Annotated in this window: 39 protein-coding genes; 8 read left to right on the top strand and 31 right to left on the bottom strand. The window is 66.5% G+C overall.

Annotated elements, in window-relative coordinates; translation table 11 throughout:
• Positions 1-93 precede the first annotated feature (93 nt).
• From XarbCFBP7408_RS17360 to rlmD, 10 genes are all read right to left on the bottom strand, one after another.
• Positions 94-1,368: an FAD-dependent oxidoreductase gene (locus XarbCFBP7408_RS17360; RefSeq protein ID WP_104564012.1), complete on the bottom strand. Its 1,275-nt coding sequence runs from the start codon at positions 1,366-1,368 to the stop codon at positions 94-96.
• Positions 1,369-1,463: 95 nt separating this feature from the next.
• A complete protein-coding gene (cspE, locus tag XarbCFBP7408_RS17355) occupies positions 1,464-1,670 on the bottom strand; it encodes a transcription antiterminator/RNA stability regulator CspE (protein WP_003488188.1) in 207 nt (68 codons plus the stop codon).
• 87 nt (positions 1,671-1,757) lie between these two features.
• Positions 1,758-2,510: an S-methyl-5'-thioinosine phosphorylase gene (locus XarbCFBP7408_RS17350; RefSeq protein ID WP_039809937.1), complete on the bottom strand. Its 753-nt coding sequence runs from the start codon at positions 2,508-2,510 to the stop codon at positions 1,758-1,760.
• An 86-nt stretch (positions 2,511-2,596) separates the two neighbouring features.
• Complete coding sequence (locus XarbCFBP7408_RS17345) at positions 2,597-3,151, bottom strand: hypoxanthine-guanine phosphoribosyltransferase (RefSeq protein WP_053045294.1); 555 nt, start codon at positions 3,149-3,151, stop codon at positions 2,597-2,599.
• The gene (gene nagZ, locus XarbCFBP7408_RS17340; RefSeq protein ID WP_104564011.1) at positions 3,151-4,155 is read right to left on the bottom strand and encodes a beta-N-acetylhexosaminidase; all 1,005 of its coding nucleotides are present in this window, start codon (positions 4,153-4,155) and stop codon (positions 3,151-3,153) included. The genes XarbCFBP7408_RS17345 and nagZ overlap by 1 nt, the downstream gene beginning before the upstream one ends.
• Before the next feature lie 151 nt (positions 4,156-4,306).
• Positions 4,307-5,884, bottom strand: coding sequence for a cryptochrome/photolyase family protein (locus XarbCFBP7408_RS17335; RefSeq protein WP_104564010.1), 1,578 nt, complete (start codon positions 5,882-5,884; stop codon positions 4,307-4,309).
• Positions 5,885-6,068: 184 nt separating this feature from the next.
• Positions 6,069-7,085, bottom strand: coding sequence for an NAD(P)/FAD-dependent oxidoreductase (locus XarbCFBP7408_RS17330; RefSeq protein ID WP_104564009.1), 1,017 nt, complete (start codon positions 7,083-7,085; stop codon positions 6,069-6,071).
• A 39-nt stretch (positions 7,086-7,124) separates the two neighbouring features.
• Entirely contained in the window at positions 7,125-7,808 is a 684-nt protein-coding gene (locus XarbCFBP7408_RS17325; protein ID WP_104564008.1) for a DsbA family oxidoreductase, read from the bottom strand.
• A 142-nt stretch (positions 7,809-7,950) separates the two neighbouring features.
• Positions 7,951-8,448 carry a CYTH domain-containing protein gene (locus tag XarbCFBP7408_RS17320; protein WP_104564007.1) on the bottom strand — a complete coding sequence of 166 codons (498 nt, stop codon included), beginning with the start codon at positions 8,446-8,448 and terminating at the stop codon, positions 7,951-7,953.
• A 101-nt stretch (positions 8,449-8,549) separates the two neighbouring features.
• Positions 8,550-9,884, bottom strand: coding sequence for a 23S rRNA (uracil(1939)-C(5))-methyltransferase RlmD (rlmD, locus tag XarbCFBP7408_RS17315; RefSeq protein WP_104564006.1), 1,335 nt, complete (start codon positions 9,882-9,884; stop codon positions 8,550-8,552).
• Between the two features lie 157 nt (positions 9,885-10,041).
• Between rlmD and XarbCFBP7408_RS17310 the strand changes: the two genes are divergently transcribed.
• A complete protein-coding gene (locus tag XarbCFBP7408_RS17310) occupies positions 10,042-10,764 on the top strand; it encodes a response regulator (protein ID WP_104564005.1) in 723 nt (240 codons plus the stop codon).
• 148 nt (positions 10,765-10,912) lie between these two features.
• Here XarbCFBP7408_RS17310 and recO read toward each other — a convergent pair whose 3' ends face one another.
• From recO to rpoE, 9 genes are all read right to left on the bottom strand, one after another.
• Positions 10,913-11,635 (bottom strand): DNA repair protein RecO, encoded by a 723-nt coding sequence (gene recO / locus XarbCFBP7408_RS17305; protein WP_104564004.1) that lies wholly within the window; start codon positions 11,633-11,635, stop codon positions 10,913-10,915.
• A gap of 249 nt (positions 11,636-11,884) precedes the next feature.
• The gene (era, locus tag XarbCFBP7408_RS17300; RefSeq protein ID WP_104564003.1) at positions 11,885-12,784 is read right to left on the bottom strand and encodes a GTPase Era; all 900 of its coding nucleotides are present in this window, start codon (positions 12,782-12,784) and stop codon (positions 11,885-11,887) included.
• The gene (gene rnc / locus XarbCFBP7408_RS17295) at positions 12,781-13,461 is read right to left on the bottom strand and encodes a ribonuclease III (protein WP_104564017.1); all 681 of its coding nucleotides are present in this window, start codon (positions 13,459-13,461) and stop codon (positions 12,781-12,783) included. Before rnc ends, era begins: the two co-directional genes overlap by 4 nt.
• Complete coding sequence (locus XarbCFBP7408_RS17290) at positions 13,451-13,858, bottom strand: DUF4845 domain-containing protein (RefSeq protein ID WP_024938034.1); 408 nt, start codon at positions 13,856-13,858, stop codon at positions 13,451-13,453. Before XarbCFBP7408_RS17290 ends, rnc begins: the two co-directional genes overlap by 11 nt.
• Entirely contained in the window at positions 13,858-14,658 is an 801-nt protein-coding gene (gene lepB / locus XarbCFBP7408_RS17285) for a signal peptidase I (RefSeq protein ID WP_104564002.1), read from the bottom strand. Before lepB ends, XarbCFBP7408_RS17290 begins: the two co-directional genes overlap by 1 nt.
• A gap of 104 nt (positions 14,659-14,762) precedes the next feature.
• Positions 14,763-16,553, bottom strand: coding sequence for a translation elongation factor 4 (lepA, locus tag XarbCFBP7408_RS17280; RefSeq protein ID WP_181106821.1), 1,791 nt, complete (start codon positions 16,551-16,553; stop codon positions 14,763-14,765).
• Positions 16,554-16,741: 188 nt separating this feature from the next.
• A complete protein-coding gene (locus XarbCFBP7408_RS17275; protein WP_104564000.1) occupies positions 16,742-18,313 on the bottom strand; it encodes a DegQ family serine endoprotease in 1,572 nt (523 codons plus the stop codon).
• Between the two features lie 109 nt (positions 18,314-18,422).
• Positions 18,423-19,313 (bottom strand): sigma-E factor negative regulatory protein, encoded by an 891-nt coding sequence (locus XarbCFBP7408_RS17270; protein WP_104563999.1) that lies wholly within the window; start codon positions 19,311-19,313, stop codon positions 18,423-18,425.
• Positions 19,310-19,930 (bottom strand): RNA polymerase sigma factor RpoE, encoded by a 621-nt coding sequence (gene rpoE, locus XarbCFBP7408_RS17265; protein WP_016903799.1) that lies wholly within the window; start codon positions 19,928-19,930, stop codon positions 19,310-19,312. Before rpoE ends, XarbCFBP7408_RS17270 begins: the two co-directional genes overlap by 4 nt.
• 235 nt (positions 19,931-20,165) lie before the next feature.
• On the opposite strand from rpoE, the gene XarbCFBP7408_RS17260 reads away from it, so the two are divergent.
• On the top strand, positions 20,166-22,247 hold the full coding sequence (locus tag XarbCFBP7408_RS17260) for a 3-hydroxyacyl-CoA dehydrogenase NAD-binding domain-containing protein (protein WP_104563998.1): 2,082 nt from the start codon (positions 20,166-20,168) through the stop codon (positions 22,245-22,247).
• Between the two features lie 172 nt (positions 22,248-22,419).
• Here XarbCFBP7408_RS17260 and XarbCFBP7408_RS17255 read toward each other — a convergent pair whose 3' ends face one another.
• The 3 genes from XarbCFBP7408_RS17255 to XarbCFBP7408_RS17245 form a co-directional block, all read right to left on the bottom strand.
• Positions 22,420-25,272: a TonB-dependent receptor gene (locus XarbCFBP7408_RS17255; RefSeq protein ID WP_104563997.1), complete on the bottom strand. Its 2,853-nt coding sequence runs from the start codon at positions 25,270-25,272 to the stop codon at positions 22,420-22,422.
• A gap of 418 nt (positions 25,273-25,690) precedes the next feature.
• Positions 25,691-27,274, bottom strand: coding sequence for a tetratricopeptide repeat-containing sulfotransferase family protein (locus XarbCFBP7408_RS17250; RefSeq protein ID WP_104563996.1), 1,584 nt, complete (start codon positions 27,272-27,274; stop codon positions 25,691-25,693).
• Between the two features lie 40 nt (positions 27,275-27,314).
• Positions 27,315-27,773 (bottom strand): hypothetical protein, encoded by a 459-nt coding sequence (locus tag XarbCFBP7408_RS17245; protein WP_104564016.1) that lies wholly within the window; start codon positions 27,771-27,773, stop codon positions 27,315-27,317.
• Between the two features lie 160 nt (positions 27,774-27,933).
• Here XarbCFBP7408_RS17245 and XarbCFBP7408_RS17240 point away from each other — a divergent pair, with 160 nt between their 5' ends.
• Positions 27,934-29,436: a tetratricopeptide repeat-containing sulfotransferase family protein gene (locus XarbCFBP7408_RS17240; RefSeq protein WP_104564015.1), complete on the top strand. Its 1,503-nt coding sequence runs from the start codon at positions 27,934-27,936 to the stop codon at positions 29,434-29,436.
• Positions 29,437-29,459: 23 nt separating this feature from the next.
• Here the strand turns inward: XarbCFBP7408_RS17240 and XarbCFBP7408_RS17235 are convergent, their stop codons facing one another.
• From XarbCFBP7408_RS17235 to XarbCFBP7408_RS17205, 7 genes are all read right to left on the bottom strand, one after another.
• Entirely contained in the window at positions 29,460-30,743 is a 1,284-nt protein-coding gene (locus tag XarbCFBP7408_RS17235) for an aspartyl/asparaginyl beta-hydroxylase domain-containing protein (RefSeq protein ID WP_104563995.1), read from the bottom strand.
• Between the two features lie 171 nt (positions 30,744-30,914).
• On the bottom strand, positions 30,915-31,880 hold the full coding sequence (locus tag XarbCFBP7408_RS17230) for a cation diffusion facilitator family transporter (protein WP_104563994.1): 966 nt from the start codon (positions 31,878-31,880) through the stop codon (positions 30,915-30,917).
• A 178-nt stretch (positions 31,881-32,058) separates the two neighbouring features.
• A complete protein-coding gene (mmsB, locus tag XarbCFBP7408_RS17225; protein WP_181106822.1) occupies positions 32,059-32,961 on the bottom strand; it encodes a 3-hydroxyisobutyrate dehydrogenase in 903 nt (300 codons plus the stop codon).
• Positions 32,962-33,117: 156 nt separating this feature from the next.
• Positions 33,118-34,305, bottom strand: coding sequence for an enoyl-CoA hydratase/isomerase family protein (locus tag XarbCFBP7408_RS17220; RefSeq protein WP_429001408.1), 1,188 nt, complete (start codon positions 34,303-34,305; stop codon positions 33,118-33,120).
• A complete protein-coding gene (locus XarbCFBP7408_RS17215; RefSeq protein WP_104563992.1) occupies positions 34,290-35,087 on the bottom strand; it encodes an enoyl-CoA hydratase in 798 nt (265 codons plus the stop codon). The genes XarbCFBP7408_RS17220 and XarbCFBP7408_RS17215 overlap by 16 nt, the downstream gene beginning before the upstream one ends.
• The gene (locus tag XarbCFBP7408_RS17210) at positions 35,084-36,265 is read right to left on the bottom strand and encodes an acyl-CoA dehydrogenase family protein (RefSeq protein ID WP_104563991.1); all 1,182 of its coding nucleotides are present in this window, start codon (positions 36,263-36,265) and stop codon (positions 35,084-35,086) included. Before XarbCFBP7408_RS17210 ends, XarbCFBP7408_RS17215 begins: the two co-directional genes overlap by 4 nt.
• A 10-nt stretch (positions 36,266-36,275) precedes the next feature.
• Positions 36,276-37,781, bottom strand: a complete 1,506-nt coding sequence (locus tag XarbCFBP7408_RS17205) for a CoA-acylating methylmalonate-semialdehyde dehydrogenase (RefSeq protein ID WP_104563990.1) — start codon at positions 37,779-37,781, stop codon at positions 36,276-36,278.
• A 123-nt stretch (positions 37,782-37,904) separates the two neighbouring features.
• Between XarbCFBP7408_RS17205 and XarbCFBP7408_RS17200 the strand changes: the two genes are divergently transcribed.
• From XarbCFBP7408_RS17200 to galA, 4 genes are all read left to right on the top strand, one after another.
• Positions 37,905-39,290: a short-chain fatty acyl-CoA regulator family protein gene (locus tag XarbCFBP7408_RS17200; RefSeq protein WP_039514026.1), complete on the top strand. Its 1,386-nt coding sequence runs from the start codon at positions 37,905-37,907 to the stop codon at positions 39,288-39,290.
• Between the two features lie 362 nt (positions 39,291-39,652).
• Positions 39,653-42,337 (top strand): TonB-dependent receptor, encoded by a 2,685-nt coding sequence (locus XarbCFBP7408_RS17195; RefSeq protein ID WP_104563989.1) that lies wholly within the window; start codon positions 39,653-39,655, stop codon positions 42,335-42,337.
• Positions 42,338-42,574: 237 nt separating this feature from the next.
• Complete coding sequence (locus tag XarbCFBP7408_RS17190; protein ID WP_104563988.1) at positions 42,575-43,792, top strand: glycoside hydrolase family 53 protein; 1,218 nt, start codon at positions 42,575-42,577, stop codon at positions 43,790-43,792.
• The gene (galA, locus tag XarbCFBP7408_RS17185; RefSeq protein WP_104563987.1) at positions 43,789-46,356 is read left to right on the top strand and encodes a beta-galactosidase GalA; all 2,568 of its coding nucleotides are present in this window, start codon (positions 43,789-43,791) and stop codon (positions 46,354-46,356) included. Before XarbCFBP7408_RS17190 ends, galA begins: the two co-directional genes overlap by 4 nt.
• Positions 46,357-46,547: 191 nt before the next feature.
• On the opposite strand, the gene XarbCFBP7408_RS17180 is transcribed toward galA, so the two are convergent.
• Together XarbCFBP7408_RS17180 and XarbCFBP7408_RS17175 are read right to left on the bottom strand one after the other, a co-directional pair.
• A complete protein-coding gene (locus XarbCFBP7408_RS17180) occupies positions 46,548-46,901 on the bottom strand; it encodes a hypothetical protein (protein WP_104563986.1) in 354 nt (117 codons plus the stop codon).
• 165 nt (positions 46,902-47,066) lie between these two features.
• Positions 47,067-48,995, bottom strand: a complete 1,929-nt coding sequence (locus tag XarbCFBP7408_RS17175; protein ID WP_104563985.1) for an alpha-L-fucosidase — start codon at positions 48,993-48,995, stop codon at positions 47,067-47,069.
• Positions 48,996-49,868: 873 nt separating this feature from the next.
• Between XarbCFBP7408_RS17175 and mutS the strand changes: the two genes are divergently transcribed.
• Positions 49,869-52,424 (top strand): DNA mismatch repair protein MutS, encoded by a 2,556-nt coding sequence (gene mutS, locus XarbCFBP7408_RS17170; RefSeq protein ID WP_429001407.1) that lies wholly within the window; start codon positions 49,869-49,871, stop codon positions 52,422-52,424.
• The last annotated feature ends 147 nt before the right edge of the window (positions 52,425-52,571 follow it).

Genomic DNA, 52,571 nt, shown 5'->3' with positions numbered 1-52,571 from the left:
TCCAAAGCGCACTAGGGATCTCGTTGCGACGTGTCATGCCGGCAATGTTGTCGCCGACTCAACAGAATTCAAGGGTTTTGTTAGCCGCTCTTATTACCTGTTCGACACAGCCGCTTCGGCTTTATCGTCCACCGCACGCACAACCGGCTGCGATAACGCATCAACGAAATCCGGCGCCAAGGCCAGCTTGCCGAACCAGCCGTGCTGGGTACCGCTGAGCACGCGCAACATATGCCCGCGTCCGCCCGGCACGCGTCCCATCGGGCGCAGCAGCAGATCGCGGCCTTGTGCCCAGAGATCACGTTCGGACTGGAACAGCGGCGTCAGCCAGCGGCTCCAGCGGTGATAGATCGCCACATGCGCCTGGCGTTCGCGCTGGTAGCGCTGCAAGGCATCGTCCAGATCGGCGCCTGCGCGCAGCGCATCGCGCATCGCCAATGCGTCCAGCAGCGCCATGTTCACGCCCTGCCCCAATTGCGGGCTCATCGCATGCGCGGCATCGCCGGCAAGCACGAAGCGGCCGCGATGCCAGCGCGACACCACCGCATCGCGATAACTCGCGCGTGCCAATGCGCCATGCACCTGCACCGTGGCAAGACGCGCATGCGCGTCGGGCCACATCTGCGCCACTTCATCGCGCCAGGCCGCGATGCCGCGCTGTTCCCATGCAAGGAAATCGCTGCACGGCAGGCTCCAGAAAAAACTCAGCCGCGGCGTGTCATCGCCCGGGCGCGTGCCCACCGGCAGCAGACCGATCATCTTGCGTGCGCCGATATAGCGCTGGCGCAATTCGTCCACGAACGGCCAGTCTTCGCGTGGCAGCAGACACCACAGCGCACCCCATGGATACACGCGATCCAGCTGCGTTGCCTGTGCCTGCGCACGCAGCGTGGAGGCCGAACCGTCGGCAGCAATGATCAGATCGTAGGGGCCGTGCCATTGCCCGCGTTGATCCTGCACACGCACGCCCGCGTGATCAATGGCGGTGATCTGCGTATCCACATGCAGGTGTGCGTGCTGCGGCCAGGCCTCGCGCAGCAGCGTAAACAAGGCACCGCGCTGCATGCCCACACCCATCAGGCGCGCATCCAGATCGCGGTACTGCATGTCCATCACCGCCCGCCCGCACGGCGTGTCGCCATACAGGCGGCGCACCGGTGCGCCATGCGCAAGCGCCTGCGGCAGCAAGCCCATGTTCCAGAGCACCTGCAGGCCGCTGGGCTGCAGCAGAAAACCCGCGCCCACTGGCCCGGGCGCGGCTGCGCGCTCGAATACCTCCAGCTGATGCCCATCGGCGCCCAGCAGCACTGCCAGTGCCTGCCCCGCCGTTCCGTAGCCCACCACTGCAATACGTAATGCTCGTTGCATCGTCCCTGCTCTGTTTCGTCAACCCTGCCCGCGCACAACCGGCGCAAAAAAAACCCCGCCGTGGCGGGGTTCTTCAACCGCACAATCGAGTCAGATTACTCGACCGGCGTGATGTTCGAAGCCTGGGCACCCTTGGGGCCCTGGGTCACGTCATAACTGACGCGCTGGCCTTCCTGCAGGCTGCGGAAGCCCTTGGAATTGATCGCGGAGAAGTGCGCGAAGACATCGGCGCTGCCGTCCTCCGGTGAGATGAAGCCAAATCCCTTGGCGTCGTTGAACCACTTGACGGTACCGTTCGGCATGGTGATGCGAGACCTTTGCAATAATTAATGGGTGGTGTACGGCGATGCGTACGCGCCGAGTATGCAAAGCTTATGCCCCGATGACAATCACCCGCGTGCAAGTTCGCCGATCAGCTCCGGCAATCCGGACGAGGCGGCATCCACGTTGGCCAACACCTCGGCCATGGTGATTTCCTGCGCGTCGCCGCAGCCGGCCGCCCAGTTGGCCACGATCGCCAAACACGCATATTCCAGGCCTTTTTCGCGTGCCAGAGCCGCTTCGGGCATGCCGGTCATGCCGACCAGGTCGCAGCCGTCGCGACGCATGCGGGCGATCTCTGCAATCGTTTCCAGTCGCGGTCCCTGAGTTGCGCCGTAGCATCCGCCGGCGACCATCGTGACGCCGGTCACCTTGGCGGCGGCGATGACCTTGCTGCGGAACATCGGCGAATACGGATGGCCGAAATCCACGTGCTGCACCTCGCTGCCCGGTTCTTCGCAGAAGGTGGACACGCGGCCCCAGGTGTAATCGATCAGCTGGTCCGGGCACGCCAACACGCGTGGGCCGAACTGCTCGGTGATGCCGCCGACGGTGTTGAGCGCCAGCACCCGCGCCGCACCGATTTGCTGCAGCGCAGCGATGTTTGCGCGGTAGTTCACCTTGTGCGGCGGCAGCGAATGGCCTTCGCCATGGCGTGCCAGGAATGCCACGCGGTGGCCCAGCAACATACCCACGCGGATCGGGCCGGAGGGCGCGCCGTACGGCGTTTCGATGTCGTGCGTCTGCACCTGATCCAGCTGTGCGAGCTTGTAGACGCCGGTGCCGCCGATGACGGCCAATGCGATGGAAGTGGAGGACACAAGCAACCTCTGCAACGAAAGACAGGACGGTGGCGCGCAGGCCTGCGCGCCGGGCTGCCCGCAGCGACGCGGGCAGACTGCGGCAGTTACTGCTTCATCGCGTAGATGGCGGGAATGCCGCGCAGCTGCTCGTTGACGTCCATGCCGAAGCCGAACACGTAACGGTCGGCCACTTCCACGCCGACATAGTCGGCGGCCACACCGGGCACGCAGCGGTCGTGACGCTTGACGGTCAACACCGCCACGCGCACGTCGGTGGCGCCCTGCTCCAGGCACCACTGGCGCACGCCCTGCAGCGTGTAGCCCTCGTCGAGGATGTCGTCGACCAGGATCACCCGACGACCGAACAGCGCAGTGGCCGGACGGTGCTTCCACACCAGCTCGCCGCCGGTGGTCTCGCCGCGGTAACGGGTGGCATGCAGGTAATCGAACTGCAGGTCCTGGCCGCGTGCGCCCAGCTCCAGCGCCAGTTGGCCGGAGAACGGCAACGCGCCATGCATGATGGTGAGATATACCGGCACTTCGCCGGCATAGTCGCGCGCGATCGCGTCGGCAATGCCGGCGACCGCCGCATCGATGGCAGGACGGTCGACCAGCAGATCGGCTTGGGCCAGGGCCTGGGAAATGGTGAGCGTGGACATCAGGCAGTTGTTCCGAAAGAGGCGGAAAGGGGAGTGGTGAATGAGGCGTCGGAGCCGGCGAGCAGGCCATCCCAGCCCAGCGCGCCGCGGCCGATCAGGCCGATCAATGCTGCGGTGTTGAGGCTGCGGCCCTGCACGGCCTGCAGCGATTCGTCGACCAGTTCCGGGTGGCAGACCAGCACCACGTCGCAGCCGGCATCCAGATGCGCATGCACCCGGCCGGCCACGCCGCCGGCGCTGAACGAGGCGGCCATGCCGACGTCGTCGGAAAAGACCACACCGCGAAAGCCCAGTTGCCCGCGCAGGATCTGCTCGATCCAGCGCGGCGAATAGCCGGCCGGTTCCGGGGCGACCTGCGGGTAGACCACGTGCGCCATCATCACCGCGTCGGCACCGGCCTCGATGCCGGCCACGAACGGCAGCAGATCTTCGGCCAGCAGGACCTCCAGCGGGCGCGGGTCGCTGGCACGGTCGACATGGGTGTCTTCCAGCACGCTGCCGTGGCCGGGGAAATGCTTGAGCGTGGCGGCCATGCCGGCGCCGTGCAGCGCCTGCACATAGGCGCGGGTGAAGCTGGCCACGATCTGCGGATCGTCGCTGAAGGCACGATCGCCGATGGCGCGGTTGCCGCGGCCCAGATCCACCACCGGTGCGAAGCTCAGGTCCACGCCGCTGGCACGCACTTCGCTGGCCATCAGCTGCGCATGCGCGCGCGCTGCGGCGAGCGCGGCCTCGGGGTCCTGCGCGTACTGCGCGCCGAAGCTCTGCAGCGGCGCCAGGGCGCTGTAGCCGTCGCGAAAGCGCTGCACGCGGCCGCCTTCCTGGTCCACGCAGATCAGCACCGGGCGCGGTGCGGCCGCGCGGATGGACGCGGACAGCTCGGCCACCTGCGTGCGCGAGGCGAAGTTGCGCGTGAACAGCACCACGCCGGCGACCGCGTCGTGCTGCAGCCAGTCGCGTTCCTGTGCGCTGAGTTCGGTACCGGCAACGCCGATCAGAAGCATGTTGGAGGACTCCCGGGCCAGGCGCCACGTTGGCGCAGCGCGGCATTGTCGCAGATGCGCGTTGCAGCGTCAGATCGCGCATTCAGGCAGGCCCGTGTTTTTTGGCCGTCTCGGCCCTGCCCCTGCCCTCCGGCTACCGCTCAGAGCCAGCTCAGAGCACCTCCAGATTCGCCCGCCAATGCGCGGCCTGCGCCTGCACCTGCTCCAGGACCTCCGGTGCCATGGCATCGAGCTGCCGGTACGGCAGCGCCAGGCGCTCGTTGGTGCCCAGCAATGTGCGCTGCCGCGCCAGGAAATCCCAGTACAGCGCGTTGTACGGGCAGGCCTGCGGGCCGACCCGCAGCTTGCGCTGGTAGCGGCAGCCACCGCAGTAATCGCTCATGCGGTCGATATAGGCCGCGCCGCTGATGTACGGCTTGCTGCCGAGCAGGCCGCCGTCGGCGAACTGGCTCATGCCGACCGTATTGGGCAGTTCCACCCACTCGAACGCATCAATGTAGATGCCCAGATACCAGCGATGCAGGGCCTGCGGGTCCAGCCCCGCCAGCAGCGCGAAATTGCCGATCACCATCAGCCGCTGGATATGGTGCGCATGCGCGTTGGCCAGCGAATTGCCGATCGCATCGGCCAGGCAGCGCATGCCGACCTGCCCGTCCCAGAACCAGTGCGGCAGCGGCGCATGCTGGTCGAGCCGATTGGACAGCGCGTAATCGGGCAGCTGCGACCAATACACACCGCGCACGTATTCGCGCCAGCCCAGGATCTGGCGGATGAAGCCTTCCACCGATGCCAGTGGCGCATGCCCGTCCTGCAGGGCCGCCTCCGCGCGCGCGATCACCTCGCGCGGATGCAGCAGCTTGACGTTGAGCGCGAACGACAGCAGCGAATGGAACAGCCGCGGGCTGCGCGTGCTCATCGCATCCTCGTAGCGACCAAAGTGCGGCAACCCATGCATGACGAAGGCATCCAGGTGCCGCAAGGCTTCGTCGCGGTGCAGCGGCCACGGCAGCGCGTGAGCATTCGGCGCGCCGAAGCTGCGGACCCCGGCTGCCTCGATGGCACTCCACAGCGCGCGGTGATCGTGCGCGGCGCGCCACTCCTGCGGTGCGGGCGGATCGCCTGGCCATGGCGCACGGTTGTCGTGATCGAAATTCCAGCGCCCGCCTTCCGGTTCGCCTGCGGCATCGAGCAGGATGCGGTGGCGACGGCGCATCTTTCGATAGAACACTTCCATGCGCCACTGGCCGCCGGCGCGGAAGCACCCGGCCACCTCATCGCGCTCGGTCAGGAAATGCTCGCTGTCGACCATGCGCGTGGCGAACGGCTGCCGCGCGCACCAGTGCTGCAATGCTTGGTCCAGCCGCCATTCGTCCGGCGCCTGGTACTCCAGCCGGCTGGCGCGGTAATGCGCGATCAGCGCGTCCAGATTGGCCGGAATCGATTGTCGATTGCTGGGGTTGTCGATGGCCACGTAACGCACCCGATGACCGGCCTGCCGCAGGCGCGCGGCAAACGCGCGCATCGCCGCGAAGATCGCCAGGATCTTCTGCGCGTGGTGCAGCACGTAGTCGGTTTCCTCGCGCACTTCCATCAGCACGTAGACCACGCCCGCATCGGTGACATCGAACCAGCTGTGTTGCGGGTTGAGCTGATCGCCCAGGACCAGGCGCAGCGTGTGTGCAGCTGGCTGCGGGTGACGCTCGCCTGCGGTCGCGTCAGGATTGCTCATCTAAGCCGGACGCGTGCACGCGCACAAAGCATCGCAGCGATCGAGGTCGCACGCGCGCGCGCACTGCATGGCGGCACATGGTCTGCCATGCCTGCGCGGCCCGTTTGCATTGGCGAACGGCCTGGCGCGCAGACGCGTTCTGCATCGACACGCCAGCGCATCTCCCACTGCGCGTGCCAACGCATCACTCCTGCCCGCTGCAGGCGGCATCGCCGGCGCCTACACGCGCTGCCAAGGCCACGCCGCTTTGCCAGGCCCCTTCGACCTTGCCACCGGCCAACCAGTCGCCGCAGATGCCGATGCTCAGCGGCGCATCCCAGGCACAGCCGATCTGCACGGCAGGCTCGGTGCTGGCCACCGTCCAGCGATACGCATCGCAGGACTGCGGCAGGGGCAGGCCGAGCGCGGCCGACGCGGGCAACACGCTGGCAATCACCGTTTCAGGCGTCGCCCCCAGATGCGCCTGGCTCCAGTCGGCTGTGGCATGCAGCAGCCAGGTTTCCACGCCCTGCCTGCCCGGCTTGCTGGAGTCGCGCGCCACCCAGCGCAGCGGGCCGGCGTTGACGAACAAGGCCTCGTACCCGGGGTCGACCGGCCTGTCGAAACGCAGCACCACCGCCCAGGCCGGCTGCATCCGTGCGTTGGCGGCCGCCGTCGCCAGCGTGGGCACGCTGTCCGCCAGCAATGCAGCTGCAAGCGCTGCCGGTACCGCCAGCAGCACGGTGTCGAAGCAGCAGCTGCGGCTGGTCGCGTCTTCTGCCACCTGCAGTTGCCAGCTGTCGCCATTGCGCTGCAGCGATCGCACCGAGCTGCCCAACCGAATAGTCAGGGCCGCCGCCAGCGCACGCGCCGGTGCGCCCATGTCCGGCACCCCGACAAAACGCGTCAAGCCGCCCTGCGACGCACGCATGGCGGCGCCATCCCAACTGGCGACGCGCGCAGGCCAGACCGCCGCAACGCCGCGCGCGATCCACGCCTCCACCACCGCGGCGAACGCCGGGTCGCGGGCGGTGAAATACTGCGCGCCGTGATCGCACTGCCAGCCAGCGCCGCCACAGCTGCGCATGCGTCCGCCGGGCAGGTCGCCCTGCTCGAACAACGTCACGGCCCATCCCGAAGCCTGCAGCCGCTGCGCGCAGGCGAGCCCGGCCAGCCCGGCGCCGATCACCGCAACCGTCTTCGATGGGGTGAGCCGCGTCATCTCGTCAGCGGCAGGCCGTTGCCACACGCCGCCGGCCGTTCACACCGCGCAGCCGTCCGGCCCGCAGGCATCGGGACCACCGATTGGCGCCGATTCGGCGGCCAGCTGCAACAGTGCCTGCGCAAAGCTCTCCGACGGCTGCGCGCCCTGGATCAGGCTGCGTCCATCGATGACGAAACTGGGCACCGCACGGATTCCCAGCGCAGCGGCCTGCGCCAGTTGCGCTTGCACGGCAACGACGCCTTCGTCGGAGTCCAGCAGCGCGCGCACGCGCGCCTCGTCCAGACCGCCGGCAGACCCGGCGGCCACCAGCGTTCCGGTCGCGCCGACGTTTTGGCCTTCGGCAAAATACGCATGGAACAGCGCCTCGATCACGGCCTGGACATCGCCCTCGCGGCTGGCCAGCCAGATCAACCGATGCGCGCGCAGGGTGCTGACCTGCACCTGCCCGCGCCCGAAATCGAACGGCAAGCCCTCGGCGCGCGCAGTGGCCTGGGTCTGCGCCAGCATCTGCTCCACGCGCGCGGCAGCGCCGAACTTTTGCGCCAGCGCATCACGCAGCGGGATCGGCTCCAGGCCTGCATCGGGGTCCAGCTGGAAGGCGTGGTAATGGATGTCCAGCGCCGGTGCCTGCGCACCGAGCGTGGCCACCGCCTGCTCGAAACGGCGCTTGCCGATCCAGCACCAGGGGCAGACCACGTCAGACCAGATATCGATGCGCATGGGCGGGGAGTGGAGATTCGTCATTGGGGATTCGCAAAGCATAAACCCAATACCAAGGCAGGGATTGGAGAGTCGCAACGCAATCGGCCCAAGTCCGACGCGTCGCTTTAGCTCTCACGAATCCCGAATCCCGAATCCCGAATTACAAATCCCCGCTCCAGTACTTGAACGGGTGCGCCGCCAGCGCCAGGTTGTAATAGCGCACATCGTCGGTGACTTCGGCGCCGATCCACTCGGGCCTGGCGAAGGCCTCGTCGGCATCGCCGAGTTCGATCTCGGCCACCACCAGCCCGGCGTTGTCGCCGAGGAATTCGTCCACTTCCCACACATGTCCCTGGTACTGGACCAGGTGCCGACGCTTGTCGATCAGACCGCCGACACACAGCGCCAGCAGCGCACGCGCCTCGACCACCGGAATCGGATACTCGAACTCCTGCCGGGTATGCCCCACCTCACGCGATTTCAGATTGAGAAACGCGTCCTCGCCCTGGATGCGCACCCGCACCGACGCGTTCTGCGCACCGCTGCGCAACGCCGCCTGATCGTTGAGATAGCCCTGTGCCATCGGGATCACCGCATGCGCGGCACCGCGCCAGCCCTCGCCGGTGACCAGGAATTTGCGTTCGATTTCGATGGGCATGGGAATCGGGAATCGGGAATCGGGAATCGGGAATCGGGAATCGGGAATCGCAACAGCATACGGCGAACCGCCTATACGATTCCCGATTCACTATTGCCGATTCACCGCCTCTCGAACACCGCGATGCTTTCCACATGCGCGGTATGCGGAAACATGTCCATCGCGCCGGCGGCCTTGAGCGTGAAGCCCTGCTCGTTGACCAGGTAGCCGGCGTCGCGCGCCAGCGAGCCGGGGTGGCAGCTCACATAGACGATGCGCTCGAACTTTTTCAGCGGCAACTGTTGCAGCACTTCCAGCGCGCCCGAGCGCGGCGGGTCCAGCAGCAGCTTGTCGAAGCCCTGCCGCATCCACGCCGCGTTGCGCTGGTCCTGGGTCAGGTCGGCCGCATAAAACTGCGCGTTTGCCAACCCGTTGCGCTGCGCGTTGTCCCTGGCGCGCGCCACCAGCCCGGCATCGCCCTCCACGCCGACCACCTCGCGCACACCGCGCGCCAGCGGCAGGGTGAAATTGCCCAGCCCGCAGAACAGATCCAGCACGCGGTCGTCCGGCCCGGCGTCGAGCAATGCCAGCGCATGCGCGATCATCTTCTGGTTGAGCGAGGCGTTGACCTGGATGAAATCCAGCGGCCGGAACGCCAGTTCCACATCCCATTGCGGCAGGCGAAACGACAGCGGCACCTCCTGCGGCCATAGCGGATGCACGCTCTCCACGCCACCCGGCTGCAGGAAGATCGCAAAGCCGTGCGCCTGGGCGAACGCGGTCAGCGCCTGCAGGTCAGGCTCGCTGAGCGGCTGCAGATGGCGGATGGTCAACACCACCGCAGCATCGCCGGCAATGAACTCGATCTGCGGGATGTCGCGCTTGCCGTCCAGGCCTTCGACCAGCGCCGCCAGCTGCGGAATCTTCTCGCCGATCTGCGGGATCACCGTGTAGCAGACCGACAGATCGGCCACGAAGCGCGGATCCAGCTCGCGGAACCCCACCAGGGTCTTGTCCTTCTTTTCGACGCGCCGAACCGAAAAGCGGCCCTTGCGCCGATAGCCCCAGGTATCGCCGACCAGGGCCGGCAACACCGCCTGCGGCGTGACGTGGCCGATGCGCTCCAGGTTGTCCACCAGCACGCGCTGCTTGGCCACGATCTGCTGCGACTGGTCCAGATGCTGCAGCACGCAGCCGGCGCAGACGCCGAAATGCGGGCAGCGCGGGGTCACCCGCTGCGGCGACGCCTCCAGCACCTCCACCGTCCTGGCCTCGTCGAAATGCCGGCTGCGCGCGGTGGGTTCGGCACGCACCAGCTCACCGGGCAAGGCGCCACTGATGAAGGTGACCTTGCCGCCCTCGCCGTCGCGGCGGGCCACACCGCGCCCGTCGTGGCTGAGGTCGGTGATCGCGGTCTGGAACGGAGTACGGTCGAAGCGGTTTCGGGTTCTGGCCACGTGGCGAGGAGCTGCGGGCAAAAAGGGTGCGTATTGTCGCAGATGCGATCGATCCCGGCCGCCTGGCGCCGTAGAACAATTGTCGCGCCCCGCAAACACAGGCACACTTCCGGTGCACGCGGCCGCTAGGACGCGGCATCGCTGACAAGGAGGCAGCATGAACATGGCGACACGCCAGGAACCCCAACCACGACTCCTGCTGGTAGAGGACGACCCGATCAGCCGTGGCTTTCTGCAGGCGGTGCTGGAAGGTCTTCCCGCCCATGTGGATTGCGCAGACTCGCTGTCTTCGGCACTGGACCGCGCGCGCGCGCGCCGCCACGACCTGTGGCTGATCGACGTCAATCTTCCCGATGGCACCGGCAGCGGCCTGCTGCGCGCACTGCGCCTGCTGCACCCGGACGTGCCTGCACTGGCCCATACCGCGGACACCGCCATGGCCATGCAACGCAGCCTGCAGTCCGATGGTTTTCTGGAACTGCTGGTCAAGCCGCTGACCTCCGAGCGCCTGCTGCAGGCGGTGCGTCGCGGGCTGGCGCGCGGCCGCTACAGCGTGGCGCCGGTGGGGGTGGTCGACATCGCCGCCAGCGATTGGGACGAAGCGGCCGCGCTCAGCGCGCTCAATGGCCAGCAACATCATCTGAACGCGCTGCGCGAATTGTTCCTGGCCGAGTTGCCGGGCACCCGCGATGCGGTGGATTCGGCCTTGCAGGTCAGCGACGACCAGGCATTGCGCGGCCATCTGCATCGGCTGCAGGCCAGCTGCGGATTCGTCGGCGCGGCGCGGCTTGCCGGCGCAGTGCGCCTGCTGCGCGGGGACCCGCATTCCAGCACGGCGCAGACCCAGTTCCATGCGGCGGTGGCTGCACTGCTGCACTGAAGGACGCGCGCACCGCTGTGCCTGGGCCCGGCACAGCGTCGGCGATTCGGAACAGGCGCCATCAGGCAGCCCGCATGCGCAGCGAGTCCGCATGGATGCAACGCGTATTCGACCACTACCTGCCAGGTTGGCTGGGCCGCCTTGCTGCTCAACGTCGCCGCGCCAGCTCCTCGAGCATTTCCCAGGATTTCAGCCCGCGTCCACTCAGATGATGCAGCAGCACGCCCCGCATGCTGCGACGCAGGCCCGGCATGTCGTCGGCCGCGGGCAGGACGTCCTGGCCCAACGCCAGCAGCGCCGCGCCGGTGACGGTGTCGCGCCGGTCCTGCGCCATCGCCTCGCTCAGTACGCGCAGCGCGCCTTCCTGCGGATCGAGCCGGTAACGCGCTGCCGGGTCGATCGGCTGGCCGTCGCGGTCGTACTGCAGATCGAATGCGACGCCCAGGCCGTCGAGCACATCGCGCTCGAACTGGCGCAGCCCCCAGGCCAGCGGCAGGCCGGATGCCAGATGCGCACGCGCCTGCGCATAGCAATCGAACAACTCGGGCACCGGGTCGTTGCGCGGCGCCAGGCGCAGCAGCAATTCACTGATATAGAAACCGGCCAGCATCGATTCGCCCGCCAGGCGGGGGGCGGTATCCAGCGCCTCGGCCTGACGCAACTGGGCCAGTTCGCCGCGTTGCACGGCGCTGAACTGGATCAACTGCAGTGGCTGCAGCGCGGCCCGCAAGGCCTGCTTGCGGGGCCCGTGCACCCCGCGCGCCAATAGCCCGACCCGCCCATGCTGCTCTGTCAGCACTTCCACCAGCAGGCTGGTCTCGCGCCAGGCCCGCACATGCAGGATGAAACCGCGTTCGTGTTCGATCAGCATGGTCTGTCAGGCGGCAGGGGGGCGCGATTGCAGGACACAAGAGCGGCTACCGGCACTGACCGCCGTGAGCCACTGCCGGCAACGCACATGATCGCAGCCGTCGACGGCAGAGGCCGCGATGACCAGGCGCGATCCAGTCCATGGAGACATCGCTTGCATCGCAGCTCCACGCCATTGCCGGTCTAGACGATCGCATCGACAGGCTGCCAGCACGTCACCAGCGCTGCGCCATCGGCGTCGGCCAGGGCCTCACTCGTATCCGAACGCCTTCAATGCCGCTTCGTCGTCCGACCAGCCTTCGCGCACGCGCACCCAGGTTTCCAGGAAGACCTTGGCCCCGAACAGGCGCTCCATCTGCAGGCGCGCCTTGCCGCCGATGTCCTTCAGGCGGGTACCGCCCTTGCCGATCACGATCGCCTTCTGGCCTTCGCGCTCGACCCAGATCACCGCGCCGATGCGCAGCAGCGCGCCATCTTCGGCAAAGCGTTCGATCTCCACCGTGGTGGCGTACGGCAGTTCTTCGCCGAGCTGACGCATCAACTGCTCACGCACCAGTTCCCCGGCCAGGAAACGCTGGCTGCGGTCGGTGATCTCGTCCTCGCCGAACATCGCGTCGGCCTCCGGCACCAGCTTGAGCAGGTCGCCGACCAGCGCCTCCAGGCCCTTGCGCTTGAGCGCGGACACCGGATGCACCGCAGCAAACGTGCGCCCCTCGCTGACCTGGGCCAGGAACGGGAACAGCGCGGTCTTGTCCTTGAGCCGGTCGACCTTGTTGACCACCAGCACCACCGGCACTCCGGCGTCGCTCAGGACCTTGAAGGCCAGTGTGTCTTCGTCGTCCCAGCGGCCGGCTTCGATCACCAGCACTGCCGCGTCCACGCCTTCCAGCGAGCCGCGCGCAGCGCGGTTCATCACCCGGTTCATGGCGCGCTTCTGCTCGCGATGCAGTCCGGGCGTGTCGACCAGCACAAGCTGCCCCTCGGGGAAGGTGGCAATGCCCAGCAACCGGTGGCGCGTGGTCTGCGGCCGGTTGGACACGATGCTGACCTTGGCGCCGACCAGGGCATTGGTCAGGGTGGATTTGCCGACATTGGGCCGGCCGATCACCGCAACGCTGCCGCTACGGTGGGGGGAAGAGGTTTCGCTCACGTGTTGGAATCCAGTTGTGCGATGACAAGGGTGGCCGCCTGTTGCTCGGCGAGGCGACGCGAGCTGCCCTGGCCTTCGGCGCGGGCGACGGGCTGTTCCAGGATGCAGGCGACATGGAACTGCTTGGCATGTTCGTCGCCGCTTTCGCTGATCAGCGCGTAGGTGGGCAGTGGCAGCTGCCGCGCCTGCAGCCATTCCTGCAGCCGGGTCTTGGGGTCTTTCTCTGCCTTGCCCACCGGCAGCGCCGCCAGCGAGGGCTCGAACCACGGCAGCACCACCGCGCGGCAGCGTTCGAAGCCGCAGTCCAGATAGATCGCCGCGACGATCGCCTCGACCGCGTCGGCCAGGATCGAATCGCGTCGATGGCCGCCGGATTTCAGCTCGCCCGGCCCCAGCGTCAGCCGCTCGCCCAGGTTGAGGCTGCGGCCGATCACCGCCAGCGCCCCCTCGCGTACGAGTTCGGCACGCGCGCGGGTCAATGCGCCTTCGTCGGCCTTGGGCCAGCGCTGGTAAAGCGCCTCGGCGACCAGCAGGTTGACGATGCCGTCGCCGAGAAATTCCAGTCGTTCGTTATGCGGTGTCCCGGCGCTGCGGTGTCGCAGCGCCTGGGCGAGCAATCCCGGATCGGCAAACGCATGCCCGATCGGATCGCCACGCTGGAAAGTCCTATTCGCCACCACGTCCCGTCATGTCCTGGGACGTCTCGAATTTACCGACGACATCCAGATTGCCGATCAATTCGCGGCGAACTTCGTAGTTGACCTTCATGCGCCAGCCACCATCGACGCGCTCGAACTTGACGTCCTCTTTCTTGACGTTTTCCGAGTAGTTGATGTACAGCCGACGAAAGAACAGATCCTGCAACTTGGACGGATCCATGTTGGCGCTGTCGGGTTCCTTGGCCAGGCCTTTCATCGCCGTGCGCACCGAATAGTATTCCTGGTACATCGGAAACAGCTTCATTCCGATGTACAGCGCGAACCCCACCACCGCCAGCACCACCACGAACGACGTCAACGTCATACCGCTTTGCTTGCGCTTCATTGTGCTTCCCCCGGCACGCCGTGCGTGCATTACTGGATTCCGGTCCCGATCCGCGACGGATCGAAACTCCCCTTGCAGAACCACCCCTCGCAATTGAGCCAGATCAGGAACGCCTTGCCGCGCAGGTTGGCTTCCGGCAGGAAGTGCGTCTGGGTCCAGAACCGGCTGTCTTCACTGTTGTCGCGATTATCCCCCATCACGAAATAGCTGTCCGCCGGCACGGTCCAGTCACCCTGCCCGGCCGGCATGTTGCGGTCCACCCACTCCAGCACCGTGTGGGTGCGGCCCGGCAAATCCTCGACCAGCAAGGTGGTGCCGGTCATCTCGGCGCCCTTGCCCTTGCCGATGTACTCGCCCTTGACCGTATAGCGCATCGGCTTGTCGTTGATGTACAGCGTATCGCCGTGGAAGCCGATCTTGTCGCCCGGCAGACCCACCACGCGCTTGATCCAGTTCTGGTCCGGCGCATGCGGCGGCTTGAACACCACCACGTCGCCGCGCTTGGGCTCGCCGGTCGGGATGAACTTGGTATTGGTGATCGGCAGACGGAAACCGTAAGCGAACTTGTTGACCAGGATGAAATCGCCGATCAGCAGATTGGGCATCATCGAACTGGACGGAATCTTGTACGGCTCGGCCACGAAGCTGCGCAGCATCAACACCACCGCCAGCACTGGAAAGAAGGCGCGCGAGTAGTCGATGATCGCCGGCTCGCTGTCCAGCAGACCGGCGCGTGCCGCGCGGCGCTTGGCCAGGAACAGCTTGTCCAGCAGCCAGATGAAGCCGGTGCCCAGCGTCAACACGACCAGGGCGATTTCAAACCATTTCATTGATGTTCCTTTCGGAAAGGGAATCGAGAATGGGGAATGGGGAATCGGAACAGCAGGAGCGCTTGCGCCCTTACGATTCCCGATTCCCGATTTACCATTCCCAGCTACTTATCCATCTGCAGGACAGCCAGGAAGGCTTCCTGCGGAATCTCCACGCGGCCGACCTGCTTCATGCGCTTCTTGCCTTCCTTCTGCTTTTCGAGCAGCTTCTTCTTGCGCGAAACGTCGCCACCATAGCACTTGGCCAACACGTTCTTGCGCATCGCCTTGACCGTGGAGCGCGAGATGATTTGCGAGCCCACGGCGGCCTGGATCGCCACGTCGAACATCTGCCGCGGGATCAGGTCTTTCATCTTTTCGCACAGCTCGCGGCCGCGCCGGTCGGCGTAGCTGCGGTGCACGATGATGCTCAATGCATCGACCTTGTCGCCATTGATCAGAGTATCCACGCGCACGAACGGGCCGGCATCGAAACGCAGGAAGTGGTAATCCAGCGAGGCATAACCGCGCGAGACCGACTTGAGCTTGTCGAAGAAATCCAGCACCACTTCGGCCATCGGCAACTCGTAGCTGATCTGCACCTGGCTGCCCAGATAGTTGATGCCGATCTGGGTGCCGCGCTTTTCCTCGCACAAGGTGATGATGTTGCCGACGTAATCGGGCGGGGTGAGGATGTTGGCGCGAATGATCGGTTCGCGGATCTCTTCCACGTTGTTGAGCGGCGGCAGCTTGGATGGATTGTCCATCGGGATGATGCTGCCGTCGGTCTTGAGCACTTCGTAGACCACGGTCGGCGCGGTCGAGATCAGGTTGAGGTTGTACTCGCGCTCCAGCCGCTCCTGCACGATCTCCATGTGCAGCATGCCCAGGAAGCCGCAGCGGAAGCCGAAGCCCATCGCTTCGGAGCTTTCCGGCTCGAAGCGCAGCGCGGCATCGTTCAGGCGCAGCTTGTCCAGCGCCTCGCGCAGGTCCGGGTAATCCTCGGCATCGACCGGAAACAGGCCGGCGAACACGCGCGGCTGCATTTCCTGGAAACCGGGCAATGCGTGCGGCGCCGGGTCGGCGGCCAGGGTCAGCGTGTCGCCGACCGGTGCCCCGTGCACGTCCTTGATCGAGGCGTTGATCCAGCCCACTTCGCCAGCGCCCAGCGCAGACAGCTCCTTGCGCTTGGGCGTGAACACGCCGACCTTGTCGACCAGATGCGTGCGGCCGGTGGACATCACCAGGATCTTGCTGCCCGGCTTGATCTGGCCCTGCATCACGCGCACCAGCGAGACCACGCCCAGGTAGTTGTCGAACCAGGAATCGATGATCAGCGCCTGCAGCTTGTCGGTGTCGCGCGGCTTGGGCGGCGGAATGCGATGCACGATCGCCTCCAGCACCAGATCGATGTTCAACCCGGTCTTGGCGCTCACCGCCACCGCGTCTTCGGCATCGATGCCGATCACCGCCTCGATCTCGGCCTTGGCGCGGTCGACATCGGCGGTCGGCAGGTCGATCTTGTTGAGCACCGGCACCACTTCCAGGCCCTGCTCCACCGCGGTGTAGCAGTTGGCCACCGACTGCGCTTCCACGCCCTGCGCCGCATCCACCACCAGCAGCGCGCCTTCGCAGGCGGCCAGCGAGCGGCTGACTTCGTAGGAGAAGTCGACGTGCCCGGGGGTGTCGATGAAGTTCAGGTGGTAGACCTGCCCGTCCTTTGCCGTATACGGCAAGGACACCGACTGTGCCTTGATGGTGATGCCGCGTTCGCGCTCGATCGGGTTGGAGTCGAGTACCTGGGCCTCCATCTCGCGCGCCTGCAGGCCGCCGCACAGCTGGATGATCCGGTCGGCCAGGGTGGATTTACCGTGGTCGACATGGGCAATGATGGAAAAATTGCGGATGTTCCGCATTGAATCAGAGGACATTGAGGTGGGCGCCGGCGGTGCCGTCGTCAGGGTAACGCAGCATTATCGCACGGCCGGCCCCCTTGGGGCCGGGGAATCGGGAATCGGCAGTGGGGAATCGGAAAAGCCAGGCGTGCTCTCGCATCGCGGAGCCGCTCTTGCCATTCCCGATTCCCGACTCTCCATTCCCTAGGTTAGCCGCCGGCCTTCAGGGCCACATAACTGGTCGCCTTGCCGTCGGTGACCAGCAGCATGACCACGTCGCCCTTCTTGTAGCTGGACAGGGCGCGGTTGAGGTCGGCGACGCTGCCGACCTTGGTGCGGCCGACGCGGGCGATGACCAGGCCCGGCGACAGCGGCGGTTGGGTGCTGCGTGCTGCCGCGCCGGTCACCGCGGCGATACGCACGCCCTCGCCGGCTTCCAGGCCCAGGCGGCTGCGCTCGGCCGCGGTGAGATCGGCGACCTGCAGGCCGAGCAGCTCCACGCTGGCCGGGGCGCTGGGCTTGGCGTCGTCGGCCGCGGTACGCGCCGCGGCGTTGCCGACGGGGTTGTCCAGCGTCGTCAGGGTGACGGCCACCTTGCGCGGCTTGCCATCGCGCAACACGTCCAGGTTGACCTTGGTGCCCGGCGCCATCAGCCCGATCATCGGCGGCAGATCGCTGGCGACATCGATCGGCTTGCCGTTGACGGCGCGGATCACATCGCCCACCTCGATTCCGGCCTTGGCGGCTGGGCTGCCGGGCGGAATGTCGTTGACCAGCGCGCCGCGCGTATCCGGCAGGCCCAGGCCCTGCGCCTTGAGCGAGTCGATCGGGCCGACCGCCACGCCCAGCATGCCGCGGCTCACATGGCCGGTGGCCTTGATCTGCTCGGCAGCGCTGAAGGCCAGGTCGATCGGGATCGCGAAGCTGATCCCCATGTAGCCGCCCGAGGCGGAGAAGATCTGCGAATTGATGCCGACCACCTCGCCGCGCGTGTTGAGCAAGGGGCCGCCGGAGTTGCCCTGGTTGATCGCCACGTCGGTCTGGATAAAGGGCACGTAGCGCTGGTCCGCATACGGATTGCTGCGCCCGGTGGCACTGACGATGCCGGCAGTGACCGAGTGGTCCAGGCCGAACGGCGAGCCGATCGCCACCACCCACTGGCCCGGCTTGAGCGTGTTGGAGTCGCCCAGGCGCACCGTCGGCAGGCCCTTGGCCTCGATCTTGAGCAGCGCCACGTCGAACTGCTCGTCGCTGCCGACCACCTTGGCCTTGAACTCGCGGCGGTCGGTCAGCTTGACGGTGACCTCGCTGGCGCCATCGACCACATGGTGATTGGTCAGCACATAGCCGTCGGCGGAAATGATGAAGCCCGAGCCCATCGACTTGCCGGCGATGCCGCCATCGTCATCGCCGCCCTGGCCCGGCCCCTGCCGCGGCCCGCCCGGCATCTGGAAATCCGGCCCGAAGAAGCGGCGGAAGAATTCCGGCATCTGCTCGTCGCCGGGCATCGCGCCGCCGTCCTGCCCACCGCGCCGCTGGCGCGCCATGGCGTCTTTGCGGGTGATGGTGGTTTCGATATTGACCACACCCGGGCCAACCTGCTCGACCAGATTGGTGAAGTCCGGCAACCCGGCCACCAGCTGCGGAGCCGGCGCGGCGCTGCGGTTGGCGGCAATCGGGGCAACATCCTTGGGCGCGGGCGCGGATTGCTGCGCGCAGGCGGCCAGCGGCAGGGTCATGGCGATCAGGCCGAACATCTGGGTGCGAATGCGGTGGTTCATCAGGTTGCCTCCGATGGCAGGGCGACAGGGGCCAAAGCCCCTGCCACTGCAGGGGTCCGGCACGATAACGGGAGGGAGGACGCCGAACGGATGACGATCGGCGGCAGTATCAATCCTGCGGCGGCTGCACCGGCAGCGGCCGGTTGGGCGCAGGGCTGGCAACACCCTGCGGCGCAGGCTCGAACGGATAGAACGTGGTGCCCTGTCCGCCCTGGCGGAAGCTGGCATTGAGCGGACTGTCGCCCGCACCGGACAGCACCGCCCGCGGCCATGGGCGCGCCTGCAGGGTGGTATCCGGGTGCGTGAACGGATTCGATGACGCCGCCGCACCGGCCGTGGCCGTCGTCGACGCGGGAGCAGCGGACGCCAGCATGCGGGTTGGCGCCTGCTGCTGACGCGAAGCGACGCTGCGCGCGACCTGCTGGTTGCGTGTGGCCGCGCCACGGCGGGTGGATGCAAGCGCGGCGGCCGGCACCGCTGCGGCCAGCGCGGCCACCTGATCGGGTCCGGCCGGGCCGGGCTCGGCCGGACCCTTCGGTGCTGCGGGCGTGGCGGGGGCCGGCGTGGCCGCCGGCAGCTGCGCTGTCGTCGCGAACACCGGGACCTGCTCGGCCGGCGGTACGGTCTCGGGCAGGCGCTCGCGCGCCATGAACAGGGCGATCGCAGCGACCGATGCCGCGATCGCTGCGCCGCCACCCCAGCGCCAGCGCGTGGCCGGACGCGTGGATGGCTGCGCCTGCGGCACGGGCTCGTCGGCAATGGCGCTGCGCACGCGCGCGGCAAAATCCAGCGGTGCCGGCGCGCTGGCCGCGCCACGCAGCACATCGCCGCACAGTTGCCAACGCTCGTGGCAGCCGGCCAGCTCCTCGTCGTGGGCCAGGCGGCGCAGCAGGAAGCGCGACTCGTCGGCGCTCAATTCGCCATCCACCAGCGCAGACAGCTGCTGACGGTAGTGACGCTCGAACTTGTCGGTGGTGGACATGGCAGGGTTATGGCTCATACACGGTGTCGCTCACGGGTAGCGCTTTCGGTCTCCAGCAGAGGCCGCAGCTCGATGTCGATGGCCTCGCGCGCCCGGAAGATGCGCGAGCGCACCGTTCCGATCGGGCAATCCATCTTTCGCGCGATTTCGTCGTAGCTCAGCCCCTCCACCTCGCGCAGGGTGATGGCCGACCGAAGTTCTTCCGGCAGGGCTTGGACCGCACGCATCACCGTTTGTTCCAGCTCCTGTCGCATCAATTCGCGCTCCGGGGTGTCGGTGTCGCGTAACCGGGTTGCCCCATCGAACTGTTCGGCATCGCTGATCTCGATATCGTCGGTGGGCGGGCGGCGGTTGTGCGCAACCAGATGGTTCTTGGCAGTGTTGACGGCAATGCGGTGCAACCAGGTATAGAACTGCGAGTCGCCGCGGAAACTGTTGATCGCGCGGTAGGCGCGCACAAACGTATCCTGGGCCACGTCCTGGCACTCGCTCCAGTCGGCAATGTAGCGCCCGATCAACGCCACGATGCGGTGCTGGTATTTGCGCACCAGCACATCGAACGCTGCGCTTTCGCCGCGCTGCACACGCCGGACCAGTTCCAGGTCCAGCTCCTGAGGTGTATCGACTTCGGCCATGTCGGGCCGCACTCCTGTCAGCCCACCGAAGTCGGGCAATGAGACAACCATTGAAAAGAAAAGTTCATACCGATCCGGACGATCCTCACGCATCAGACTAGCTGCACCGATGCGCCACTGGCGACGCCTCGCACCAGGCGCGCGCCGCCCTGCCGACAGGTATGGGTATTTGACGTGAAGGAAACAACCTCTGGATGATAACGACCTTTCCTTATATCTCCGGACGGCCAGACGCATGCTTCCAGGTTTCGACGGGCTCCGATTCAGCCATTGGCAGGCCGACCTGCGCGAGGACGGCGTGGTCGTGCTCAGCCTCGACCGCCAGGGCGCACCGGTCAACGCGTTTTCGCAGGAGGTGCTGCTGGAGTTGGGCGCGCTGGTCGAACGCCTGGCGCTGGACCCGCCCAAGGGCGTGGTGCTGCGCTCGGGCAAGCCCAACGGCTTCATCGCCGGCGCCGACCTGAAGGAATTTCAGGAGTTCGACCGCAAGGGCACCGTCAACGATGCGATCCATCGCGGCCAGAGCGTCTTTCAGAAGCTGGCCGAGCTGCCCTGCCCCACGGTCGCGGCGATCCATGGCTTCTGCATGGGCGGCGGCACCGAGATCGCGCTGGCGTGCCGCTACCGCGTGGCCTCCGACGATGGCAGTACGCGCATCGGCCTGCCGGAAACCAAGCTCGGCATCTTCCCCGGCTGGGGCGGCAGCGCCCGCTTGCCGCGCCTGATCGGTGCGCCGGCGGCGATGGACCTGATGCTGACCGGCCGCACCGTCGCGGCCAAGGCCGCCCGCGCGATGGGCCTGGTCGACAAGATCGCCGCGCCCGCAGTACTGGTGGACGTCGCCGCCGCATTGGCGCTCACCGGCAGCAAGCGCCCGTTCAAGCAGCGCGCCACCGCGTGGGCCACCAATACCTTGCTCGCGCGCAAGCTGCTGGCCCCGCAGATGCGCAAGCAGGTCGCACGCAAGGCGCGCAAGGAGCATTACCCGGCCCCCTACGCCTTGATCAACGTGTGGGAGCGCGCCGGCGGCGGCGGCATCCAGGCGCGCCTGGCGGCCGAGCGCAAGGCGGTGGTCAAGCTCGCCAGCACGCCGACCGCGCGCAACCTGATCCGCATCTTCTTTCTCACCGAGCGCCTGAAGGCGCTGGGCGGCAAGGATGCCGGCGCTGCGGCGCTGGCTCCGATCCGCCATGTGCATGTGGTCGGCGCCGGCGTGATGGGCGGCGATATCGCGGCCTGGGCGGCGTACAAGGGCTTCGAGGTGACGCTGCAGGATCGCGAGCAGCGCTTCATCGATACGGCGCTGGGCCGCGGCGGCGAGTTGTTCGCCAAGCGCGTCAAGCACGAGGCCAAGCGGCCGGCGGTGGCGGCGCGCCTGCGTGGCGACCTGGCTGGTGCGGGCGTGACCCAGGCCGATCTGGTGATCGAGGCGATCATCGAAAACCCGCAGGCCAAGCGCGAGCTGTACCAGTCCATCGAGCCGCAGCTCAAGCCCGATGCCTTGCTGACCACCAACACCTCGTCGATTCCGTTGACCGAGCTCCGCGGGCATCTGCAGCGCCCGGCGCAGTTTGCCGGCCTGCACTACTTCAATCCGGTGGCGATGATGCCGCTGGTGGAAATCGTGCAGCACGACGGGCTGGATCCGGCCAACGTCGCGCGCCTGGCGGCGTTCTGCAAGGCACTGGACAAGTTCCCGGTACCGGTGGCCGGCACGCCGGGCTTCCTGGTCAATCGCGTGCTGTTCCCGTACCTGCTCGAAGCGGCCACTGCCTATGCCGAAGGCGTGCCGGGCCCGGTGCTGGACAAGACCGCGGTGAAGTTCGGCATGCCGATGGGGCCGATCGAACTGATCGACACGGTGGGGCTGGATGTTGCCGCCGGCGTGGGCGCGGAGCTCGCCCCGTTCCTGCACCTGCCGATTCCGGCGGCGCTGGCCACCGTGGAGCCGGGCAGGCGCGGCAAGAAGGACGGCCAAGGTCTCTACAAGTGGGAGAACGGGCGCGCGGTCAAGCCCGAGGTGGCCAGTGGCGACGCGGCGCCGGCAGACCTGGAAGATCGCCTGATCCTGCCGCTGCTCAACGAAGCGGTCGCCTGCCTGCACGACGGCGTGGTGGCCGATGCGGACCTGCTCGACGCCGGGGTGATCTTCGGCACCGGCTTTGCGCCGTTCCGCGGCGGCCCGATCCAGCACATCCGCAGTGTCGGCGCCGACGCGCTACTGGAACGTCTGCAGGCACTGCAGGCGCGCCATGGCGAGCGCTTCGCCCCGCGCCCGGGCTGGGAGTCGCCGGTGCTGCGGGAAGCGGTGGTTTGAGTCGTTGACGGTGCCCTCCTCTTCGACCGGACGCGTCCGCCAGATGCAATCGGCGGGCACGGCGATCTGAACATTTCGCAGCGGCACGCCATCGACACGCTGCGTCGCCGGCAATAAAAAAAACAACGGCGAGCCGAAGCTCGCCGTTGTTTTTACCAAGCTGCAACCTGGCTCAGAAACGCAGACCCACACTGGTGAAGAAGTAGCGTCCAGCCTGATCGTAACCCCCCAGCGAGTTGCCATTGAAGGTCAGGCTGCCGCCCACCAGCGGCGGCTCCTTGTCGGCGATGTTGTTGATGCCCAAGGTCCAGGTGACGTAGTCGCCCAACTGCATCGAACCGGACAGGTCGAAGTAGTTGTACGCCGACACCTTGTTGTCCTGGTTCACCAGGCGTACGTCGGTGGTGCCACGGGTGCCATCGGTATTCTGGTAATCCAGCTCACCGATATAGCGCCAGCGCAACCCGACGGTGTAGCGATCGAAGCTGTAGCGCGTGCTCAGCACATGCCGCCATTCGGCACTGTTGCAGGCCACGTTGACCACGCCCGCGCAGTCATAGGTCACTTCCTGCACGCCCGGAACCGGTTCGTACTCCTGCTTGATGGCATAGCTGCCCATCATCGAGGCGGTCAGGCGCCCGGGACCGACGCTCCAGGCGTACGAGGCGGTCAGATCCACGCCCTGGAAATGCAGCGAACCAAAATTATCCTGCGAGTTGAAGATCAGACCGGACACGTCCGGGTCGCTACCGCGGAACAGATCGCCGGTGGTGGCATTGCGGCGCACGCGGCTGCAGATATCCGCATTGCCGGTCACGCCGCATGCGGTGAGGATGTTGGACGAGCCGATGCTGCGGATCGCATCGTCGATCTTGATGTCGTAGTAATCCACGCTCAGATCGAGCCCCTTGATCGGGCTGGCAGCAAAACCGACGGTCCAGGTGTTGGCCGTTTCCGGCTGCAGCGTCGTATTGCCGCCGCCGATTTCGTTGTACTGACCGGCCGGGTTGGCCGCGACACGGCCGTATTGCGCCGCGGTGACGCCGGTGTTGGCGCACTGGGCCTGGGTGAAGACCGGATTGGCACCGGCGCACGGGTCGCTGCCGCTCCACAGTCCGATCGTATTTTCGTTATACAGCTCGGTCACGTTCGGCGCGCGGATCGCACGGTTCCAGCCGGCGCGCAGGTGGTACTTGCCATCGACGAATGTCGCACCCAGACCGGCCTTGTAGGTACTCACGCCACCGGAGGTGTCGTAGTCCGAGTAGCGATAGCCAAGCTGCATGTCCAGGTGATCCAGGCTACCGGCCTGCGCCACCAGCGGCACCGCGCCTTCGAGGAACAGTTCCTTGACGCCGATGTCGCCGGACACATTGGAGGTCGGGCCACCCAGGCCGGTGAAGTTGCCGGTCTGCATGTTGCTGTCGGCCACCCGCTTGAAGGTTTCGGTGCGGGTCTCGACACCGCCGACCAGACTGATCGGGTTATCGCCGGCCCACGGCAGGCTGTAGCCGAAATTGCCGGTCACATAGGCGTTGAACACGCGCATCGAGGTTTCGTAGTTGACGATGCCCACACCCTGCAGCGCTTCTGCCTCTGCTGCGGTGACACTGTCGGTCCACACGCTATAGGGCACGCAACCATCGAACGAACCAGGCTGGCAGCCCAGCAGCGCATCGCGCACGCGCGTGGTCACGAAGTCGTTCCTGTTTTCCGACTTGGTGGTACTGCGGTTGTAGGTGAACGAGGCGTCGTACGACCAGTTGTCGTTGATGTCGCCCTGGGCGCCGGTGGTGATGCTGAAACTGTTGGTATCCGAGTCGGTGATGCGCGGGCCGCCTTCGACGTTGCGCTTGGCCACGTAAACGGTGAACTCGTCGTCGGTGATGCCCACATCGTTACACAGGCTGCCGATCACCGAGGTTGCACAGTTGACGTTGAGGTCGGTGAAAAATGCACCAGACGGCGCGATCTGGGTCGAACTCTTGCGGTTGACGAACAGGGTTTCGAGGTAAGGCTTGAAGTGCTCGTTGACCTCGTACTTGATGTTGGTACCGGCGGTGTAGCGCGTGTCCGGCCGCTGGTAATAGTTCAACGGTGCAAAGTTGTACAGATTCGGCGATGCGACCTGCGACCAGGTGCCGCCTGCGGAAGGTTGCACGTAGAACGCGCCAGCCGACGGTGCCACCACGTAGAAATTTGCAGGATCCGCTGTCGCAGAGCCGCCGCAGGCGGTGCCGCGATTGCTCAATGCGCAGGCAGAGTAATCGCGCTGCCCTTGCAACAACGGGTCGTTCTCGCGCCAGGTGGCCCAGGCGGTGGCATGGCCGGATTCGCCGAAGCTGCCACCGATGGCGAGGTCGATGTTACGGGAGATGCCGTCGAAGCCGGAATTGCCGGTGGGATAGTCGTAGCCGGCCTCGTCCATCAGCCCGCGCATCAGCTTGTTGCCGTTGTCGTGCTGATAGGCGTTATAGCCCATGTCGACGCTGACGCCCTCGAATTCGTCGTCCAGCACGAAGTTGACCACGCCGGCGACCGCGTCCGAGCCGTACACCGCCGAGGCGCCGCCGGTCAGGATGTCCACGCGGCGCACCAGCGCTGCCGGAATGATGCTGATATCCGGACTCTCGCCGATACCCTTGGGAATGCGCCTGCCGTTGACCAGGGTCAAGGTGCGCTGCGCGCCCAGCCCGCGCAGGTCGACCGTTGCATAGCCTTGGGAACCGTTATTGGAAAAATTGTCGAACGACGCCGCAAGCTGCGGATACTGGTTGATCAGATCTTCGACCTTGGTCGAGCCGGTGTACTGGAATTCTTCCTTGTTGATCTCTGCCACCGGACTGGAGGCAGTCATCGTCTGGCTCTTGATGCGCGTACCGGTGACACTGATCGTGTCCAGGCTCTTGAGTTCCGTCGCGGGCTGCTCCTGCGCCATCACGGTTCCGGACAGGGCCAACGCGGCGGCGCCGGCCGTGAGCGATACCCGGATGGCATCGCGCAGCTTGGTGGTCTTCAATCTCATCTCTCTCTCCGAGAAGTTCGAACGGGTGAGCGCAACGCACTGCGTCGGCATCTAAGGCAATGCCGGCGCATGCTGCGACGTCGTTGGCAAGCGCATCGGACTGCACTTCCACGCTGGCTAACGGCCGGACGAAGAAGCGCCCGAAAAGAAGTTGCCAACCCGATGTTAAGACCACGTTGAAGAGAATTAAAGCGCCATTCAGAAATGCTCCGAATCGGTGCGGCGAATCCCCAAAAGAGTGCGGATGTCACGGAAAAAGCGGCCCTATGCCGCTCTTTGCTCTCGTGGAGCCCGATTTCGCCCCATTCGTTCGTTCGTTCGTTCGTTCGTTCGTTCGTTCGTTCGTTCGTTCGTTCGTCGGCCGCGAGCCAGCCGCTCGCTCAGTTGCAGGAACTATTGGTCGGCCAGCGAGAAACTCTTACAACGCCTCGACGCCAGGCATGACCACACCGGCTGCCTGAAGTCGCGTCAACACGGGCATGAGTCTGCCCAGATGCCGCCGAGAGCTATGCACCGAGCGTTGGTGGACATCGCCGCGCACCTGCGCCGCGCTCGCAGTCACGAACGGCACATGCTCCAGTTCGGCGATGGTGTCACTGCTCGCCAGCCCGCACCAGCTCAGCACCCGCGTGATCTGCTGGTCGGTGTCGCGCACCAACTCTTCGTAGCGCACGTCGAGAATGGCGCCGGGCAGCACCGCATGCCAGTGCCGCATGGTCTGCTGGTAGGCCAGGTAGTAATCCGCGAGCTCATCGAGCGCATACGAGAACGGATAGGCGTTGTAGAACAGGGTCTTGTACATCGCATAACAGGTGTCCAGCGGATCGCGCACCAGATGGATGATGCGTGCGCGTGGCAGCGCGGCGGCAATCATGCCGCAATACAGGTAATTGACCGGCAGCTTGTCGATGAACACCGGATGGTCGTGCACCAGCTCACGGGCACCGCGCAGATACTCCTGCCCAAGCGCCGCGAAATCGATCTGCAGCGAAGCCTGGGCGGCGGTCAGTTCGGGATTGGTCGACAGTACGCCGGAGGTCGCACTGCCGAGCAGCGCACCGAAATCCATCAGCTCCCCGGCCGAGCGTGCACCGCCGCGCTGGATCAGCAGGCGCTCCAGCAAGGTGGTGCCGGAGCGTGGCAAACCGACGATGAAGATCGCTCCCTCGCCCGCATGACCGGGCTGCAGTGCGCGCAAGACAGCCGGGGCGTATGCCTCGCGCACCTGGGCGATATGCGCACACTCGGCAGCAACGTCGTACTGCAGAGTCTTGCGCTTGCAGACCGCTGCTGCGGTCAATGTCTCGAACGACTCCGCATGCTGGCCCAGGTCCTCCAGCTCCTTGCTCAGGGCGTACAGGCCGGCCGCTCGGGCGGACGGTTCCGACAGCGTGGTCAAGCGGTGACGCAGATCGTCCAGGTGGTTGTGCTGCCCGGTCTGACGCCGGAGCGTGGCGCGCAGGTACAGGGCATCGCCCGTGCCGGGTGCCAGTTGCAATAGCCGCTCCAGGGTGCGCTCAGCCGCATCGAATTCGCCACCAAAGAACTGCATGGTGGCGAGGTCGTACAGCAAGCCGGGCTGTTCTCCCAGCAATGTCATCGCATGCCGATACGCATCACGGGCGGCCGCCACCTCGTGGCAGCCGCTGTACAGCGAGCCGATCCGCCACCATGCAGCGCCGTCGGCGGCGGCCAGCGCCTGTGCCTGGCCGGCGACGAGCCGGGCCTCGCGGCGGCGACGCAGCTGCAGCAGCAAGCTGGCGTATTTGATCAATAGCGGGAGCGGTGACGTTGCAACCGCCACTGCCTGTGCGATGCGGTCGGCTGCGGCCTGCGGATCGCCGTTGGCCAGCCAGGCTTCACTGGCAAGCTCCAGCAGATGCGCATTGCCAGGCTGCTGTGCGCAGGCGCGCTCGGCGAACACGACTGCCTCGGCATAACGTCCCTGACGCAGCAGTTGATACCCGTTGTGCAACAGGGCGCGTAGCAGTCTCTCAGTCATCCATTCCCTTCTGTCTGTTGCGATGCCGTCGATGGCCTGGTCAGTCGATGCGGCGGGCGCGTAGCGCGACACCGGCAGCGGTGACCAGCATGTAGCTTCCCATTGCGGCCTTGCGGATCACCACGACCTCGCCCTCGGCCAGCGGCCCGCGGCTGCTCGCTTCCGTCAGCGCCCAGCGCTGGCGACTGTCCAGCGACACGATGCGCGTACCGTCTGGCTGATACGCCACTGCAAGCACCTTCGCGGTGAGTTGCGCAGGCGCTGACTGCTGCGCACCTGCCGCTGCCGAGGCCTGTTGGGTGTTGCGGCCGAATGCCCTGACTGCCCTGTCCGCCTCCGCCGCCCGCACCGCCTGCGTTGGCGGGAAGCTGGCGTCATAGCAGGCCAGCCGCGGCAAGGGATCGAGTACGGCGGCGCAGCGATGCGTCGGCACGTCCTGCGCCGATACCGCCCAGGCGCAGCTCAACACCGTCAGCCCCCACACCACTCGCTTGTGCATGCGCGCATCTTCACTGGTCGACTGCAGCAGAGCATACAAGGCAAGCGGCGAACGCAGGAAAGACCGCTCATCACCGTCCGCCACGGGGCGATTGAACGCACCGCCGGCGCCGCCTAAGCTGCAGCTCTCCCACCCACTGCAAGACTGCCTGGAAAACGCCTTGGACCCGTCCTTGCAGCACGCCGCACGCTTACTGCAACAAGGCCATCTGGTGCAGGCGATCGCCGCCTATCGCCACATCCTGCAGGCGCAGCCCCGCTGCGCCGATGCCTGGTACAACCTGGGATATCTGCTGCGCCAGACCGGCGAGGCATCCGCCGCACTGGATGCGTATGCGCAGGCATTGCAGTGCGGTGCCGCGTTGCCGGAACAGATCCACCTCAATCGCGCGGCGCTGCTGAGCGACCATCTACATCAGGAGGCGGCAGCGCTGAAGGAACTCGACCTGGCACTGCAGTGCAGGCCGGACTACGCCCCGGCCTTGCTCAATCTGGGCAATCTGCAGGAAGAGCTGGGCGCACGCGACCAGGCGGTCGCCGCCTATCGCCGGCTGCTCGCCAATCCTCCCGTCGATGCCCAGACACGAGCGCTGCAGCTGCAAGCCACCGCACGCCTGCTGCAGCTGGATCCTCCGACGCATGCGCAGGACATCCGCTTGCTCGCACTTGCGCAGGCAGGCTCGGTCGCGGAGCAGGATCCTGCGTTGACGGCCACGCTGCTGCATGCACTGGCCCATGCCTACGACCGTCTCGGCCTGCACAGCCAGGCATTCGATGCGGCCAGTGCCGCCAACCGGCATGGCCATGCACATGCGCGGCGCTACGACCCGATCCGTACACAACAGCACTTCGACACCATCGCTGCGGTATTTGCCGATGCAAACGACGCGCCCCAGCCACCGCCCATGGCCGCCGTAGACGACGCGGTACCGCCACTGTTTATCTGCGGCATGTTCCGCTCCGGCTCCACCTTGATCGAGCAGGCCTTGTCGCGCCACCCATGCATCGCCGCCGGGGGCGAACTGGATGCGCTGCCGCGACTGGTCGCACAGTCGCTGTCGCCATTCCCGCAGGCCGCGCAGCATCTGTCCTCGCACACGCTGGCGCAGCTGGCCGCAGCCTATCGTCGACGCGTGGCTGCGGCCGTTCCCCATCACGCGCAACTGCGCTACATCACCGACAAGCGCCCCGACAACTTTTTGCTGCTCGGGCTGATCAAGCAGCTGTTTCCGGCGGCCAGGATCGTGCACACACGTCGTCACCCGCTGGACAACGGGCTGTCGATCTTCATGCAGCAGCTCAATCCACAACGCTTTGACTATGCGGGCCGGCTGGAGGACATCGGGCATTTCTATGCCGCCTACCAGCGACTGATGGCGCATTGGCTGTCGCTGTATCCGGACAGCATCCACACGTTCGACTACGACGCCTTTGTCGCCGCGCCGGAGCCCAGCCTGCGCGCACTGCTGGACTTTTTGCAGTTGCCCTGGGAACCGGATTGCCTGGATTTCCACAAGGCGCCTGGAGCCGTCAGGACAGCCAGCTACTGGCAGGTGCGCCAGCCCCTGCATGGCGATGCGTCCGGACGCTGGAAACCCTACGCGACCCAGCTCGCTCCGCTGCGCGACACACTTGCCCGGTTCGGCATCATGCCTGCGGACTGAACCGGCCGACTACCGGCACCACCTCATCCCGCACGGTGGCGCGCAATCGCCGTCTCCATGGCATTGACCATCTGCCGCTCCTCCTGGCTCAGCAGCGGGTTCCAGACATCGAAGATCAGCACCGCACGCAGCTGCGCGCTCGCGTTGCGCGCCTCATGCTCGATCGAGTCGTCGAACACCAGCACCTTGCCGACCTCCCACTGCCGCCAGTCGTAACCGACCCGGAAGCTGCAGCCCTCGGGCACGATCAACGGAAGATGCGCCACCAGACGTGCGTTGGTCTCACCATGGTGCGGCGGAATGACCGTCTGCGGCGCAAGCACCGAAAACATCGCGTTGGGGCACACGCCGTCGATCTGCGCCGCATCGACCAATGCCAAAGCGGCGGCGGTTGCCGGGCACTGCCGCAGATGCTCATCCACCGGCTGTCCATGTGCCCACAACGGATAGGAACTCCATGCCGGCGAATGGTTGAGCTCCTTCCACTGATTGACCGGCTGGTCCGGCGCGTAGGCGATGTACGGCGCAAAGCCGCCCTTGTCCTCGTGCATGACGGCGCGCAGTTCCTGCGCGATCGCCGCGGTCTGACGCTGTACTGCAGCGATCCAGGGAAACGCGTCCGGCGGGTGAAACGGCAGGGCCGGCAATCGCGGGATGTACAAGCGGTTGGACTGGGAGTGGAACGGGCGACTGCGCCCGCATGCGATCGCGGCTGCCTCCGCCCAGCGTCCTGCGAGCGCGGCGTCCACGGCGATGCCAGGAGCGTCCAGGACGGCGCGCAATTGCGCTTCCAGCTCAAGCGTGTCCTGCTCCACTGCCTGCGTGGCCAGGGCCAGCTTGCGCCGCAATACCGCAGGCCATTGCGGCTCCGGCGGCGCGACCTTCAGCGCATCGCGATAGACACCGGCGGCGGCGCGCGGGCGGCCGCGCGCCTGCAGGAATGCGGCCTTTGCCAGCAGCCCGGGCAGGAAGTACGCATCCAGCGCCAACGCCGCGCTGATGGCCTGCCACTCGCCATCCACATCGCCTTGCGCCTGCTTCACCACCGCAATGGTCAGCACGATCATCGGATCGCCCGGGCTGCTTGCGCGTGCGCCTGCCAGGTACTCCAGCGCCGCCGTTGCATCGCCGCGCTGGTAGGCATGCACGCCCAGGCTGTACAAGGCCTGCGGGTGCGTCGGCGCCAACTGGCGCACCTGTGTCCACAATTGCTCGGCCTGTTGCCATTGCCCGGCCGATGCCGCCGCGCCCGCCTCGGCGATCAGCGCGGCGATGCGTTCGTTGCGTTGTTCGATCTGTACCGCCATCGCGCCGCCAGCCTCGCAGTCTTCCCCGGCTCGATCATACGGCCTGGGCGGTAGCTCGGCAGCAGGACGGTTCTCCCCTGGATCGGACCGGATGGCCTGGCTGGGCGCTGCTCCAGGCAACGCCATGCCACCGCCAGTCAGGCAACAAGCCTACTGGAGGCGTGCTCCGCGTCAGTGCGCGTGGCCGCCGTGCGAGTGCGCGTGACCACGATGATCGTCATGCGCGGAGCCTTGCGCGGCCGGCGCCGCGCCACACGGCTCGGCGCCGCAGTCGCCGCTCTCCACCTGCAGGGTGACGTGGGTGATCTCGAAGCGCGCGTGCAGCAGCTCGGCGAGGGCGTCGCGCAGGCGGTCGCGGTCGGTGGTTTCGCTGACCACCACGTGTGCGGTGAGCGCGGGCGTGCTGGAGGCCAGTGCCCAGACATGCAGGTCGTGCACGTCTTCGACGCCGGGGTAGCTGGTCAGCGCCTGCTGCACCTGCGGCAGATCGATGCCTTTGGGCACGCCTTCCAGCAGCACGTTGATCGCCTCGCGCAGCAGCACCCAGGTGCGCGGCAGCACCCACAGGCCGATCAGCACCGCCAGCACCGGGTCGATCCACTGCCAACCGGTCCAGCGGATCAGCAGCGCGCCGATGATCACCGCCACCGAGCCAAGCATGTCGCTCCAGACCTCCAGGTAGGCCCCCTTGACGCTCAGGCTCTCGCCGCTGCCGGCGTGCAGCAGCTTCATGGCGATCAGATTGATCACCAGGCCGAGGCCGGCGATCAGCAGCATGCCGCTGGAGGAAATATCCTGCGGTGCGCGGAAGCGCTGCGCGGCCTCCCAGAGAATGTAGGCGCCGACTGCGAACAACAGCGCGCCGTTCGCCAGCGCGCCGAGCGCTTCCAGCCGCACATAGCCATAGGTGCGGCGCGCATCGGCAGGACGACGGCTCAGGCGCACGGCAAGCAGGGCGATCATCAGGCCCACGGTGTCGGTGGCCATATGTGCGGCGTCGGACAGCAGCGCCAGGCTGTTGGTGATGAACGCACCGATGACTTCCGCCAGCAGGAACGTGGCGGTCAGTCCTAGCGCCCACCACAGCGGTGTCTCGTGGCGGATGTCGCTGGGTGCGTGGTTGTGGTCGTGTCCCATGGATGCGGTGGTCTCGTGCAATGCGCGCACCTTAGGCGCACGCGATGGCGGAGACTATTACACCCGGGCGTGATGACATCACATCACGTGGGCGCGGCGCTGCACGTTATTGCCCAGGCCGGGTAGCGACTTGGAGCGGCCCACTTGACGGTGGGCGTAGACGCTTTGTTAGCGGCTCTCAAACCTTGGCCACCAGCTTGATCACACTGGAGAAATCCAGCGCGCCGTTACCGGCCTGGCTGTTCATCGCATACAGATTGCGCGCCAGCTCGCCGAGCGGAATCGACACGCCCGCCTGTACTGCGGATTCGGCGACCAGCCCCAGGTCCTTGAGCATCAGATCGTTGCCGAAGCCGCCGCTGTAACCGCGCGATGCCGGCGCGTTGGGCAGCACACCCGGCCACGGATTGCACACTTCGGTGGCCCAGCTGCGCCCGGTGCTGACCGCCATCATCTGCGACAGCACCGCCGGGTCCAGCCCCTGCGCAACGCCGAGCGCCAGCGCCTCGCCGGTGGCGGCCATGATCACGCCCAGCGCCATGTTGTTGCACAGTTTGGCGACCTGGCCGGCGCCGTTGTCGCCGACGTGGAAGATGTTCTTGCCCATTGCCTGCAACACCGGCCGCGCGCGCGCCAATACCGGCGCGGCGCCGCCGACGATAAACGTCAGGCTGCCTGCCGCCGCGCCCGCCGTGCCGCCGGAGACCGGCGCATCCAGCACCGCCAGGCCACGCGCCTGCGCCTCGGCGGCGAGCTTGCGTGCGCTGGCGGGTGCGATGGTGCTGCAGTCGATCACCAGGGCACCTTCGGGAATCTGCGCCAGAATCCCGGCCTCGCCCAGGTACAGCGCTTCCACATGGCGGCTGGCCGGCAACATCGAGATCACGATCTCGGCGTCGGCCAGGGTGTCGTGCGCGGAGCTGGCGGCATGCGCGCCGGCAGCGACTGCCGCGTCCAGCGCGGCCGGCACCAGATCGAATACCCGCAGCTGGTGCCCGGCCTTGCTCAGGTTGGCGGCCATCGGCCCGCCCATATTGCCCAGGCCGATAAAAGCGATCTTGCTCATGGTGTGGTTTTCCAGGGTTGGGCGGCCATCACCGACTGGCGCGGCCGTTGAATGGTGTGCCCGGCCGCGGCGCAGTGCGGCAAACGGGCGCAGTGGCGTCCCTCGGTCCTGCACTGCGGATGCTGCTCATCGTCCGCATCCGTCGACCGTTTGCACTCCCGTGTCAGCGACTCAACCTGCACCAAGATCGGCAAGCGGATGCCGTGCGGGCGGCCAGGGCGATTGCAGGAATGCAGCCGCCCATTGCGCATCGGCCTGTTCGAGCGCGGCAGGCTGCCACTGCGGCATGCGGTCCTTGTCGATCAACAGCGCGCGAATGCCTTCGGCGAAGTCGCCATGGGCGGCGGCATGCAGCGCCACCCCGTACTCGGTGCGAAAGGTGTCGGCCAGCGTGCCGGTGCCCGGGTGACGTTGCAGTTCCCAGGCCAGGCGCGCCGAGCCGGGCGCGCCGGCTGCCAGCGTTGCACGCGCGGCCTGCAGCCAGGCATCTTCGCTGTGCAGTGCCAGGATTGCGGCGACCACCTCCTGCAGCGTCTGGCCTGCCACCAATTGCGCGATCAGCGCCGCATGCACCTGCAGCGGGCCCGGCTCCAGCGGTTGCGCAATCCCGTGCAGGAACGCGCCGAGCTGGGCGCGATCCTCGTCTGCATCGCCTGTCCAGGCATGCGCGTCCAGGGCGCCCAGCACTGCCGCGTATTGCGCATGCTCCAGGCGCACATCCGCAAGCCCGGCATAGATGGCATCGCTGGCGTCCAGCGGCGCGCCGGTCAGTGCCAGAAACAATCCGGCGCCGCGCGGCACGCGGCGCAACAACCGGCTGCCACCCACGTCGGGAAACAGGCCGACACTGATCTCCGGCATCGCCAGGCGCGAGCGCTCGGTGACCACGCGATGGCTGGCGCCGGACATCAAGCCGATACCGCCGCCCATGACGATGCCGTGGCCCCAGCACAGCAGCGGCTTCGGGTAGGTGTGAATACGATGGTCGAGCCGGTATTCCTCTTCGAAGAACGCAGCGGCGTGCGCGTTGCCTTGTGGGCGCGCGCGACGTTCCTGCAGATCCGGCACCGCCTCGCGATGCGCGCGCATGCTCTGGTACAGACCATGCAGATCGCCGCCCGCGCAGAACGCCTTCTCGCCTGCGCCACGCAGCACCACGCAGGCAATCCGCGCATCGTCGGCCCAGACGCGCAGTTGCGCATCCAGCAGGCGCGTCATCTGCAGGGACAGGCCGTTGAGCGTCCTGGGCGCGTTCAAGATGGCGATGCCGATGCGATGCCCGTCGGCGCAGTCGCGTTGTCCGAACAGCACCGGAGCTTCTTCGGGGGGGCTCACATCCAGCATCAGCCATTGCTCCACTGCGGTGCGCGCTTCTCGAGAAAGGCCGCCACTCCCTCGGCCTGATCGGCCTGCTCGAACAGGTCGACGAAGGCTTCGCGCTCTGCCACCAGCGCGGCGGCATGCGTGCCGTGGCGGGTGGACTGCACCAGGCGCTTGCACGCTGCCACGCTGGCCGGACTCTGCTTGCCGGCGCGCTGTGCCCAGGCACTGGCCTGCGCACGTGACTCGCCCGTGCCGACCACCTCCTCCACCAGGCGGATGTGGTGCGCGGTGGCGGCATCCAGACGCTCGCCGAGCAGGATCATGCGCTTGGCCCAGCCCTCGCCGACCAGGCGTGGCAGGTTCTGGGTGCCACCGGCGCACGGCAACAGGCCGACGCTGGCTTCCGGCAAGGCCAGTTGCGCGTGTTGTTCGGCAATGCGCAGGTCGCAGGCCAGCGCGCATTCCAGGCCGCCGCCCATCGCATAGCCATTGATGGCGGCGATCGACACGCCGCGAAACGCACTCAAGGCTTCGAAAGCTTCGCCGAAGCGCCGCGCGGCCTCCCGTGCAGCAGCCTTGTCGCCATCGGCAAACTGCTTGAGATCGGCGCCGGCACTGAAGAACTTCTCGCCCTCGCCGGTGATCACCAGCGCGTAGATGCTGCGGTCCGCATCCAGCGCGCGGACCAGATCGCGCAAGGCTGCAAGGCTGTGCACGGTCCAGGTGTTGGCCGGCAGATTGCGCAGGGTGACGATGGCGACATGGCCATCGCGTTCGACCTGCAAGCCGGTGTGCGTGCGCGTTGCCCAATCGCTCATCGCAGCTCCTCCTCGCCGTTGAGCAGGTGGCGCGCAATGATCATGCGCATCACCTCGTTGGTGCCTTCCAGGATGCGGTGCACGCGGCTGTCGCGCAGCAGGCGCTCGATCGGATATTCGCGGATATAGCCGTAGCCGCCGTGGATCTGCAAGGCATCGTCGCAGATCGCAAAGCCGGCATCGGTGGCGAAGCGCTTGGCCATCGCACACCACACGGTGGCATCGTGGCTGCCGGCATCGAGCTTGCGCGCAGCGGTGTGCACCATCTGCCGCGCGGCCACCAGTTGCGTGGCCATGTCGGCCAGTTTGAACTGCAGCGCCTGGAAATCGGCCAGCTTCTTGCCGAACTGCCGGCGCTCGCCCATGTAGCGGCGGGCGGCGTCCAGCGCGCCTTGCGCCGCTCCCAACGAACAGGCGGCGATATTGATGCGGCCGCCGTCCAGCGCCTTCATCGCCATCTTGAAGCCTTCGCCTTCCTTGCCCAGCAGATTGCCGGCCGGAATGCGCACGTTCTCGAAACTCACCCCGCGCGTGGGCTGGCTGTTCCAGCCCATCTTTTCTTCCTTGCGGCCGTAGCCGATGCCGGGCGCATCGGCGGGCACCACGAAGGCGCTGATGCCGCGCGCACCGTCGTCGCCGGTGCGGGCCATGACCACCAGCACGTCGGTGGCGCCCGCACCGGAAATGAAGGCCTTGCTGCCGTTGAGCAGGTAACTGTCGCCATCGCGCTGCGCGCGCGTCTTGAGCGAGGCCGCGTCCGAGCCGGCACCCGGTTCGGTCAGGCAGTACGAGCCCAGCCTGGCGCCGCTGGTCATCGCCTCGCCCCACTGCGCGCGCACCGCGTCGCTGCCGTAGCTGGCGATCAACCAGGTGGCCATGTTGTGGATGCTGATGAACGCCGAGGTGGATGGATCGACGGTGGCCAGTTCCTCGAACACCACCGCGGCATCGAGCCGGCGCATGCCCAGGCCGCCCACGCCCTCATCGGTGTACAGGCCGCAGAACCCCAGCTCGGCCGCCTTGGCGATGGCCTCGCGCGGGAAGTGGCTTTGCGCATCCCAGTGCGCGGCGTGCGGTGCAAGTTCCTTGTCGGCAAAGTCGCGCGCGGCAGCGCGGAAGGCTTCCTGCTCGTCATTCAAATCGGCCGTATTGGCGTGTAGCTGGATGGCTGCATTCATGGCGGTCAGGTCATTTGAGGGAAATGGTGGTGTTGACGCCGTGGCCCAGCGTTTGGTCGTCGAACCAGCGCGCGGTCACGGTCTTGGTCTGGGTGTAGAACATCACCACCTGCTTGCCGTACGGGCCCAGGTCGCCGAGCTTGGAGGCACGCGATCCGGTGAACGAGAACAGCGGCACCGGCACCGGGATCGGTACGTTGATGCCGACCTGGCCCACGTCGATGTCTTCCTGAAAACGCCGCGCCGCCGCTCCGGACTGGGTGAACAAGGCGGTGCCATTGCCATTGGGGTTGGCATTGACCAGGGCGATGGCCTCGTCCAGCGTGGCCGCCTCCAGGATCACCAGCACCGGGCCGAAGATTTCCTCGTCGTAGATGCGCATGCCCGGCCTCACCCCGGAGAAGATCGTCGGGCCGACGAAGTTGCCCTGCTCGAAGCCAGGCACGCTGGGTGCGCGCCCATCCAGCTCCAATGTGGCGCCCTGCTCGACGCCGGAGGCGATCAGCCCTTCCACGCGCGCGCGCGCCGCGCAGGAGATCAGCGGCCCGACCTCGGTGCCCGGCGCATTGCCCGCGCCCAGGGTCAGGCCCTTCGCCTTGGCCACCAGCGCCGGAACCCATTGCCGCGCCTCGCCCACCAGCACCAGCGTGGATGCCGCCATGCAGCGCTGGCCGGCCGCACCGAAGGCGGCGCCGACCATCGCATTGAGCGTCTGCTCCTGATTGGCGTCCGGCAGCACCACGGCATGATTTTTCGCACCCATCATGCATTGCACGCGCTTGCCGGCCAGCGAGGCGCGCCGATAGACGTGCGTGCCGACCCTGGTCGAGCCAACAAACGACAGCGCCTTGATGTCCGGGTGGTCGCACAAGGCGTTGACCACGTCTTCGCCACCGTGCACGACATTGAGCACGCCCTTGGGAATGCCCGCCTCCAGCGCCAGTTCCACCAGCCGCATGGTCACCATCGGGTCCTGCTCGGAAGGCTTGAGCACAAAGGTGTTGCCGGTGGCGATCGCCATCGGGAACATCCACAGCGGAATCATCGCCGGGAAGTTGAACGGGGTGATGCCCGCGCACACACCCAGCGGCTGCAGCAGGCTGTAGGTATCCACGCCGTTGGCGACGTTGTTGGCCAGCTCGCCCAGTTGCAGGTTGCCGATCGCCGCAGCGTGCTCCACCACTTCCAGCCCACGGAACACATCGCCTTCGGCATCGGCCAGGGTCTTGCCCTGCTCGGCGCTGAGCAGCGCAGCCAGTTCGGGCATGTGTTCGCGGATCAGCTGCTGGTATTTGAGGAAGATGCGCGCACGCGTGCCGATCGGGGTCTTGCGCCAACTCACGAAGGCCTGGCTGGCCGCCGCCACCGCCGCGTCCACTTCGCCGCTGGTGGCGAACGGCACCTGTGCCAGCACCGACTGATCGGCCGGGTTGACCACGTCCTGCCAATGGGTGCTGGCGGAGGTGACGAACTGGCCGTCGATCAACAGGGAAACGCGCGGGACGGAATCACTCATTGCAGGGTCGCTCGCAGAAGGTTGCTACAGATACTTCGCATTGTTCGCACCGCGACCTGGCATTCCCAGCCCGAGACTGCTTAATCGCGCTAAGCTGCCGCCACTATTTTGCGAATCTTGCAAATGCCCCAGTCGCAACTCCCGCTCCGCCACCAGCTCGGCCTGCGCCTGCAGCGGCTGCGCCAGCGCCACGGCCTGACCCAGGCGGAGCTGGCGCGCCGGCTCGGGCTGTCGCCGAGCTACCTCAACCAGATCGAGCGCAACCAGCGCCCCCTGACCCTGGCAATCCAGCAGCGGCTCAAGGCCGCGCTGGGCGACCTGGACGGCCTGCTAGACCTGGACGACCCGGCCGCGTTGGTCGAGCCGCTGGACGAATCGCTGCGCAGCCTGGGCCACAGCCTGTCGGCCGCCGAGCTGCGCGTGCTCACCGGCAACCTGCCGCAGGTGGCCCAGGCCCTGCTGGACCTGCACCGCGCCCACCAGCACCTGCTCGAACGCACCGCCGCACTGGAAATACAGATCGGCGCCGACCACGCCGCACTGCCCTCGCTGTCGCCGGGCGAGCAGGTGCGCGATTACTTCAACCGCGCGCACAACTATCTGCCGGAACTGGATGAGCGCGCCGAAGCGCTGTATGCCGAACTCGGCCTGACCTCGGACAACCTGCCGCTGCGGCTGCGCCAACGCCTGGCCGATCGCCACGGCCTGCTGGTGCAGGATGCGCCGGATCTGCACAGCGACAAGCGCAGCGTGGATACGCAGGCGCGCGTGCTGTGGCTGCCCGCGCATCTGCGCCCCGGCCAGCAGGCCTTCCAGATGGCCGCGCAACTGGCCTTGCTGGAATGCGCGCCCTTGCTCGACGCACGCATCGCCGATGCCGGCTTCGAAGATGCCGAGCGTATCGCGTTGTCGCGGATCGGGCTGTCGAACTATTTCGCCGGCGCGCTGGTGATGCCGTATGGCCAATTCCTGCGCAGCGCCCAGCGCTCGCGCTACGACATCGAATGGCTGGCCGATCGCTTCGGCGTCGGCTTCGAGGCGGTCTGCCACCGGCTCAGCACCTTGCAGCGGCGCGGCGCGGCCGGGCTGCCGATCTTCTTCATGCGGGTCGATCGTGCCGGCAATGTGTCCAAGCGGCACTCGGCCACCGACTTCCACTTCTCGCATGTCGGCGGCGCCTGCCCGCTGTGGATCGTCTATGAGGCCTTCAACCAGCCCGACCGCATCCTGACCCAGATCGCGCGCATGCCCGATGGCCGGCGCTACTTCTGGCTGGCGCGCCAGGTCAGCAGCGGCGCGCCGGGCTACGGCCGCCCGCGCAAGACCTTTGCGTTGGCGATGGGCTGCGACCTGCGCCATGCCGATCAACTGGTGTATGCGCGCGGCTGGGACCTGGACGCGGTGGACGATGCGGTGCCGATCGGCCCCGGCTGCCTGACCTGCGAACGCAACGACTGCGTGCAGCGCGCCTTTCCGGCATTGCCCCGGTTATCTGCCAACGCGCGCTAGGCCGAGACCCGGTTCCGTCGCGTCGACCAGGCAACCGTGTTTCACGGTACACGCAACTCACGCCGCAACTGTGACCAGGCAGACGCTACCGCTGCACTGCAGCATTCCAACGCGAGATAGCTCCCGCAAAATGCTTCATTGGAATGGAATGGCTTGCGCTTCTACCCTGAAGCGGACACATGCAGGACAGGGGGACGTCAAGGCGATCGACCATCGCCGCAGCGTCACGCAAACGATCAACCAGCTCCACACCGCAGCAACCGCCATGCCCGCGTTGGACACGCCAACGCGCAGCCGCGCCACAGCGCCGCACCAGCGGCCACTATTTCATTCGGTAACTTTGTCCTGGGAGGGATCAAACGATGCCCGTTCACCACACCGGCCACCCGGCCAGCCGGCGCCTGCGCCGCACCCCCGTGCGCGACGTCCTCTGCACCACCATCGCCTGCGTGCTGGCCACCGCGTTCAGTGCGCAGGCACAGGACAGCGCGCCTGCCGCGCCGCCGGCCACTGACGCCACCACCAGTGCTGCGCCGCCGGTCACGCTCGACAACATCACCGTGATCGGCCAGCGCGCCAGCCTGAACCAGGCGGTGCAGGCCAAGCAGATGTCCGATCACGTCATGGAAGTGATCTCTGCCGACAACATGGGCCAGATGCCCAACGTCACCGTGGCCGAAGCGCTGGTGCGCCTGCCCGGCGTCAACGGCACCCGCGACCGCGGCAACGAGAGCCTGGCGACCGTGCGTGGCCTTGGCCCGCGCATGACCATGGGCACCGTCAACGGGCGCGAAATCGCCTCCTCCGAGCCCAATCGCGCAGTGCGCTGGGAAGTGTTTCCCACCGAGATCGTCTCCACCGTCAAGGTCTACAAGACCCAGTCGGCGGACCTGGTCGCCGGCGGCCTTGCCGCGACGGTGGACATCTCCACCATCAGCCCGCTGGACTACACCGGCCCGGGCTTTGTCGGCACCGCCGGCCCGGTGTTCTACGACCACGCCAAGGACGTGGACGGCTATTCCCCGTGGGGCAGCCGCTTCGGTGCCAGCTGGGTGCACCACATCAACGACAACCTCGCGGTTGCACTCGGCGCCACCTACCAGAAGCAGAAGAACTCCAACTCCTCGATCGGCAGCTGGGGCTATACCGATGCCACCACCTCGCGCGATGTGGATGGCGACGGCCGCGTGGACCCGACCCCGTTCGGCGCGGCCGACCAGCTCAAGCTGACCGAGCAAACCCGCACCGGTGCGATGGGCACGGTGCAATGGCGCTCGGGCAACTTCGAATTGAAGTTCGACGGCCTGTATTCGCGTATCGAGATCGACGAGGACCAGTTGCAGAACTGGTTCAACGGCCTGGCCTACAGCACCTTCTCGACCGGCGCCAATCCGTACACCACGCCGGGCTCGTCCTACACCATCGTCGATGGCGACGTGGTGGCCGGCACGCTGGCCAACTCGAACCTGCAGGTCGACCATGTGGTCAGCCACTACAACGAGGTCAAGACGCTCACCGCCGGCGGCCTCAACGCCAAGTGGAGCGGCGATGTGTGGACGCTGGGCAGTGACCTGTCGTTCTCGCAGGCCAAGCGCGACAACACCTGGCAGGCGGTGCGCTTCGGCAGCAACCCGGACACCGTCTCGTTCGATTTCCGCCGCAGCGTCACCCCCACCATCAGCACCAGCTCGGACACGCCCGAGTGGGGCATCGCCGGCCAGACCGAGCCGCAGGGGCTGCGCGACAAGATCGCCGCGCTGGCGCTCAACGCCAGCCGCCCGGTCGATGCCGCGGCGTTCACCTCACTGGAATTCGGCGCACGCGCCGCACGCCGCGAGAAGCAGAACCGCCGCTTCATCAGCAACCAGTCCGGTTACGACCAGCCGATCTCGGCGTACCAAGGCCTGATCTATCCGGTCACCATGCCGGACTTGAACGTGCCCACGCTGACCGGCGGCAACATGGATGCCATCGCCGAGATCGGCTTCGGCGGTTTCGACCCGGCCACGCTCGACGAACAGTTGCTCGACCACTGGAACGTCAAGGAGGACGTGCGCGAAGCCTTCGCCAAGGCGGTGTTCAGCTCGCAGCTGTTCGGCACCGATGTCACCGGCAATATCGGCGTGCGCCTGGTCAACACCAAGACCACCAGCGACGGCTTCGATTCGGTCGGCACCACCGTGCAGGCCAGCAGCGACAGCAAGGAATACACCGACGTGTTGCCCAGCGCCACCGTCAACTTCCTGATCGACGATCAACGCATCCTGCGTTTTGCGGTGGCCAAGGTCATCGCACGTCCGCCGCTGGACGAGTTGCGCACCGGCCGGCGCCTGGACGACCCCAACGTCACCGTCGGCCAGCTCACCGGCAGCGGCGGCAACCCGCAGCTGGATCCGTTCAAGGCCACCCAGGTCGACCTGTCCTACGAGTGGTACTTCCACAAGGAAGCGCTGGCGGCGATTGCGGTGTATCGCAAGGAAGTGGATTCCAGCATCGGCTACCGCACCGACCGTGAGGTGATCAACGGCCTGGATTACCTGGTCAGCGCGCCGTTCAATGGCGGCGGCGGGCATATCAACGGTGTGGAACTCACCTTCCAGACGCCGTTCTACTTCATCCCGCACATGGAAAACTTCGGCGTCTACTCCAACTTCTCGCTGGTCGATTCCAACCTCAAGGAATTCTCGCCGGAAGACAACCCGCTGCCGCTGAGCGGGCTGGCACGCAAGACCGGCACCTTCGACCTGTGGTACAGCAACGGCAGCTTCGAAGCGCGCGTGGGCTACAAGTACCACAGCCCCTACACCGTGGTGTACGGCTGGAATGCGGCGCGGCTGGCACGGTTGCAGAGCGAAGGCACGGTGGATCTGAGCCTGAACTGGCAGTACAGCAAGCAGCTCGGTTTCCGCTTCCAGGCCGGCAACCTCACCAACGAACCGCTGCGCGCCTACACCGACAACAAGCCCAACCGTCTGGCCAACCAGGACGACGGCGGCTATCAGGTGTTCGGTCGCCGTTATCAGCTCGAAGCGACGTACAGGTTCTAAGCGCAGCGCGCACCACGATTGCCCGCTACGAATCGCTCAGTGCTCGACGTGTTGTCTGATCGCCTGCGCAGGTTCTGTGCAGCCACTCGATCGCTGCACACACCTGCACACCGCCGCAGCCGCTGTGTGGAATCCAATCTGTCACCTAAGTTTGGATGCTGCACAGCGGCAGCGCAGCAGCACCGCCGCCTGCGGCATGCTGTCACCCGCTCCTTGTGTTATCTGTCGAGGAATTGCATGCGCTCCACACGCCGCCTCTGGACGCCCGCGCTACTGGCGCTGGCCATCTCCACCTTCGCACACGCCGCCCCGGCCCCCGCCCCCGCCACGCTGTATCTGGGCGCGGACCTGTCCTACGTCAACGAGATGGAGGAATGCGGCGTGCAGTACCGCGAGAATGGCGTGGTCAAGGACCCGTTCGAACTGTTCCATGCGCACGGAGCCAATCTGGTGCGCGTGCGCTTGTGGAACGATGCGCGCTGGACCACGTACAGCGACCTGTCCGACGTCAAGAAAACCATCGCGCGTGCACGCGCGCAAGGCATGCAGGTGCTGCTGGACCTGCACTATTCCGACGACTGGGCCGACGGCGAAAAACAGCTGATTCCCAAGGCCTGGGCCAGCATCACCGACACCGACGAGCTGGCGCGCACGCTGTATGGCTTCACCTACGACACGCTGAGCGCACTCGACCGCGCCGGCCTGATGCCGGAGCTGGTGCAGGTAGGTAACGAAAGCAACTCCGACCTGATGGACAGCACGCCCTGGGACAAAAAACGCCCCATCAACTGGCAGCGCAACGCCAAGCTGTTCAACGCCGGCATCAAGGCGGTGCGCGATATCAGCGCACGTTCGGCGATTAAGCCGCGGGTGATGCTGCATATCGCCCAGCCGGAGAATGTGGAACCATGGTTTGCCGACGCAACCAAGGCCGGCGTCACCGACTACGATCTGATCGGCATCAGCTACTACCGCAAGTGGTCCACGCAATCGATGGCCGAGCTGGGCAAGACCATCAAGCGCCTGCGCGGCCGCTACGCTGCCGACGTGGTGGTGGTGGAAACCGCGTATCCGTGGACGCTGGACTCCGGCGACACCTCGCACAATCTGCTCGGCGAAGACTCGCTGATTCCCGGCTACCCGGCCACGCCGCAGGGCCAGTTCCGCTATCTGGTCGATCTCACCCAGCTGGTGATCGACACCGGCGGCGCCGGCGTCGTGTACTGGGAGCCGGCATGGACCAGCAGCAGCTGCAAGACGCGCTGGGGCACCGGCTCGTCGTGGGAAAACGCCAGCTTCTTCGACTTCAAGCACGGCAACGAGGTGCTGCCGGCGATCGACTTCATGCGCCACCCGTATACCGGTGTGCCTGCGTCGAGCAAACCTGACGCAAGCAAGCGTGATGCGAGCACGCCAGACAATTCTGCAGATGCCGGCAAAAGGACGCAGCCATGAGTGGCATCAATCGACGCGAATTGCTGCGCGGCATGCTGGCCAGTGGCGTGAGCGCCGCGTTGCCGGTGGGCGCAGCCGGTGCATTGGTCTCGGCGGGCGCCGCAGCGGCACCGGCTGCGCCGAAAAGCAGCGCAACAACAGCAGCGTTAGGCGATGCAGCACTGGCGCCGCGGGAGCGTCTGCTGTTCGACTTCGGGTGGCGCTTCCACTTGGGCCATGCCAGCGATGCATCGCGCGATTTCGAATTCGGCACCTTCCAGCGCACCTTCGCCAAGGCCGGCAAGGACACCGCGACCGCCGCGCAGCTGGCGTTCGACGACAGTGCCTGGCAGCAGGTGGACTTGCCGCACGACTGGGCCGTCACCCTGCCCTTCCGGCAGGAACCGATCTCGGCCACCATCACCGAGGAAGATCCGGCCGCCGCGCACGGCTACAAGCCGCTGGGCACGAGCTTTCCGGAAACCAGCGTGGGCTGGTATCGCCGCGTGCTGCAGATCCCCGCAGGCGATCTCGGCAAGCGCATCAGCCTGGTGTTCGACGGCGTGTTCCGCGACTGCATCGTGTTCTGCAACGGCCATATCGTCGGGCGCAATGCCAGCGGTTATTGCGGCTTCGAGGTCGACCTCAGCGACGTGCTCGACTATGGCAAGCCCAACCTGATCGCGGTGCGCGTGGACGCCACGCTGGGCGAAGGCTGGTTCTACGAAGGCGCCGGCATCTATCGCCATCTGTGGTTGCACAAGACCGACCCGCTGCACCTGCCGCGGGATGGCGTGTTCGTGCGCAGCACACTGCAAGGCGCCACCGCCACCGCGCAGCTGTCCACCGAGGTGCGCAACGACGGCAGCACCCCGCGCCAGTGCACGGTGCAGGCGCGCGTGACGGCGCCGGATGGACGCGTCGTCGCACAGGCAGCCAGCGCAGCGATCACCGTTGCACTCGGCCAGGTGCACCTCGTCGAACAGACCCTGCCGCTCGGCGAAGCGGCGCTATGGTCGATCGATACCCCGCAGCTCTACAGTCTGACCACCAGCGTGCACAGCGACGGCAAGACGGTCGATGCGCTGGTTACCCCGTTCGGCGTGCGCACCGCCGTCTTCGATGCGCAGCGCGGCTTCCTGTTGAACGGCGCGCCGCTCAAGCTGCACGGCACCAACAACCACCAGGACCACGCCGGCGTCGGCACCGCCATCCCCGACAGCCTGCACGCATGGCGCCTGCGCCAGCTCAAGTCGATGGGCTGCAACGCGTACCGCAGCTCGCACAATCCGGCCACGCCCGAACTGCTCGCGCTGTGCGACCGCCTCGGCATGTTCGTGATCGAGGAAACCCGCCGCATGTCCACCGACCCCGAGGCAATGGGCGAACTGGAGACGATGGTGCGGCGCGGGCGCAATCATCCCAGCGTGATCCTGTGGTCGCTCGGCAACGAAGAACCGCAGCAGGTCACCGAGCGCGGCGCGCGCATCGTCAGCCGCATGCAGCAACGCGTGCGCCAGCTCGATCCCACCCGCCCCACCACCTTCGCCATGGACAAGGGCTTTGGCGATGGCGTCGGCCAGGTCGTCGACGTGGTCGGTTTCAACTACCGCACCAGCCAGATGGATGGCTTCCACGCGCAGTATCCGCACATTCCGATCTACGGCAGCGAAACCGGCAGCACCGTGTCGGTGCGCGGCAACTACCAGCGCGACGACGCGCGCGGCTACACCCGCGCCTACGACCTGGATCACCCCTGGTGGGCCAGCACCGCCGAAGCCTGGTGGAGCTATGTCGCGCAGCGCCCGTATATCGCCGGCGGCTTCATCTGGACCGGCTTCGACTATCGCGGCGAACCCACGCCCTACAACCGCTGGCCGAATGTCGCCTCGCAGTTCGGCGTGCTCGACAGTTGCGGGTTTCCCAAGGACAACTACTGGTACTACCGCGCGCAGTGGACCAGCGAACCGGTGCTGCATCTGTTCCCGCACTGGAACTGGGACGGCCTGCTGCAGCCCGATGACAAGGGCCGCGTCCAGGTCTGGTGCCACAGCAATCTCGAAGCGGTGGAACTGCTGGTCAACGGCGTCAGCCAGGGCCTGCAGCAGGTGCCGGCCTACGGCCATGTCGAATGGCGCGTGGCCTACGCACCGGGCGTGATCGAGGCACGCGGCTATCGCGGCGGCAACTTGGTGCTCAGCGAACGCCGCGAGACGGCCGGCAAGCCGGCAGCGATCCGCCTGAGCTGCGACCGCAATGCAGTGCGCGCCGATGCCGAAGACGTGGCGGTGGTCAAGGTGGAGATCGTCGATGCGCAGGGCCGCCTGGTGCCGACCGCCGACAACCTGGTGCAGTTCGCGCTGCGCGGCCCTGCGCGGTTGATCGGCGTGGGCAACGGCGACCCCGCCAGCCATGAGGACGACAAGGCGCCGCAACGCAAGGCATTCAATGGACTGTGTGCGGCCCTGCTGCAGAGCACGCGCAGCGCCGGCAGCATCGTCTTGCAGGCCACCGCACCCGGCCTTGCCGCTGCCACCCTGCGCCTGGAGGCCGACAAGGCCAAACTGCGCGCATCGGTGGCATGACGCAGGCCGTAGCAGCGGCTGCAGTGATTATCAGGAACCATGTCGGCACCAACCGACCGCAGGACTGAGAGCCATGACCGGCTCCCGGCACAGTCAGTCGCCTGCGCCTGCGTGCGCAAGCGACAGGCGGTGGCGACACCCGCCCGGCCCACCGCCGCTAGGTCGCGCGACTGGATTGCTGGCGGGCCGGTTCACGCATCCGCGCTCCCTGCATCCGGCGCACGCGGAAAGTAGCGGCTGAGCTTTTCTTCCCACGCCTGGAACTGCTCAAGCGTGTAGGCATCCATCGGCCGCGGATCGGTGGCGACCGCCTTTTTCTGCGCGACATATGCGATGCGCTGGGACGACAGCTCGTCCCACGCCTTGCGCAGCATCACCGGATCGGGATGCGAGACCATCATCGCTTCCAGCAGCGTGGCCTGCGCCACGCGTGCGGCCAGCAGGTCGCTGAGCGCCTCGGTCACGGCCTGCATCCACTCTTGCTGTTTCTGTTCCATATCCAACCGAATCGCTTGCCTCGTGCGTCGCGCACCATAGCGCGTCATCCGGAACGACGGTGTGCAAGCACGGTTCAAGATTCAGGTCACCACATGCTGCGAACAGGTGATTTCTCTCTCGATCGCTTCGCCTGATCCACCTCATGCCCGCGACACTGCGTCACCGCAACGATGTGCTCCCGCGCGGCGCATGGCGGCGCGGGAGCGCAAGCCTCATCGCAAGCGTGAGAACGCACCGATCCCCGCGATCGCCAGCCGCTCGGCGGGCACCGCCGTTTCCGCGAACGACAGCCGCAAATAGCGGATCTGGCGGACCCCGGGAAAATTGAGGCGTTGGGTCGAGAGCGCGTAGGCGATGTTGGACAGCTCGCCGGCGCCGGCCGGCTGCCAGTGCTGACCATCTTCGCTGGTTTCGGCGCGATAGCCCTTCGGCGGCGCCGCACCGTTCATCACCGTGCGCGAGGGGGTGAGGCTGAAACCGGCAACCTGACACAGCGCACCGAGGTCGATGGTTGCCTGCGCGGGATGGCCGGGCGTCGGCGCGGGCGTGACCCAGATGGTGCTGGCATCGTCGTCCAGCAACGTGTCCGCTCCTGGCGCGCTCGCCTCGACAATGCGCCAGCCGGCGGTGGACAGCACGTCTGGCGCGTTCGCGGTCGGCCGCGCGACCGGCACGGGCGCAACGGCGCGGAACAGCGCGAATTCGCTGATCGCCGGGCACACCGGCGCCTCCAGCACGACCAGGCGCACCCGGCGTGCGGCGACCGGGCGGTCCAGCCGCACGATGCGCTGTGCACCGATGCACTGCGCTTCGGCCAGTCGCCGCCATTGCCCATCGACCTCGGCCTCGACCGCGAAACGGGTGACGCGCACGCCCAGCGGCAGGTGTTCGCGCAGCCGGATCAGATCGAAGGTTTGCACCGCCGACAATTCCAGCGTCAACGTCGGCGTGGTGACATCGTCCGGCGTGGACCAGTAGCTGTCCGGCTGGCGGTCGAGCACGCGCGCCGGCTCGAACCCGGCGCCGCGCGACGCGCTGGCGCTGGCCTTTGCGCCCTTGGCCAGATCGATGGCGAAGCTGGCGCGGATCGCATCACCAAAACTTTGCAGCACCGCCACGTCATGGTCGGGAATGCGGCCGCGTCGGTCGGGCGGAAGATTGAGGTTCATGTTGGTGCCGCGCGCGACGGAGGTGTCGAAATAGCGCACCAGATTCTCCGGGCTGCGCACCTTGCCGTCTTCGTCGGCATGGTAGAACCAGCCCGGGCGAATCGATGTATTGGTTTCGGCCGGCCACCACAGCGCCGCGCCGCGCACGCCGGAATTGCCGTTTTCCTGGGTGTAGGGGGCATTGGGCATGGTCGGCCAGGACGGATCGCCGGCGATGCCATCCTCGTTGCCGCCCCAGCGGATATCGGCGCCGAGCGGGTCGAAGGTGCAGGCCATCGGCTGGTGCCGATGCACCAACTCGATCATCCGTGGCCAGTTGTAATACGCGGGCGCATCGATCTTGCGCGATTCGCGCGCTCCACCGTAATAGCCGTCGCCGCCGTTGGCGCCGTCGAACCAGAACTCGAACAGGTCGCCATAGCTCGTGCAGAGTTCGACGATCTGCTTGCGGAAATAGTCGATATAGCCGGGGCGACCATACTCGGCGTGGTTGCGATCCCAGGGCGAGAGATAGAGCCCGAACGCCAGGCCAGCGCGTCGGCACGCCGCTGCCATCTCCCCGACGATGTCGCCCTTGCCGTTCTTGTAGGGCGAGTTGCGGATGCAATGCTCGGTCAGGCGCGTCGGCCAAAGACAAAACCCATCGTGATGCTTGGCCGTGAAAATAAGCCCTTTCAGATTGCCGGCCTTGGCAGCAGCAACAATTTGATCGGCTGAAAAATCGCTGGGATCGAACTTGCGCGGATCCTCGTCGCCGTAGCCCCATTCCTTGTCGGTGAAGGTGTTCATCGCAAAATGCACGAAGGCGTATTGCTCCCACCGATGCCAGCGCAGCTGGCGCTTGCTGGGCAGCGCACCCCACGGCGCCGGCGCGTTGACGCGCGGCGTCTGCGCGATCCTAGCCGCCGATGCGCTGAAGCTGGCGGCAGCGGCCGCCACACCCGTGGCAAGAAAAGTACGACGATCGATCATTAGCGCCTCCGTCTTTGCATAAGCATCGATCTTAGCTTTTTCCCAAGGCGAAAGAGTCCCAAAGCAACAGGCGTTTTGTGCAATGCGCCGCGCACATGCAGGCCTTTGCGCGGCGAGCGCCGAACAGCGTGCGTAGCAAGCCGGGCATGCGTCGTTTGACGGCTGATTGCCGCGCCGCACGCTGCGCTGCTGGGGCTCGTACGCCTGTATCTTGCGTGCGCGCAGCGCGTTCCGCGAACAGAACGGACAATGGCTGGCCGACGACAACCAACAAAGACCGCACGACAGCGTCGGCGGGCTAAAACCTGCCAAGTTTTGTCATCAACATTGGTCGTAGACGTCTCATTTTGGCTGGCACTGACTTGCGGGAAGTCCACAGGTCGTGGCGTAGCAGCAAGTGCTCGGGCTGCCCAGGCCACACTCTCAGGGATCAGGACGCCCAGCCGGCAGCCGTGCGCACGAACGACGATGTCGCGGATTCATCCGCTACAGCGGCGGTATGCCTTGAGCGATCCAGCAGTGGAAGTCTGAAGGCCCGGGCCCGATGGCCAATCGCCCATCTAGGGCCGGCCCCCTCGACCGCCGGCGCAAGGATTCGTCGGTGGATGAGCTTAAACTTGCGTCCGCGCCGACTTGAGCTGGCTCCTGGTTCCATCGCAACATCTGGTGCGATCCCAACTACTGGTCCACTTCGTTGCAATATCGGTTTGATCCCGTTTAGAGGGTCGTCGCAATCGCGTCGCCACAAATCACTGTGACTTGCCGCTGGCGCCCCTGATTGACCGCCACATCCCGGAAGAACATTTCTTGCAAAGCACTGACACAAAAGAGAAAACCAAGAACACCGGCGGGGCTGTAGAGCACACACCCCTCATGAAGCAATTCTTCGCCGCCAAGTCGGACTACCCCGACCTGCTGCTGTTCTTCCGCATGGGCGATTTCTACGAGCTGTTCTACGACGATGCGCGCAAGGCGGCGCGGCTGCTCGACATCACCCTGACCCAGCGCGGCAGCTCCGGCGGTGCGCCGATCCCGATGGCGGGCGTGCCGGTGCATGCCTACGAGGGCTATCTGGCGCGGCTGGTGGCCTTGGGCGAGTCGGTGGCGATCTGCGAGCAGATCGGCGACCCGGCGCTGGCCAAGGGCCTGGTCGAGCGCAAGGTGGTGCGCATCGTCACCCCCGGCACGGTCACCGACGAGGCGCTGCTGGACGAACGCCGCGACACCTTGCTGATGGCGATCTCGCGCAGCAAGCAAGGCTACGGCCTGGCCTGGGCCGATCTGGCCGGCGGGCGTTTTCTGGTCAACGAAGTGGACAGCGTGGACGCGCTGGAAGCGGAAATCGCGCGCCTGGAACCGGCCGAGCTGCTGGTGCCCGACGAAGACAACTGGCCGGAGTTCCTGCGTGGCCGCGTCGGCGTGCGGCGGCGGCCACCGTGGTTGTTCGACGCCGACAGCGGCCGGCGCCAGTTGCTGGCGTTCTTCAAGTTGCACGACCTGTCCGGCTTCGGCATCGACGACAAGCCCTGCGCTACCGCCGCCGCTGGCGCGCTGCTGGGCTATGTCGAGGAAACCCAGAAACAGCGGCTGCCGCATCTGACCTCCATCGCGATGGAAGTGGCCAGCGAGGCGATCTCGATGAACGCGGCCACGCGCCGGCATCTGGAGCTGGACACGCGCGTCGATGGCGACACCCGCAACACCTTGCTCGGGGTGCTGGACAGCACGGTCACGCCGATGGGCGGGCGCCTGCTGCGGCGTTGGCTGCACCGCCCGCTGCGCCTGCGCGAGGTGCTGGTGCAGCGCCACCACGCGGTCGGCACGCTGATCGACAGCGGCGCCGATGCCGACGTGCGCGAGGCCTTCCGCGCGCTGGGCGATCTGGAACGCATCCTCACCCGCGTGGCGCTGCGCTCGGCGCGCCCGCGCGATTTTTCCACCTTGCGCGATGGCCTGGCGCTGTTGCCGAAGGTGCGCGCGATCCTCGCACCACTGGATTCGCCGCGCCTGCAGACGCTGCATGCCGAACTCGGCGAGCACGATGCTACCGCGCACCTGTTGATCAGCGCGGTGGCGGAGCAACCGCCGCTCAAGCTCAGCGACGGTGGCGTGATCGCCACCGGCTACGACGCCGATCTGGATGAGCTGCGCCGCCTGTCCACCAATGCCGATCAATTCCTGATCGACCTGGAACAACGGGAACGCGCCAGCAGCGGCATCGCCACGCTCAAGGTCGGCTACAACCGCGTACATGGCTACTACATCGAGATCAGCAAAGGCCAGGCCGAGAAGGCCCCGCTGCACTACAGCCGCCGGCAGACGCTGACCAACGCCGAGCGCTACATCACCGAAGAACTCAAGAGCTTCGAGGACAAGGTGCTGTCGGCGCGCGAGCGCTCGTTGTCGCGCGAAAAGCTGCTGTACGAAGGCCTGCTCGACGCACTCGGCAGCGAGCTGGAAGGTCTCAAGCGTTGCGCGAGTGCATTGAGCGAACTCGACGTGCTGGCCGGATTCGCAGAACGCGCGCAGGCACTGGATTGGTCGCAGCCGGAACTGGACAGCGCCCCCTGCCTGCGCATCGAACGCGGCCGCCACCCGGTGGTGGAAGCGGTGCGCGACCAGCCGTTCGAACCCAACGATCTGGAGCTGCATGCCGACCGCCGCATGCTGGTCATCACCGGCCCGAACATGGGCGGTAAATCGACCTACATGCGCCAGAACGCCCTGATCGTGCTGCTGGCGCACATCGGCAGCTATGTGCCGGCCAGCCGCGCGGTGATCGGGCCGATCGACCGCATCCTCACCCGCATCGGCGCGGGCGACGATCTGGCGCGCGGGCAATCCACCTTCATGGTGGAAATGGCCGAAACCAGCTACATCCTGCACCACGCCACCCCGCAATCGCTGGTGCTGATGGACGAGATCGGCCGCGGCACCTCCACCTACGATGGCCTGGCGCTGGCCGATGCCGTTGCGCGCCATCTGGCGCATACCAATCGCTGCTACACGCTGTTTGCCACGCATTACTTCGAGCTCACCGCGCTGGCCGACGAGTCGCATGCCGGTGGTGCCAGCGGCATCGCCAACGTGCATCTGGATGCGGTCGAACACGGCGAGCGCCTGGTGTTCATGCATGCGGTCAAGGATGGCCCGGCCAATCGCAGCTTCGGCCTGCAGGTCGCCGCGCTCGCCGGCTTGCCCAAGGCCGCGGTGACCCAGGCGCGTCATCGCCTGGCCGAACTGGAACAACGCGGCGGCGAAAGCCATGTCGCACAAATGGCGCCGGCCGCATTGGACGCCCCGCAACAGTTCGGCCTGTTTACCGCGCCCTCGTCCGCTGCGCAGGAGGCGCTGCAGGCGCTGGACCCTGACGAGCTCACGCCCAAGCAGGCGCTGGAAGCCTTGTATCGGTTGAAGGCGTTGCTTTGAGTGCGGGGATTCGGGAATCGGGAATCGGGAATCGTAAAAGCGTAGTTGCCTGGCTCTAAGAGCGGCTAACAAAACCCAGGAAGAAGGCGTAAGCAGATGATGGAGGATGCGAGCGAAAGCAACGCCAAGTGGAGATCGATGCGACGT

This window comes from Xanthomonas arboricola pv. guizotiae (assembly GCF_002940205.1).
GTDB lineage: Bacteria > Pseudomonadota > Gammaproteobacteria > Xanthomonadales > Xanthomonadaceae > Xanthomonas > Xanthomonas arboricola_C.
The sequence above is the reverse complement of the archived record's forward strand: the minus strand, read 5'-3'. Positions and strand labels throughout refer to the sequence as shown.

Bases quoted from the DNA above. Each gene is read 5' to 3' on its own strand.
- XarbCFBP7408_RS17360 (WP_104564012.1), bottom strand. From the start codon at position 1,368: ATGCAACGAGCATTACGTATTGCAGTGGTGGGCTACGGAACGGCGGGG.
- cspE (WP_003488188.1), bottom strand. From the start codon at position 1,670: ATGCCGAACGGTACCGTCAAGTGGTTCAACGACGCCAAGGGATTTGGC.
- XarbCFBP7408_RS17345 (WP_053045294.1), bottom strand. From the start codon at position 3,151: ATGTCCACGCTCACCATTTCCCAGGCCCTGGCCCAAGCCGATCTGCTG.
- nagZ (WP_104564011.1), bottom strand. From the start codon at position 4,155: ATGCTTCTGATCGGCGTTGCCGGTACCGAACTCAGCGCACAGGAACGC.
- XarbCFBP7408_RS17335 (WP_104564010.1), bottom strand. From the start codon at position 5,884: ATGAGCAATCCTGACGCGACCGCAGGCGAGCGTCACCCGCAGCCAGCT.
- XarbCFBP7408_RS17330 (WP_104564009.1), bottom strand. From the start codon at position 7,085: ATGACGCGGCTCACCCCATCGAAGACGGTTGCGGTGATCGGCGCCGGG.
- XarbCFBP7408_RS17325 (WP_104564008.1), bottom strand. From the start codon at position 7,808: ATGCGCATCGATATCTGGTCTGACGTGGTCTGCCCCTGGTGCTGGATC.
- XarbCFBP7408_RS17320 (WP_104564007.1), bottom strand. From the start codon at position 8,448: ATGCCCATCGAAATCGAACGCAAATTCCTGGTCACCGGCGAGGGCTGG.
- XarbCFBP7408_RS17310 (WP_104564005.1), top strand. From the start codon at position 10,042: ATGAACATGGCGACACGCCAGGAACCCCAACCACGACTCCTGCTGGTA.
- recO (WP_104564004.1), bottom strand. From the start codon at position 11,635: ATGCTGATCGAACACGAACGCGGTTTCATCCTGCATGTGCGGGCCTGG.
- XarbCFBP7408_RS17290 (WP_024938034.1), bottom strand. From the start codon at position 13,858: ATGCACGCACGGCGTGCCGGGGGAAGCACAATGAAGCGCAAGCAAAGC.
- lepB (WP_104564002.1), bottom strand. From the start codon at position 14,658: ATGAAATGGTTTGAAATCGCCCTGGTCGTGTTGACGCTGGGCACCGGC.
- lepA (WP_181106821.1), bottom strand. From the start codon at position 16,553: ATGCGGAACATCCGCAATTTTTCCATCATTGCCCATGTCGACCACGGT.
- XarbCFBP7408_RS17275 (WP_104564000.1), bottom strand. From the start codon at position 18,313: ATGAACCACCGCATTCGCACCCAGATGTTCGGCCTGATCGCCATGACC.
- XarbCFBP7408_RS17270 (WP_104563999.1), bottom strand. From the start codon at position 19,313: ATGAGCCATAACCCTGCCATGTCCACCACCGACAAGTTCGAGCGTCAC.
- rpoE (WP_016903799.1), bottom strand. From the start codon at position 19,930: ATGGCCGAAGTCGATACACCTCAGGAGCTGGACCTGGAACTGGTCCGG.
- XarbCFBP7408_RS17260 (WP_104563998.1), top strand. From the start codon at position 20,166: ATGCTTCCAGGTTTCGACGGGCTCCGATTCAGCCATTGGCAGGCCGAC.
- XarbCFBP7408_RS17255 (WP_104563997.1), bottom strand. From the start codon at position 25,272: ATGAGATTGAAGACCACCAAGCTGCGCGATGCCATCCGGGTATCGCTC.
- XarbCFBP7408_RS17250 (WP_104563996.1), bottom strand. From the start codon at position 27,274: ATGACTGAGAGACTGCTACGCGCCCTGTTGCACAACGGGTATCAACTG.
- XarbCFBP7408_RS17245 (WP_104564016.1), bottom strand. From the start codon at position 27,773: ATGCACAAGCGAGTGGTGTGGGGGCTGACGGTGTTGAGCTGCGCCTGG.
- XarbCFBP7408_RS17235 (WP_104563995.1), bottom strand. From the start codon at position 30,743: ATGGCGGTACAGATCGAACAACGCAACGAACGCATCGCCGCGCTGATC.
- XarbCFBP7408_RS17230 (WP_104563994.1), bottom strand. From the start codon at position 31,880: ATGGGACACGACCACAACCACGCACCCAGCGACATCCGCCACGAGACA.
- XarbCFBP7408_RS17215 (WP_104563992.1), bottom strand. From the start codon at position 35,087: ATGAGCGATTGGGCAACGCGCACGCACACCGGCTTGCAGGTCGAACGC.
- XarbCFBP7408_RS17210 (WP_104563991.1), bottom strand. From the start codon at position 36,265: ATGAATGCAGCCATCCAGCTACACGCCAATACGGCCGATTTGAATGAC.
- XarbCFBP7408_RS17205 (WP_104563990.1), bottom strand. From the start codon at position 37,781: ATGAGTGATTCCGTCCCGCGCGTTTCCCTGTTGATCGACGGCCAGTTC.
- XarbCFBP7408_RS17200 (WP_039514026.1), top strand. From the start codon at position 37,905: ATGCCCCAGTCGCAACTCCCGCTCCGCCACCAGCTCGGCCTGCGCCTG.
- XarbCFBP7408_RS17195 (WP_104563989.1), top strand. From the start codon at position 39,653: ATGCCCGTTCACCACACCGGCCACCCGGCCAGCCGGCGCCTGCGCCGC.
- XarbCFBP7408_RS17190 (WP_104563988.1), top strand. From the start codon at position 42,575: ATGCGCTCCACACGCCGCCTCTGGACGCCCGCGCTACTGGCGCTGGCC.
- galA (WP_104563987.1), top strand. From the start codon at position 43,789: ATGAGTGGCATCAATCGACGCGAATTGCTGCGCGGCATGCTGGCCAGT.
- XarbCFBP7408_RS17180 (WP_104563986.1), bottom strand. From the start codon at position 46,901: ATGACGCGCTATGGTGCGCGACGCACGAGGCAAGCGATTCGGTTGGAT.
- XarbCFBP7408_RS17175 (WP_104563985.1), bottom strand. From the start codon at position 48,995: ATGATCGATCGTCGTACTTTTCTTGCCACGGGTGTGGCGGCCGCTGCC.
- mutS (WP_429001407.1), top strand. From the start codon at position 49,869: ATGAAGCAATTCTTCGCCGCCAAGTCGGACTACCCCGACCTGCTGCTG.